The 42,867-nt window shown below is 71.3% G+C and carries 34 protein-coding genes, 1 tRNA gene and 2 pseudogenes; 19 read left to right on the forward strand and 18 right to left on the reverse strand.

Annotated features, from left to right (window positions below; translation table 11 throughout):
* Positions 1-137: 137 nt before the first annotated feature.
* From AC0682_RS22310 to AC0682_RS22325, 4 genes are read left to right on the forward strand one after another with little or no spacing between them, the layout of a single operon-like run.
* Positions 138-1,067: a branched-chain amino acid ABC transporter permease gene (locus tag AC0682_RS22310; protein WP_254812798.1), complete on the forward strand. Its 930-nt coding sequence runs from the start codon at positions 138-140 to the stop codon at positions 1,065-1,067.
* Positions 1,064-2,902, forward strand: a complete 1,839-nt coding sequence (locus AC0682_RS22315) for a branched-chain amino acid ABC transporter permease (protein WP_254812797.1) — start codon at positions 1,064-1,066, stop codon at positions 2,900-2,902. Before AC0682_RS22310 ends, AC0682_RS22315 begins: the two co-directional genes overlap by 4 nt.
* Before the next feature lie 2 nt (positions 2,903-2,904).
* The gene (locus tag AC0682_RS22320) at positions 2,905-3,876 is read left to right on the forward strand and encodes an ABC transporter ATP-binding protein (RefSeq protein WP_478534804.1); all 972 of its coding nucleotides are present in this window, start codon (positions 2,905-2,907) and stop codon (positions 3,874-3,876) included.
* Positions 3,873-4,589 carry an ABC transporter ATP-binding protein gene (locus tag AC0682_RS22325; protein ID WP_018488060.1) on the forward strand — a complete coding sequence of 239 codons (717 nt, stop codon included), beginning with the start codon at positions 3,873-3,875 and terminating at the stop codon, positions 4,587-4,589. Before AC0682_RS22320 ends, AC0682_RS22325 begins: the two co-directional genes overlap by 4 nt.
* 85 nt (positions 4,590-4,674) lie before the next feature.
* Here AC0682_RS22325 and AC0682_RS22330 read toward each other — a convergent pair whose 3' ends face one another.
* The gene (locus tag AC0682_RS22330; protein ID WP_254812795.1) at positions 4,675-5,331 is read right to left on the reverse strand and encodes an ANTAR domain-containing response regulator; all 657 of its coding nucleotides are present in this window, start codon (positions 5,329-5,331) and stop codon (positions 4,675-4,677) included.
* 98 nt (positions 5,332-5,429) lie between these two features.
* On the opposite strand from AC0682_RS22330, the gene AC0682_RS22335 reads away from it, so the two are divergent.
* Together AC0682_RS22335 and AC0682_RS22340 are read left to right on the forward strand one after the other, a co-directional pair.
* Positions 5,430-5,504, forward strand: a tRNA-Leu gene (locus AC0682_RS22335).
* Positions 5,505-5,612: 108 nt separating this feature from the next.
* Entirely contained in the window at positions 5,613-6,389 is a 777-nt protein-coding gene (locus AC0682_RS22340) for a transcriptional regulator (protein ID WP_403184166.1), read from the forward strand.
* 6 nt (positions 6,390-6,395) lie between these two features.
* Here the strand turns inward: AC0682_RS22340 and pyk are convergent, their stop codons facing one another.
* Together pyk and AC0682_RS22350 are read right to left on the reverse strand one after the other, a co-directional pair.
* Entirely contained in the window at positions 6,396-7,835 is a 1,440-nt protein-coding gene (gene pyk / locus AC0682_RS22345) for a pyruvate kinase (protein WP_254812794.1), read from the reverse strand.
* A 120-nt stretch (positions 7,836-7,955) separates the two neighbouring features.
* The gene (locus AC0682_RS22350) at positions 7,956-8,681 is read right to left on the reverse strand and encodes an SIMPL domain-containing protein (protein ID WP_254812793.1); all 726 of its coding nucleotides are present in this window, start codon (positions 8,679-8,681) and stop codon (positions 7,956-7,958) included.
* Positions 8,682-8,914: 233 nt separating this feature from the next.
* Here AC0682_RS22350 and AC0682_RS22355 point away from each other — a divergent pair, with 233 nt between their 5' ends.
* A complete protein-coding gene (locus AC0682_RS22355) occupies positions 8,915-10,654 on the forward strand; it encodes a bifunctional metallophosphatase/5'-nucleotidase (RefSeq protein ID WP_478534864.1) in 1,740 nt (579 codons plus the stop codon).
* A 103-nt stretch (positions 10,655-10,757) separates the two neighbouring features.
* Here AC0682_RS22355 and AC0682_RS22360 read toward each other — a convergent pair whose 3' ends face one another.
* Positions 10,758-12,239 carry a lysine N(6)-hydroxylase/L-ornithine N(5)-oxygenase family protein gene (locus AC0682_RS22360; RefSeq protein WP_478534805.1) on the reverse strand — a complete coding sequence of 494 codons (1,482 nt, stop codon included), beginning with the start codon at positions 12,237-12,239 and terminating at the stop codon, positions 10,758-10,760.
* A gap of 95 nt (positions 12,240-12,334) precedes the next feature.
* Positions 12,335-13,738 carry a pyridoxal phosphate-dependent decarboxylase family protein gene (locus AC0682_RS22365; protein ID WP_478534806.1) on the reverse strand — a complete coding sequence of 468 codons (1,404 nt, stop codon included), beginning with the start codon at positions 13,736-13,738 and terminating at the stop codon, positions 12,335-12,337.
* 378 nt (positions 13,739-14,116) lie between these two features.
* Here AC0682_RS22365 and AC0682_RS22370 point away from each other — a divergent pair, with 378 nt between their 5' ends.
* The 5 genes from AC0682_RS22370 (at position 14,117) to AC0682_RS22390 (ending at position 17,528) form a co-directional block, all read left to right on the forward strand.
* Complete coding sequence (locus AC0682_RS22370) at positions 14,117-14,458, forward strand: ArsR/SmtB family transcription factor (RefSeq protein WP_478534807.1); 342 nt, start codon at positions 14,117-14,119, stop codon at positions 14,456-14,458.
* A gap of 74 nt (positions 14,459-14,532) precedes the next feature.
* Positions 14,533-16,278, forward strand: coding sequence for a SulP family inorganic anion transporter (locus tag AC0682_RS22375; RefSeq protein WP_478534865.1), 1,746 nt, complete (start codon positions 14,533-14,535; stop codon positions 16,276-16,278).
* Positions 16,275-16,727, forward strand: a complete 453-nt coding sequence (locus AC0682_RS22380) for an ATP-binding protein (protein ID WP_478534808.1) — start codon at positions 16,275-16,277, stop codon at positions 16,725-16,727. Before AC0682_RS22375 ends, AC0682_RS22380 begins: the two co-directional genes overlap by 4 nt.
* A gap of 83 nt (positions 16,728-16,810) precedes the next feature.
* The gene (locus tag AC0682_RS22385) at positions 16,811-17,032 is read left to right on the forward strand and encodes an alkylphosphonate utilization protein (protein ID WP_103421403.1); all 222 of its coding nucleotides are present in this window, start codon (positions 16,811-16,813) and stop codon (positions 17,030-17,032) included.
* Positions 17,033-17,168: 136 nt separating this feature from the next.
* The gene (locus tag AC0682_RS22390; RefSeq protein ID WP_478534809.1) at positions 17,169-17,528 is read left to right on the forward strand and encodes an ArsR/SmtB family transcription factor; all 360 of its coding nucleotides are present in this window, start codon (positions 17,169-17,171) and stop codon (positions 17,526-17,528) included.
* Between the two features lie 88 nt (positions 17,529-17,616).
* Here AC0682_RS22390 and pepN read toward each other — a convergent pair whose 3' ends face one another.
* Complete coding sequence (pepN, locus tag AC0682_RS22395) at positions 17,617-20,193, reverse strand: aminopeptidase N (protein ID WP_478534810.1); 2,577 nt, start codon at positions 20,191-20,193, stop codon at positions 17,617-17,619.
* Between the two features lie 217 nt (positions 20,194-20,410).
* Between pepN and AC0682_RS22400 the strand changes: the two genes are divergently transcribed.
* Positions 20,411-21,229, forward strand: coding sequence for an MIP/aquaporin family protein (locus tag AC0682_RS22400; RefSeq protein WP_478534811.1), 819 nt, complete (start codon positions 20,411-20,413; stop codon positions 21,227-21,229).
* A gap of 88 nt (positions 21,230-21,317) precedes the next feature.
* Here AC0682_RS22400 and AC0682_RS22405 read toward each other — a convergent pair.
* Positions 21,318-21,683: pseudogene (locus AC0682_RS22405) on the reverse strand (chorismate mutase); the annotation flags it as partial.
* A 25-nt stretch (positions 21,684-21,708) separates the two neighbouring features.
* Positions 21,709-22,593, reverse strand: a complete 885-nt coding sequence (locus AC0682_RS22410) for a helix-turn-helix domain-containing protein (protein ID WP_478534812.1) — start codon at positions 22,591-22,593, stop codon at positions 21,709-21,711.
* A gap of 241 nt (positions 22,594-22,834) precedes the next feature.
* Between AC0682_RS22410 and AC0682_RS22415 the strand changes: the two genes are divergently transcribed.
* Entirely contained in the window at positions 22,835-24,799 is a 1,965-nt protein-coding gene (locus AC0682_RS22415; RefSeq protein WP_478534813.1) for a glycoside hydrolase family 35 protein, read from the forward strand.
* Between the two features lie 33 nt (positions 24,800-24,832).
* Here AC0682_RS22415 and AC0682_RS22420 read toward each other — a convergent pair whose 3' ends face one another.
* On the reverse strand, positions 24,833-25,612 hold the full coding sequence (locus AC0682_RS22420; protein WP_478534814.1) for a S1 family peptidase: 780 nt from the start codon (positions 25,610-25,612) through the stop codon (positions 24,833-24,835).
* A 232-nt stretch (positions 25,613-25,844) separates the two neighbouring features.
* Here AC0682_RS22420 and AC0682_RS22425 point away from each other — a divergent pair, with 232 nt between their 5' ends.
* Together AC0682_RS22425 and AC0682_RS22430 are read left to right on the forward strand one after the other, a co-directional pair.
* Positions 25,845-26,747 (forward strand): hypothetical protein, encoded by a 903-nt coding sequence (locus AC0682_RS22425; protein ID WP_478534815.1) that lies wholly within the window; start codon positions 25,845-25,847, stop codon positions 26,745-26,747.
* Between the two features lie 30 nt (positions 26,748-26,777).
* The gene (locus AC0682_RS22430; RefSeq protein WP_478534816.1) at positions 26,778-27,596 is read left to right on the forward strand and encodes an ankyrin repeat domain-containing protein; all 819 of its coding nucleotides are present in this window, start codon (positions 26,778-26,780) and stop codon (positions 27,594-27,596) included.
* Here the strand turns inward: AC0682_RS22430 and AC0682_RS22435 are convergent.
* From AC0682_RS22435 to AC0682_RS22460, 6 genes are all read right to left on the reverse strand, one after another.
* The gene (locus tag AC0682_RS22435) at positions 27,535-28,125 is read right to left on the reverse strand and encodes a GNAT family N-acetyltransferase (protein ID WP_478534817.1); all 591 of its coding nucleotides are present in this window, start codon (positions 28,123-28,125) and stop codon (positions 27,535-27,537) included. The genes AC0682_RS22430 and AC0682_RS22435 overlap by 62 nt on opposite strands.
* A 472-nt stretch (positions 28,126-28,597) precedes the next feature.
* Entirely contained in the window at positions 28,598-30,253 is a 1,656-nt protein-coding gene (locus AC0682_RS22440) for a DEAD/DEAH box helicase (protein WP_478534818.1), read from the reverse strand.
* A 186-nt stretch (positions 30,254-30,439) separates the two neighbouring features.
* On the reverse strand, positions 30,440-30,643 hold the full coding sequence (locus tag AC0682_RS22445) for a cold-shock protein (protein ID WP_006123767.1): 204 nt from the start codon (positions 30,641-30,643) through the stop codon (positions 30,440-30,442).
* A gap of 327 nt (positions 30,644-30,970) precedes the next feature.
* Positions 30,971-31,480: a pyridoxamine 5'-phosphate oxidase family protein gene (locus tag AC0682_RS22450; protein ID WP_478534819.1), complete on the reverse strand. Its 510-nt coding sequence runs from the start codon at positions 31,478-31,480 to the stop codon at positions 30,971-30,973.
* Positions 31,481-31,534: 54 nt separating this feature from the next.
* Positions 31,535-32,113, reverse strand: coding sequence for a HutD/Ves family protein (locus tag AC0682_RS22455; protein WP_254812786.1), 579 nt, complete (start codon positions 32,111-32,113; stop codon positions 31,535-31,537).
* Complete coding sequence (locus AC0682_RS22460; protein WP_254812785.1) at positions 32,110-32,859, reverse strand: vWA domain-containing protein; 750 nt, start codon at positions 32,857-32,859, stop codon at positions 32,110-32,112. The genes AC0682_RS22455 and AC0682_RS22460 overlap by 4 nt, the downstream gene beginning before the upstream one ends.
* 162 nt (positions 32,860-33,021) lie before the next feature.
* Here AC0682_RS22460 and AC0682_RS22465 point away from each other — a divergent pair, with 162 nt between their 5' ends.
* Positions 33,022-33,933, forward strand: a complete 912-nt coding sequence (locus AC0682_RS22465; protein ID WP_254812784.1) for a rhomboid family intramembrane serine protease — start codon at positions 33,022-33,024, stop codon at positions 33,931-33,933.
* A gap of 169 nt (positions 33,934-34,102) precedes the next feature.
* Here AC0682_RS22465 and AC0682_RS22470 read toward each other — a convergent pair whose 3' ends face one another.
* The 3 genes from AC0682_RS22470 to AC0682_RS22480 form a co-directional block, all read right to left on the reverse strand.
* Entirely contained in the window at positions 34,103-35,563 is a 1,461-nt protein-coding gene (locus AC0682_RS22470; RefSeq protein WP_254812783.1) for a glutamate synthase subunit beta, read from the reverse strand.
* Positions 35,556-40,115 carry a glutamate synthase large subunit gene (gltB, locus tag AC0682_RS22475; protein WP_478534820.1) on the reverse strand — a complete coding sequence of 1,520 codons (4,560 nt, stop codon included), beginning with the start codon at positions 40,113-40,115 and terminating at the stop codon, positions 35,556-35,558. Before gltB ends, AC0682_RS22470 begins: the two co-directional genes overlap by 8 nt.
* 443 nt (positions 40,116-40,558) lie before the next feature.
* Positions 40,559-41,290, reverse strand: coding sequence for a VIT1/CCC1 transporter family protein (locus AC0682_RS22480; RefSeq protein WP_478534821.1), 732 nt, complete (start codon positions 41,288-41,290; stop codon positions 40,559-40,561).
* Between the two features lie 286 nt (positions 41,291-41,576).
* Here AC0682_RS22480 and AC0682_RS22485 point away from each other — a divergent pair.
* Positions 41,577-41,705 (forward strand): annotated as a pseudogene (locus AC0682_RS22485) (ADP-ribosylglycohydrolase family protein); the annotation flags it as partial.
* Positions 41,702-42,589: a ribokinase gene (gene rbsK, locus AC0682_RS22490; protein ID WP_478534822.1), complete on the forward strand. Its 888-nt coding sequence runs from the start codon at positions 41,702-41,704 to the stop codon at positions 42,587-42,589. The pseudogene AC0682_RS22485 and the gene rbsK, both read left to right, overlap by 4 nt.
* Positions 42,590-42,867: the final 278 nt, after the last annotated feature.

Genomic DNA, 42,867 nt, shown 5'->3' on the forward strand with positions numbered 1-42,867 from the left:
TGTTGGGTGGAGCGCACCCGTACCCCCCCCCCACCCCCCCCCCCCCCCCCACCCCCCCCCCCCCCCCCCCCCCCCCCCCCCCCCCCCCCCCCCCCCCCCCCGGCTCGATATCCGGCGAAAGACACGGAGGACCCGCGGTGAACGAACTGCCGCAACAGCTGGTCAACGGCCTGCTACTCGGATCGATGTACGGGCTCGTCGCCATTGGCTACACGATGGTCTACGGCATTGTCCAGCTCATCAACTTCGCCCACGGCGAGATCTTCATGACCGGCGGCTTCGGGGCCCTCACGGTCTGGCTCATACTCCCCAGCGGCACCAGCGTGCTGCTCGCACTCCCCCTCATGCTCATCGGCGCGATCGTCGTCGCCACCACCATCGCCATCGGAGCGGAACGATTCGCCTACCGGCCGCTCCGCGGCGGCCCACGCCTGGCACCCCTCATCACCGCCATCGGCCTCTCCCTCGCCCTCCAGCAAGCCGTATGGGCCTGGTACCCCGGCGCCAAATCCGCCCGCACCTTCCCCGAGATCCCCGGCGGCCCCTTCGAACTCGGACCCGTCACCATCCAGACCGGTGACGTCTTCCTCCTCATCGCCGCCCCCGTCTCCATGGCCATCCTCGGCTACTTCGTCATGAAGACCCGCACCGGCCGCGGCATGCAGGCAACCGCCCAGGACCCCGACACCGCCAAACTCATGGGCATCAACACCGACCGCATCATCGTGGTCGCCTTCGCCCTCGGCGCCACCTTCGCCGCCATCGGCGCCGTCGCCTACGGCCTCAAATACGGCGAAGTCCAGTTCCGCATGGGCTTCCTCCTCGGCCTCAAAGCCTTCACCGCAGCCGTCCTCGGCGGCATCGGCAACATCTACGGCGCCATGATCGGCGGCCTCACCCTCGGCGTCGCCGAAACCATGGCCGCCGCCTACGTCTCCGAAATCCCCGGCCTCGAACAACTCGGCGGCCAGTCCTGGGCCAACGCCTGGGCCTTCGTACTCCTCATCCTCGTGCTCCTCTTCCGGCCCCAAGGCATCATGGGCGAGCGCGTCACGGACAGGGCGTGAGCACCATGACCACCACACAGACCACCACCAAGGTCACCGCACCCGCACCGGCCGAACCCGCCACCCGCGGCACCCTCGCCCTCCCCCCGCACATCGCACGGGCGACCGCCACCGCAGGCGGCGCGCTCACCGTCATATCCGCCTTCCTCGCCTGGACCTGGACCTCCGCCTTCCCCGGCGACCTCACCGTCTACGGCTACCCCGGCGGCCTCCAGTGGCTCGTCCTCGTCAGCGGCGCCCTCCTCACCCTCTTCGGCCTCTCCTCCTACGGGATCAAGGGCCTCACCTGGCTCACCCCCCAAGGCGCCGACCCCGCCATCCGGCTCGCCGCCTACGCCGCCCTCGCCACCGCCTGGTTCTCCATGGGCGCCATCGCCACCACCCTCGGCGGCATCGTCAACCTCGAACCCGGCGCCTACATCGCCCTCATCGCTACCCTCATCGGCTGGATCGGCGCCCGCTCCCTCCCCTACGAGCGACCCGAAACCACCCCCGCCGACCCCGAGGACACCGGCTACGGCCAGTTCAAGCACCACCTCGGCAACCGCTGGGAGACCTACAAGGGCGCCTTCACCACCGGCACCGCCGCCCCCGCGAAGACCCTCCCCCCGTACGTCGAAATCCTCATCGTCACCGTCGTCCTCGCCCTCGGCCTCGTCGTCTTCACCTACGGCATCACCACCGAGTACGACGAACTCTTCATCGGCTTCCTCATCACCGCAGGCTTCGGCTTCGCGGCGATCCAGAAAGCCGGACTCATCCAGCGCGTCTCCGCCCTCACGGCACGCCACCGCAACGTGACCCTCGTCGGCGCCTTCGCCGCCGCCGCGGCCTTCCCGTTCACCCAGTCCGACGACCAGTACGCGACCATCGGCGTCAACATCCTGATCTTCGCCACCGTCGCCCTCGGCCTCAACATCGTCGTCGGCCTCGCCGGACTCCTCGACCTCGGCTACGTCGCCTTCCTCGGCGTCGGCGCCTACGCCGCAGCCCTCGTCTCCGGCTCCCCCACCTCCCCCTTCGGCATCCAGCTACCCTTCTGGCAAGCCATCCTCGTCGGCGCCACCGCATCCATGATCTTCGGCGTCCTCATCGGCGCCCCCACCCTGCGACTGCGCGGCGACTACCTCGCCATCGTCACCCTCGGCTTCGGAGAAATCTTCCGCATCGCCGTCCTCAACCTCGACGGCACCTCCGGCCCCGACGTCACCAACGGCTCCAACGGCATCTCCTCGATCCCGAACCTCAACCTGTTCGGCTTCGACTTCGGCGCCACCCACACCATCGCCGGATTCACCATCGGCCGCTTCGCCAACTACTTCTTCCTGATGCTGCTGGTCACCCTCATCGTCGTCGTGGTCTTCCGCCGCAGCGCCGAATCCCGCATCGGCCGCGCCTGGGTCGCCATCCGCGAAGACGAGACCGCCGCCGAAGCCATGGGCATCAACGGCTTCCGCACCAAGCTCATCGCCTTCGCCCTCGGCGCCACCCTCGCCGGCCTCGCCGGAGCCGTACAAGCACACGTCACCTACACCGTGACCCCCGAGCAGTACCAGTTCGCCCACGCCGTCCCGCCCAACTCGGCCTTCCTCCTCGCAGCGGTCGTCCTCGGCGGCATGGGCACCATCAGCGGACCCCTCGTCGGCGGCGCACTCCTCTTCCTCATCCCGGCCAAGCTCCAGTTCATGAGCGACTACCAGCTCTTCGCCTTCGGGCTCGCCCTGGTCCTCCTCATGCGCTTCCGCCCCGAGGGCCTCATCGCCAACCGCCGCCAGCAACTCGAATTCCACGAGAAGGACGAAGCGCCCGCCACTCTCACCAAGGCAGGGGCCTGACGATGACCACCGACACCACCACCGCCGAGACGACAGCCGTCACCACCGGCGAAACCGTCCTCGACGCCCGCGGCGTCACCATGCGATTCGGCGGCCTCACCGCCGTCCGCTCCGTCGACCTCACCGTCAACAGCGGAGAGATCGTCGGCCTCATCGGACCCAACGGCGCCGGAAAAACCACCTTCTTCAACTGCCTCACCGGCCTCTACGTCCCCACCGAAGGCGAAGTCCGCTACAAGGGCACCATCCTGCCCCCCAAGTCCTTCAAGGTCACCGCCGCAGGCATCGCCCGCACCTTCCAGAACATCCGACTCTTCTCCAACATGACCGTCCTGGAGAACGTCCTCGTCGGACGCCACACCCGCACCCGCGAAGGCCTCTGGTCCGCCCTCCTCCGCGGCCCCGGCTTCCACCGCGCCGAAGCCGAATCCAAGGCCCGCGCCATGGAACTGCTGGAGTTCATCGGCCTCGACCACAAAGCCGAACACCTCTCCCGCAACCTCCCCTACGGCGAACAACGCAAGCTCGAAATCGCCCGCGCCCTCGCCAGCGAACCCGGCCTCCTCCTGCTCGACGAACCCACCGCCGGCATGAACCCCCAGGAGACCCGCGCGGCCGAAGAACTCATCTTCGCCATCCGCGACAAGGGCATCGCCATCCTCGTCATCGAGCACGACATGCGGTTCATCTTCAACCTCTGCGACCGCGTCGCCTGCCTCGTCCAGGGCGAAAAACTCGTCGAAGGCACCGCCGCCGAAGTCCAGGGAGACGAACGCGTCGTCGCCGCCTACCTCGGCGAACCCTTCGAAGGCGACCCCGGCGCCGCCGAAGTCGCCGAAGTCGAAGCCGCGGAAGCCCACGCCGCCGAAGCGGAAGCAACGGCAACGGCCCCGGACACCGACACCACCGCCGACGCCACCCCCGCCTCCCCGGCCACCCCCGGCGAGAGCACCAGCAAGGAGAACGACCGATGACCGCACTACTCGAAGTCGAGGACCTGCGCGTCGCCTACGGCAAGATCGAGGCCGTCAAGGGAATCTCGTTCAAGGTCGAGGAAGGCGAAGTCGTCACCCTCATCGGCACCAACGGCGCCGGCAAGACGACCACACTGCGCACCCTCTCCGGACTGATCAAACCCCTCACCGGCCAGATCAAGTTCAACGGCAAGTCCCTCCGCAAGATCCCGGCCCACCAGGTCGTCTCCCTCGGACTCGCCCACTCCCCCGAAGGCCGCCACATCTTCCCCCGCATGTCCATCGAGGACAACCTGCGACTCGGCGCCTTCCTCCGCAAGGACAGCGACGGCATCGCCAAGGACATCCAGCGCGCCTACGACCTCTTCCCCATCCTCGGGGAACGCCGGAAGCAAGCAGCCGGAACCCTCTCCGGCGGCGAACAGCAGATGCTCGCCATGGGCCGCGCCCTCATGTCCCAGCCCAAACTGCTCATGCTCGACGAGCCCTCCATGGGCCTCTCCCCGATCATGATGCAGAAGATCATGGCCACCATCACCGAACTCCGCGACCAGGGCACCACCATCCTGCTCGTCGAGCAGAACGCCCAGGCGGCACTCTCGCTCGCCAACCACGCCCACGTGATGGAAGTCGGCAGCATCGTCCTCTCCGGCACCGGCCAGGACCTGCTCCACGACGACTCGGTCCGCAAGGCGTACCTGGGCGAGGACTGAGGTCCTTCCCGTACGCGAGAGGCCCGCACCCGGTTCTTCTGCCCGGGTGCGGGCCTCTCTCTGTTACGCGTACGTCAGCGGTACACTACTCGGCCGCCTTCTTCTTCTCCTCGGCGTCCGCGATCAGCGCCTCCGCCAGCTGCTGCATCGACATCCGGCGGTCCATCGACGTCTTCTGGATCCACCGGAACGCGGCCGGCTCCGACAGCCCGTAATCCGTCTGCAGGATGCTCTTCGCCCGGTCCACCAGCTTCCGCGTCTCCAGCCGCTGCGACAGATCCGCGATCTCGCTCTCCAGCGCCTTCAGCTCCGCGAACCGGGAGACCGCCATCTCGATGGCCGGCACCACGTCGCTCTTGCTGAACGGCTTCACCAGATACGCCATCGCCCCGGCGTCCCGGGCCCGCTCGACCAGGTCGCGCTGCGAGAAGGCGGTGAGCATGAGGACCGGCGCGATGGACTCCTCCGCGATCTTCTCCGCGGCGGAGATCCCGTCGAGGACCGGCATCTTCACGTCCAGGATCACCAGGTCCGGCCTGTGCTCCCGGGCCAGCTCGACGGCCTGCTGCCCGTCGCCCGCCTCACCGACGACGGAGTAGCCCTCCTCCTCCAGCATCTCCTTGAGGTCGAGGCGGATGAGGGCCTCGTCCTCGGCGATGACGACGCGGGTCGTCAGCGGCGGGACGTGCGACTTGTCGTCGTCGACGGCGTCTACGGGCTGGGGCGACTCGGGGGTGGTCACGGGGCTCCTCGGTAAGGACAGGGATGCAGCTCCCAAGAGCCTACCTAGCTCCTGTAAGGTAGTGACGCGCAGGGCAGCAATAGCCCTTCCTTTCTAAGGCCCCAGTACTCCAACTGGTTAGAGAGGCCGCTCTCAAACAGCGGACAGTGTGGGTTCGAATCCCACCTGGGGCACTTTTCCTTGGATTCCAAGGCGTGGCGCGGATAGCCGAAGTTCACTTGATCTGAGTATGGCGGCCCATTTCACTCCGGCCCGCCGCCCGCGCGACGAGACTCGTCCGTATGTACGACGTGAAAACGCGCGAGCGGGCCCTGGCGCTGGTCTCACAAGGGCGCAGTCTCAACTCCGTCAGCAAGCAGACCGGCATATCGCGCGCCGCGATCCGTTCCTGGCAGACACGCCTGGAACCGCTCGACCGCAACCGGGGCGCTCCCTGCCCGAGGTGCGCCGACGTCCCCACGGCGATCGAGAACCCGTCCTCGTACGCGTACCTGCTGGGGCTCTACCTCGGAGACGGCTGCATCAGTGCGGCGAAACGAGGCGTGTACTCGTTACGCATCGCGTGCGCCGACGCATGGCCGGGGCTCATCGACGCCTGCGCCGAGGCCATGAGCATCGCGCGGCCGCACAACAAGGTGTGCCGGGTGGCCAGTGTCGGCTGCCAGTACGTCACCAGTTTCAGCAAGCACTGGCCGTGCCTCTTCCCTCAGCACGGCCCCGGCAAGAAACACGACCGCCGGATCGCTCTCGAACCCTGGCAGCAGGAGATCGTCGACGCCCACCCCTGGGAATTCATCCGCGGTCTTATCCACTCCGACGGCTGTCGCATCATCAACTGGGCCACGCGCATGGTCCGTGGCGAACGCAAGCGCTACGAATACCCCCGGTACTTCTTCACCAACAAGTCCGACGACATCCGCAAGCTCTTCGGCGACACCCTCACCGCCGTAGGTGTCGAATGGACGACTCTCGCACGCGGCAGCAAGCCGCTCAACATCTCCGTAGCCCGACGGGCATCCGTCGCCCTCATGGATGCGCACGTCGGGCCGAAATACTGAGCCGCCCTACTTCGGGCTGTCGTCCTCGCCGATGTGGTGGACGCGGACCAGGTTGGTGGAGCCGGCCACGCCGGGCGGGGAGCCGGCGGTGATGACCACGATGTCGCCTTTGGCGCAGCGGCCGATGCGGAGGAGTTCCTCGTCGACCTGGGCCACCATCGCGTCCGTGGAGTCGACCTTGGGGCCGAGGAAGGTCTCGACGCCCCAGGTGAGGTTGAGTTGGGCGCGGGTCGCTTCGTCGGGGGTGAAGGCGAGGAGGGGGATGGGTGAGCGGTAGCGGGAGAGGCGTTTGACGGTGTCGCCGCTCTGGGTGAAGGCGACGAGGAACTTGGCGCCGAGGAAGTCGCCCATTTCGGCGGCGGCCCTCGCTACTGCTCCGCCCTGGGTGCGGGGCTTGTTGCGTTCGGTGAGGGGCGGGAGGCCCTTGGCGAGGATGTCCTGTTCGGCGGCTTCGACGATGCGGGACATGGTGCGGACGGTTTCGATGGGGTATTTGCCGACGCTGGTCTCGCCGGAGAGCATGACGGCGTCGGTGCCGTCGATGACGGCGTTGGCGACGTCGGAGGCTTCGGCGCGGGTGGGGCGGGAGTTGTCGATCATCGAGTCGAGCATCTGGGTGGCGACGATGACCGGTTTGGCGTTGCGCTTGGCGAGTTTGATGGCGCGTTTCTGGACGATGGGGACCTGTTCGAGGGGCATTTCGACGCCGAGGTCGCCGCGGGCGACCATGATGCCGTCGAAGGCGGCGACGATGTCGTCGATGTTCTCGACGGCTTGGGGTTTTTCGACCTTGGCGATGACGGGGAGGCGGCGGCCCTCTTCGTCCATGATGCGGTGGACGTCGTGGATGTCGCGTCCGGTGCGGACGAAGGAGAGGGCGATGAGGTCGGCGCCGGTGCGCAGGGCCCAGCGGAGGTCGTCGATGTCTTTTTCGGAGAGGGCGGGGACGGAGACGGCGACGCCGGGGAGGTTGAGGCCTTTGTTGTCGGAGACCATGCCTCCTTCGATGACGGTGGTGTGGACGCGGGGGCCGTCGACGTCGGTGACTTCGAGGGTGACGCGGCCGTCGTCGACGAGGATGCGTTCGCCGGTGGTGACGTCGGCGGCGAGGCCGTCGTAGGTGGTGCCGCAGATGTCGCCGGTGCCTTGGTCTTCGAGGGGTTCGACGGTGATGGTGAAGGTGTCGCCGCGTTCAAGGAGTACGGGGCCTTCGCGGAAGCGGCCGAGGCGGATCTTCGGGCCCTGAAGGTCGGCGAGGATGCCGACGCTGCGGCCGGTTTCTTCGGCGGCTTTGCGGACGTGGTGGTAGCGCTGTTCGTGTTCGGCGTAGCTGCCGTGGCTGAGGTTGAAGCGGGCGATGTCCATTCCGGCTTCGACCAGGGCTTTGATCTGGTCGTATGTGTCGGTTGCGGGTCCCAGGGTGCAGACGATTTTTGCTCGGCGCATGGTTCGAGCCTAGACCTTACCTACGGGTAGGTATTTGGCTCCTCATGACACCTCAACAACCTTTGGGTGAAGGGTTATTGACAAGTGTTGAATTGTGCGGTGGGCCGCTCCGATGAGCGTCTATCCGAGGGTGGGTGGGATGAGGGTGAAGGAGGCTTCGACCTGGGCGTCGATGGTCTGGCGTACGGGTTCGAGGTTGATCGGGGCGGGGTCGGTGGGTTCTGTGCCGCCGGCTGCGGCGGCGTAGGGCAGGGATTCGGTGTAGGCGGTGCGGGCGAGGGGGGTGTGGTGGGTGCCGGTGTCGCTGAGTTCGAGGAGGGCGCCGAGGCGGGTGTCGAGGGCTTCGGCGTATTCGCGGGCGCGTTGAAGGGCTTCGCGGACGGCTTGGCGGCGGGCTGCGGCGTGGTGGGGGGAGGTGGGGCGGAGGGTCCACCAGGGGCCGTCGATACGGGTGAGGTCGTGGTCGGCGAGGCGGGTGACGATCTCGCCGAGGGTGGTGAAGTCGTTGATGGTGGCGGTGAGTTGGATGTGGCCGTGGTAGGCGCGGATGCGTTCGGCGCGTCCGTGGCGGGTGAGTTGGGGGTTGATGGTGAGGGTGCCGGTTTCGAGTCTTTCGATGGTGTCGCCGTAGCTCTTGATGAGGTCGAGGGTGGTGGTGTTGCGGTGGGTGAGGTCGTCGAGGGTGGTGCGGCGGTCGGCGGAGCGGGCGGTGAGGGTGATGGTGATGTGGGCGATTTCGGGGTCGACTTCGAGGTGGGCTTCGCCGCGGACGGTGACGTGGGGGGTGGCGGGGGTGCCGTAGGGGTGGTGGGTGGCGGGGGGCGTGGGTGTGGGGGTCTCGGTCATGCGTTCACTGTGGCATGCGGGTGGGTGGGGTGGGGGTGGTTGTGGAGGAGGTGTGTCGGGGGGCCATCGGATCCCCATCCGCCGGGGGTGTTGCGTGTGGCGGGGGCGGGTCAGAATCTACGCGCGTTGCCCTACTGAACGAGGAGTGAGTGAGCGTGGAGTTGGACCGGTGGGACCGTAGGACGTTTCTGGGCCGTTCGGCTGCTGTCGGCGCGGGTGCCGCCGGTGCGGTGATGGTGGGTGGTGAGGCTCTGGCGCACGGCCGGGGGCACGGTGAGGGGCGGCCGGTGAACCGGTACTCGTTCTCGGTGATGGGCACGACCGACCTGCACGGGAACGTCTTCAACTGGGACTACTTCACCGACAGGGAGTACGACGACGCGGCTCACAACGACATCGGTCTGGCGAAGATCTCGACGCTGGTGGATCAGGTGCGCCGGGAGAAGGGGCGGCGGAACACGCTGCTGATCGACGCGGGTGACACGATCCAGGGCACGCAGCTGTCGTACTACTACGCGAAGGTGGATCCGATCACGGCGCGGCGTGGTCCGGTGCATCCGATGGCCAAGGCGATGAACGCTATCGGCTATGACGCTGCGGCGCTGGGGAATCACGAGTTCAATTACGGGATTCCGGTGCTGCGGAAGTTCGAGGAGCAGTGTGATTTTCCGCTGCTGGGGGCGAACGCGCTGGATGCGAAGTCGTTGCGGCCGGTGTTTCCGCCGTATGTGATGAAGCGGTTGCGGACGCCGTGCGGCCGGGATGTGCGGGTGGCGGTGCTGGGGCTGACGAATCCGGGGATCGCGATCTGGGACAAGGCGCATGTGGCCGGGAAGATGGTGTTTCCGGGGTTGGAGGAGCAGGCGGCGAAGTGGGTGCCGAGGCTGCGTTCGATGGGTGCGGATGTGGTGGTCGTGTCGGCGCATTCGGGGTCGTCGGGGACGTCGTCGTACGGGGATCAGTTGCCGTATGTCGAGAATGCGGCGGGTCTGGTGGCGGAGCAGGTGCCGGGGATCGACGCGATTCTGGTGGGGCACGCGCATGTGGAGATCGCCGAGCATTGTGTGGTGAACAAGGCGACGGGGAAGCGGGTGGTGCTGTCGGAGCCGGCGAAGTGGGGGCAGCGGCTGACGGTGTTCGATTTCGATCTGGTGTGGGAGAGGGGGCGTTGGGCGGTCGAGCGGGCCGGTTCGCAGGTGCTGAATTCGAATGCGGTGCCGGAGGACCCGAAGGTGGTAGCGCTGTTGCGGCGGGAGCACCGGAAGGTGGTGGCGTATGTGAATCAGGTGATCGGTACGTCGGTGGTGGCGATGTCGACGGCCGAGGCTCCGTGGCGGGATGAGCCGATCATCGATCTGATCAACCGGGTGCAGACGGAGACGGTGGTGGCGGCGCTGGCGGGTGGTGCGTATGCGGGGCTGCCGGTGTTGTCGCAGGCGTCGTGTTTCTCGCGTACGGCGGGGATCCCGGCGGGTGAGGTGACGATCCGGGATGCGGCGGGGCTGTATCCGTTCGAGAACACGTTGGAGGCGCGGCTGCTGACGGGGGCGCAGCTGAAGGAGTACTTGGAGTATTCGGCGCGGTATTACGTGCGGACGGCTGCGGGTGGTCCGGTGGATACGGCGGGGCTGACGAATGCGGACGGGATTCCGGATTACAACTATGACGCGGTGTCGGGGGTGATGTACGACATCGATATTTCGCGGCCGGTGGGGTCGCGGATCGTGGGGTTGTCGTTCGAGGGGAGGCCGGTGGATCCGGCGGCGCGGTTCGTGTTCGCGGTGAACAGTTACCGGGCGAGTGGTGGGGGTGCTTTTCCGCATGTGGCGGGGGCGGAGCAGGTGTGGGCGGATTCGGACGAGATCCGGAACACGATCATCGGGTGGGTGCGGGAGAAGGGGTCGGTGGATCCGGCGGAGTTCGCGTCGGTGGGGTGGCGGCTGACGCGTGAGGGGGTGCCGGTGTTCCCGTAGCGCCGGTTGTGTGGTGGTTGGTTCGGGAGCCCTGGGGGTGGGTGCTGGTTGTTTCGGCCCGGGGTCTCCGTCGGGGGGTCCCGGGCCGTTCTGTGGGGTGGGGTCAGACGGATTGGGTGAGGGGGATCAGTTCGGGGGCCTGGGCGGGGATCTTCGAGGACTGGGGGGTGAGGCCGAAGGTGGTGAAGGCGGTGCGTGCGGGGAGGGGGTAGGGGGTGGCGCCGGTGAGGTTGTTGAGGATGGTGGCGCTGCGCCAGGCGGCGAGGCCGAGGTCGGGGGCGCCGACTCCGTGGGTGTGGCGTTCGGCGTTCTGGACGTAGACGTGTCCGGTGACGGCGCGGTCGAGGACGAGGCGGTACTGGTCGTCGATGCGGGGGCGGTGGGAGGCGTCGCGGCTGAGGTAGGGGTCGAGGCCGCCGAGGACGGCGTCGAGGGGGCGTTCGCGGTAGCCGGTGGCGAGGATGACGGCGTCGGTGGTGAGGCGGGTGCGGGTGCCTTGCTGGGTGTGTTCGAGGTGGAGTTCGACGCGGGTGTTGGCGAGGCGTCCGGCGGTGCGGACGTGGACGCCGGGGGTGAGGGTGGCGTCGGGCCAGCCGCCGTGGAGGGTGCGGCGGTAGAGCTCGTCGTGGATGGCGGCGATGGTGTCGGCGTCGATGCCTTTGTGGAGTTGCCATTGGCGGGGGACGAGTTCGTCGCGGGCGGTTTCGGGGAGGGCGTGGAAGTAGCGGCTGTAGTCGGGGGTGAAGTGTTCGAGGCCGAGTTTGGAGTACTCCATGGGGGCGAAGGCCGGGGTGCGGGCGAGCCAGTGGATGTTCTCGGCGCCTTCGGGGCGGGCGCGCAGGAGGTCGAGGAAGATTTCGGCGCCGGACTGTCCTGAGCCGATGACGGTGATGTGGTCGGCGGTGAGGAGGCGTTCGCGGTGGCGGAGGTAGTCGGCGGAGTGGAGTACGGGGACGGATTCGGCTTCGGCGAGGGGGCGGAGGGGTTCGGGGATGAAGGGTTCGGTGCCGATGCCGAGGGCGATGTGGCGGGTGTAGGCGCGGCCGAGGGCTTCGGCTTCGCCGTCGGGGTCGAGTTGGGTGAAGTCGACTTCGAAGAGGGCGCGTTCGGTGTTCCAGCGGACGGCGTCGACCTGGTGGCCGAAGTGGAGTCCGGGGAGTTGTTCGCTGACCCAGCGGCAGTAGGCGTCGTATTCGGCTCGTTGGATGTGGAAGCGCTCGGCGAAGTAGAAGGGGAAGAGGCGGTCGCGGGTGCGGAGGTAGTTGAGGAAGCTCCAGGGGCTGGTGGGGTCGGCGAGGGTGACGAGGTCGGCGAGGAAGGGGACTTGGAGGCTGGCGCCGTCGAGGAGGAGGCCGGGGTGCCAGTGGAAGGCGGGGCGTTGTTCGTAGAAGGTCGCGGCGAGGGGGCGGGGGTCGTCGGGGGCGGTGGGGATGTTGTGGGCGAGGGCGGCGAGGGAGAGGTTGAAGGGGCCGATGCCGATGCCGACGAGGTCGTGGGGGCGGTCGGGTTCGGGGGTGGGGTGGCTGGTGGCGGGGCGGTCGGTGGCGGGGGTGGGCCGGTCGTCGGGGGCGGGCCGGTCGGTCATCGGGGGTGTCGCCTTCCGTGAGGGGGGTGGGGGTTTCGTGGGGGTGGGGGTGTGCCGGTGGGCTGCGCTTATGAGGGGTGTGCGGGGGGCTGCGCTTATGGGTGGGGTGGTGCGGTGGGGGTTTCGAGGTCGGCGGTGGTGGCGGTGACGAGGTCGACGAGGGCCTGGAGGTCTTGGGGGGTGGTGTGGGGGTTGAGGAGGGTGGCCTTGAGCCAGAGGCGGCCTCGGGCGTGGGCGCGGCCGAGGACGGCGTGGCCGCGGTTGAGGAGGGTGCGGCGGAGGGTGGCGACGGTGTGGTCGTCGGCGTCGGTGGGGCGGAAGAGGACGGTGGTGATGGTGGGGCGGTCGTAGAGGTCGAGGGTGGGGGTTTTGGTGATGAGGTCGGCGAGGTGGTGGGCGGTGGTGAGGGTGGTGTCGATGAGGGCGGCGAGTCCGGTGCGGCCGAGGGCTTGGAGGGTGACGGCGATCTTGAGGGCGTCGGGGCGGCGGGTGGTGCGGAGGGAGCGGCCGAGGAGGTCGGGGAGGCCGGCTTCGGTGTCGTCGTCGGCGTTGAGGTAGGGGGCGTGGTGGTGGAGGGGGGTGAGGTGGTGGCGGTCGGGGACGGCGAAGAGGCCGGCGGAGGCGGGTTGCCAGCCGAGTTTGTGCAGGTCGAGGGTGACGCTCTGGGCGCGGTGGAGGCCCTGGAGGAGGGTGCGGTGGGTGGGGCTGAGGAGGAGGGGTCCGCCGTAGGCGGCGTCGATGTGGAGTTCGGCGTCGTGGGTGGTGCAGAGGTCGGCGATGGTGTCGAGGGGGTCGATCTGGCCGGTGTCGGTGGTGCCGGCGGTGGCGACGACGAGGAGCGGCGGGTCGAGGCGGGTGAGGGTGTCGTCGAGGGCGGTGGGGTCCATCGTGCCGTGGGGGGCGGGGACGGTGACGGGTTGCGGGAGGCCGAGGAGCCAGGCGGCGCGGGCGATGCTGTGGTGGGCGGTGGTGGCGCAGACGGTCTGGACGGGGCCGTGGCGTTCGCGGGCGAGGAGGAGGGCGAGTTGGTTGGCTTCGGTGCCGCCGGTGGTGATGACGGCGTCGGGTGAGGGGGTGTGGGGGTAGATCTCGGCGGCGAGTGCGGTGGTGAGGTCGGCTTCGAGGGCGGTGGCGGCGGGGGCCTGGTCCCAGGAGTCCATGGAGGGGTTGAGGGCGCTGGCGGCGAGGTCGGCGGCGGCTGCGAGGGCGAGGGGCGGGGTGTGGAGGTGGGCGGCGCAGTGGGGGTGGGCGGGGTCGGCGGCGCCTTCGGTGAGGGTGGTGACGAGGGCGCGGAGGGCGTGGTGGGGGCCGGTGCCGTGGTCGGGGATGAGGGGGTGGGTGGCGGTGCGGGTGCGGGGGGTGATGGTGTCGGGTCCGCCGGCGGGGAGGGGGCCGTCCCTGAGGGCCGCGCCGTCGTGGAGTGCGGTGAGCACGGTGTCGATGAGGGGGCGGAGTGCGGCGGGTCCTGCGGTGCCTCCGGCGAGGGGCGGGGTGGGCATGGGTGGGGTGGTCCTTCGGGAGGGTGATGGTGGACATGCCAGCTTGTCCCGGGTTCCGGGTGGCGCGGCCGAAGAGGTCAACGATCTGAACTCGAAAGGGGTACTGGTGGCCGGTGTGGGCCGTTTGCCGGGGGTTTCGGTGGTATAGGCGTGCGATCGCGGGACGGGTGTGCGGGTGCCCCCGGGCGGCCTGGCTCCGGGGGTGCGGGCCCCCCGGGGGCTCCCTGATCCGGAGGGACTTGATCGATCAATGAATTGCGAAATTCTGCAATTCACTACATGCTGTGTGGGTCGTTCCGCCGCCACCCCGGCGGCCCGGCCCCCGCCCGGCTCCCCCGCCGGCGGTGGTGACGCACTGCCGCGGAGAGGCCCGGAGTGATGGCGGTCCCCCTGTACCAGGCCAAGGCCGAGTTCTTCCGGATGCTGGGGCATCCGGTCCGTATCCGCGTGCTGGAGCTGCTCCAGGAGGGTCCGCTGCCGGTACGGGATCTGCTGGCGGCGATCGAGGTGGAGCCGTCGTCGCTGTCGCAGCAGCTGGCGGTGTTGCGCCGGTCGGGGATCGTGACCGCGACCCGGGAGGGTTCGACGGTGGTGTACGAGCTGGCCGGCGGCGATGTCGCGGAGCTGATGCGGGCCGCCCGGCGGATCCTGACGGAGGTGCTGGTGGGCCGGGACGAGCTGCTGGCCGAGCTGCGGGAGGCCGAGGTGTCCTCGCGGTGACGGCTTCCCGCTGGACCGCGTCGGGCCTGCGCCGGGTACGGGGGCTGCTGCCCGTACGGGCGGACTTCGTGGCCATGACCCGTAACCCCCGCCGTGATCTGCTGGCCGGGCTCACCGTGGCGATCGTCGCGCTGCCGCTCGCGCTGGGCTTCGGGGTCTCCTCGGGACTCGGTGCCGAGGCGGGTCTCGTGACGGCGGTGGTGGCGGGGGCGCTGGCGGCGGTGTTCGGCGGGTCGAACCTCCAGGTGTCGGGGCCGACCGGGGCGATGACGGTGGTCCTGGTGCCGATCGTCGCCGAGCACGGTCCGGGCGGGGTGCTGACCGTGGGGCTGATGGCGGGGGTGCTGCTGATCGGTCTGGCGCTGCTGCGGGCGGGGCGGTCCATGCGGTACGTGCCCGCGCCCGTTGTGGAGGGGTTCACGTTCGGGATCGCGGGGGTCATCGCTCTTCAGCAGATCCCGAACGCGCTGGGTGTGGCCGCGCCCGAGGGCGACAAGGTGCTGGTGGTGGCGTGGCGGGCGGTCCAGGAGTTCGCCGCGCAGCCGGACGCGACGGCTCTCTCGATCACCGTCGGGGTGGCCGGGCTGATGCTGCTGGGGGCGCGGCGGTTCCCGACCGTGCCGTTCTCGGTGGTCGCGGTGGTGCTGGCGACGGTAGCGGTGCGGGTGTTCGACCTGGGCGCCGAGCCGATCGGGGCGCTGCCGGCCGGGCTGCCCGCTCCTTCGCTGGGGTTCGTGGAGGTGTCGGCGCTCGGTTCGCTGGTGGCTCCGGCGGTCGCGGTGGCGGCCCTGGCGGCGCTGGAGTCGCTGCTGTCGGCGACAGTGGCGGACGGCATGACGGCGGGCCAGAAGCACGACCCGGAACGGGAGTTGTTCGGGCAGGGGATGGCGAACCTGGCGGCCCCGCTGTTCGGCGGGGTGCCCGCCACAGCGGCCATCGCCCGTACGGCGGTCAATGTCCGTACCGGTGCCTCTTCCCGGCTGGCGGCGCTGACGCATGCGGCGGTGCTGGCGGTGATCGTGTTCGCGGCGGCCCCGCTGGTCTCCCGTATCCCGCTGGCCGCGCTGGCCGGGGTGCTGCTGGCGACGGCGCTGCGGATGGTCGAGGTGGGGGCGTTGCGGGCGATGGCCCGGGCGACCCGCTCGGACGCGGTGGTGCTGATGCTGACGGCCGCGGCGACCCTGGTGCTGGATCTGGTGCTGGCGGTGGTGACCGGGCTGGTGGTGGCCGGGGCGTTGGCGTTGCGGGCGGTGGCGGGCGAGGCACGGATGGACCGGGTGGATCTGCGGGAGGGCGAGGGCAGGGGGGTGGAGCCGCCGGGTGCGCACAGCGAGGAGGAGCACGCGCTGCTGGCCGAGCACATCGTGGCGTACCGGATCGACGGCCCGCTGTTCTTCGCCGGGGCGCACCGCTTCCTGCTGACGCTCTCGGAGGTCGCGGATGTGCGGGTGGTGATCCTGCGGATGTCGCGGGTCACGACGGTGGATGCCTCGGGGGCGCTGATGCTGAAGGACGCGGTGCACCAGCTGAACCGGCGGGGCATCGCGGTGCTCGCCGCGGGCATCCGCCCCGAGCAGCGGCGGGCGCTGGAGTCGGTGGGGGCGCTGGAGCTGCTGCGGCGGGAGGGCCGGGAGTACGCGACCACGCCGGAGGCCGTCGCGGGCGCGCGCGAGCGGTTGCGGGAGGCGGGCGTGCTGGCGCCGGGGCGGGGACCGGCGGTGGCGAGTTCCGGTATCGAGGGGGCCGGGGCGGACACATCAGCGGTGCGTACGGGTTCGGGTGCGGGTACGGGTTCCGGCGCCGAGGGGAGCGGGCGGTGATCAAGCCTCATGATTCGTTGCCGTACCACCATGTGCTGACGCTGCCCACGACGGGTTCGGCGGTGCGGGTCGCGCGGGAGACGACGGAGCAGGTGCTCGCGGAGTGGGGCGTGGACCCTCGGGAGCCGTGCGCAGGGCCCGCGCTGCTGATCCTGAGCGAGCTGGTCGCGAACAGCGTGCGGCACGCGGCCGTGTTCTCGCCGCAGGTGACGGTGTTCTTCGCGTGCGGCCCGGACGCGTTCGCCTTCGGTGTCCACGACCGCCACCCCTACCGTCCCGCCCTCCACACCTCGGCCGTGGCCGGTTCCGGGCGGGGCCTGTCGACGGTGGTGGAGCTGACCCTGGAACTGGGCGGCAGCGCGGTGGTGCGGGGGGACGCGGACGAGGGCGGCAAGAGCATCTGGATCACGCTGCCGCTCCAGCGGACGGCCGGGCCCCCGGGCCGGTGAGCGGTGACAGGTCACCGGCCGCCGGTGAGATCAGGATTCCCGCTGCAAGAGCTGCGCGGGTGTGGGAAAGGCAGGAACGCACCATGAGCGACATCGTCGTGAAGGACAGCAACGGGAACGTGCTGGCGGACGGTGACTCCGTGACCACGGTCAAGGACCTGAAGGTGAAGGGCACGTCGGAGACGCTCAAGCGCGGCACGCTCGTGAAGAACATCCGGCTCACCGGGCGTGCCGGTGAGGTCGAGTGCAACACGAAGAAGGTGAAGGGGCTCGTGCTGAAGACCGAGTTCCTGAAGAAGGCCTGAACCCGTCGGGCCCGGTTCATCCTGTCGGGCCCCGGTTCATCCTCGCGCCGCGAAGGCGCGAGGATGAACCCATGGAGAAGAGAGTTCGCACAGCGCGCCACCGTGGCCTCCCGGCGTACGGAACGGGGTTCCGTCGGTGAGTACGCCGCTGTACCGGCTGAAGGCCGAGTTCTTCAAGACGCTGGGGCACCCGGTGCGGATCCGGGTGCTGGAGCTGCTCAGTGAACGTGAGCACGCGGTCTCGGAGATGTTGGCCGAGGTGGGGGTCGAGGCCGCCCATCTCTCGCAGCAGTTGGCCGTGTTGCGCCGCGCCGGACTGGTGACCGCGCGGCGGGAGGGCTCCGCCGTGTACTACACGTTGTCCAACCCGGAGGTGGCGGAGCTGCTCCGGGTGGCCCGGACGATCCTGACCGAGGTGCTGACGGGCCAGGCCGAGCTGCTGGCGGACCTGCGGGCGACCGATCCGGCGGCCGGTGAGGAGTCGGCGGGTACGTGACGGCTGTCGTCGCGCACCCGCCGCCCCTCGCCCCTCCCCCTCGGCACCGGAGCCAGAACCCGGTGCCGAGGCCGAGGCCGGGGGCGGCTCAGTGCTCCGTCGTCCGTACGGCCAGGGCGCGGCGGAGGTCGTCCAGCTGGTCGACGAGCTTGCGGCGCAGGGCCGGGGTGAGGGTCGGGTCCTTGAGGGCCCGGGTGCCGGTGGCGAGGCTGTCGGTGTCGATGGCGTAGGCGGGGAAGGCGTGCCGTCCGGCGGCCTCCGCGATGGCCGGGCCCCGGCGGGCGGCGAGCGCGGTGGCGTCGGGATAGAAGCGGTCCACGTACGGGGCGAGCAGTTCGTCCTGGCCGGGCTGCCAGAACCCCTGGGCGGTGGCGGTGAACAGGTAGTTGGACAGGGTGTCGTCGTGGAACATCGCCTGCCACGCGGCCGCCTTGGCCTCCGGCGTGGGCAGGGCTGCCCGGCAGCGGGCGGCGCCTTCGCGGCCGGTGGCGCTGGGGTCGGCGGCCAGCTCGGCGGCGATGGCGGTCTCGTCGGTGGCGCCGAGGGCGGCGAGCCGGGTGAGGATGCGCCAGCGCAGCTCGGGGTCGAGTTCGGGGCCGCCGTGGACGGTGCCGTCGGCCAGCCAGCTCTGGAGGGTGTCGGGCTGGGTGGCGGCGTCGATGAAGTGGCGGACGGCGATGAGGCGCAGCCCGGGGTAGGAGCCGTCCTCGGTGCGGCGGATCAGGTCGCGGCAGAGGCTGGTGAGGGTGGCGAGCGCGGTGGGGCGGGCCTCGGGGGTGACGTAGCGGGCGGCGATCTGGCCGTCGGCGAAGGAGAGGACGCCCTGGACGAGGGCGAGGTCGCTCTCGTACGGGAGGTGGGTGCGGGCTGCGGTGAGGTAGCGCGCCGGGTCCAGTTCGCCGTCGCGGACCGTGTCGCGGGCGGCGTTCCAGATGACGGCCCTGGTCAGGGGGTCCGGAATGGCGGAGAGGTGGCCGAGGGCGGTCTCCCAGGAGGCGGTGTCCAGGCGGATCTTGGCGTAGGTGAGGTCGCCGTCGTTGAGGACGACGAGGGCGGGGCGGCGGCCGGTGCGGACGGTGGGGGCCGTGCCGTCGCCTTCCGCGCCCGGAACGTCGATCTCGAAGCGGTCGCGGGGAGCGAGGTGGCCGGGGCCCGCCTGGGTGTTGAGGGCGTGGTCGAAGGTGGCGACGGCGATGCGGTGGGGGCGGCTGCCGTCGCGCCGGACGGTGAGGGCCCAGGACTGGCCTCCCCCGGCAGGCGCGGTGGGTTCGGTGACCCGGGCGGTGAGGGTGTCGACGCCGGTGGTGCGCAGCCACTGCCCGGCCCAGGCGTGGACGTCCCGGTCGGTGGCGGAGGACAGGTTGTCGATGAAGTCGGCGAGGGTGGCGTTGCCGAACTTGTGCCGGGCGAAGTGGGTGTTGATCCCGGCGAGGAAGTCCTTCTCGCCGAGCCAGGCGACGAGCTGGCGGAGTGCGGAGGCGCCCTTGGCGTAGCTGATGCCGTCGAAGTTGAGGAGGGCGGAGGCGGTGTCGGGGACGGCGTCGGGGGCGGGGGCGACCGGATGGGTGGAGGGGCGCTGGTCGGCGTCGTAGCCCCAGCCCTTGCGGGCGACGCCGAAGTCGACCCAGGTGTCGGGGAAGGGGGTCTCCCCTGCCCGGACCGAGTTGAGGGCGTGGGGGAGGGCGATCTCGGTGAGGGTCTGGTAGCCCATGTACTCCGCGAAGGACTCGTTCAGCCAGATGTCGTCCCACCAGCTGAGCGTCACCAGGTCCCCGAACCACATGTGGGCCATCTCGTGGGCGACGACCATGGCACGGGTCTGGCGCTCGGTGTCGGTGACGGCGGAGCGGTAGATGAACTCGTCGCGGAAGGTGACCAGTCCGGGGTTCTCCATGGCGCCCGCGTTGAATTCGGGCACGAAGGCCTGGTCGTAGGAGTCGAACGGGTAGGGCTCGTCGAACTTCTCGTGGTACCGGTCGTAAAGGGCGCGGGTGATGGCGAGGATCTCGTCGGCGTCGGCGTCCAGGTAGGGGGCGAGGGAGCGCCGGCAGTGCAGGCCGAAGGGGAGTCCGGCGTGCCGGGTGGTGACCGAGTGCCAGGGGCCTGCGGCGACGGCGACGAGGTAGGTGGAGATGAGGGGGGTGGGTGCGATGGTCCAGCGCCCGTCCGCGGTGCGTGTGGCGATGCCGTTGCCGAGGACGGTCCAGCCTTCGGGGGCGGTGACGTCGATGGCGAAGACGGACTTCAGGTCGGGCTGGTCGAAGGCGGCGAAGACGCGCTGGACGTCCTCCATGAACAGCTGGGTGTAGAGATACGTCTCGCCGTCGGCCGGGTCGGTGAAGCGGTGCATGCCCTCGCCGGTGCGGGAGTAGCTCATCGCCGCGTCGACGTGCAGCTCGTGGGTGCCGGGGGTGAGGCCGGTGAGGGGGAAGCGGTTCCCGTCCAGGAGGGTGGGGTCCAGGGGCTGTCCGTCCAGGGTGACCGAGCGCAGGGTGGCGGGCTTGATCTCGACGAAGGTGTCACCGGCCGCGCGGACGGTGAACCGGATGGCGGCCCGGGAGTCGAAGGTCTCCTCGCCGGTGGTGAGGTCGAGGGCGATCGTGTACCGCTCCACGTCGATGATCTGGGCTCGGGTCTGCGCTTCGTCGCGCGTCAGTACGGACATGGGCCCATGCTGCCGTACGGGGTGCGGCGGGGGCAGGGGGGTTCTCCCTGGGCGTACGCGAAGGGGGGCCTGCCCCAGGGAGGGGTGAGGTGAGCCGGTGTACGCAGGGGGGCGCATACCCCCTGGGGGATGGCGCGGAGGAGATGTACCCCCTGGGAGCCGGCGCCGTTTACCATCTCCTCGGCGCGGCACCCTTTCTCGTACCGAGGACGTCCTCATGACGCTCACGCCTGCGCCCGATGCCGCCGCCCGTCTCCCGGGCCCGGCCCCTTCTGTCTCGCCCTCCCCCTCCGGCTCTCCTTCCCTGGTGATCCGGGCCTGCTGCGAGTTCGGGTTGACCGCCGTGCTGCTCCTGGGTGTGGTGACCGGGGTGCGGTGGCTCTTCGCGCCGGACGGGTACGGGGGCGGCGGGTCGGCGTTCGCCGTGCACGGGGCGGGCGTGGGGGTGCTCCTCGCCGTGCTCATGCTCTCCGCGCCGGGCCGCCGCTCCGGCGCGCACCTGAATCCGGCGGTCACCCTGGCCCTGTGGCGGCTCGGGGTGTTCCCGGGGCGGGACGTGCTGCCGTACTGTCTCGCGCAGTTGGGCGGCTCGGTGGCGGGGACGTGGTGCGCGGCGGTGGTGTGGGGGCCCGTGGTGGCCCGGCCGCCGGTCGGGTACGCGGAGGTGCGGCCGGGGCCCGGGTGGGGCGAGGGGGCGGTGGTGGCGGCCGAGGCCGGGGTGCTGGCCGCGTCGGCGCTGATGCTCGCGGGGCTGCTGGCGCGTCCGGTGGGCCGAAGGCTCCTCCCGTACGCGGTCGGGCTGGTCGCCGCGCTCGTGATCGCGGTGCTGGGCCCGCTGACCGGCGGATCGGCCAATCCGGCCCGGCAGTTCGGCCCGGCGGTCCTGGCCCGGGAGGCCGGGGGGACCGGGCCGCTGTGGGCGTACGTGGCCGGGCCGGTGCTGGGAGCGGTGGCCGGTGCGGCACTGGGCCGGAGGCTGGGCGGGCCGCCGGGCGCGAGGCCCGGCGGCCGGCCCGTCAGGCCTCGGAGGCCGTGACTTCGCCACCGGAAGACCGGGCTCCGCCACCGGAAGCAATAGCTCCGGAAGCAGCGGCGCCGGAAGCCTGGGCTCCGGAAGCAGCGGCGCCGGAAGCGGTGCTCCCGGAGGCCGAAGGGCCTCCCGCCTCCTCCGCGATGCGTTCGTGGTGGCGGATGACCTCCGCGATGATGAAGTTCAGCAGCTTCTCGGCGAACGCCGGGTCCAGGTTGGCGCTCTGCGCGAGCTGCCGCAGCCGGGTGATCTGGCGGGTCTCGCGGGCCGGGTCGGCGGGCGGCAGCTGGTGGTCGGCCTTGAGGCGGCCGACCTGCTGGGTGGCCTTGAAGCGCTCGGCGAGCATATGGACCACGGCGGCGTCGATGTTGTCGATGGACTCGCGCAGCCGGTTCAGTTCCGCCTGGACGGACGGGTCGATCAGCTGGGACGCGGACGCGTCGTTCTCGCTCGTACTCATGGTCAGCGAGCTTAGACGTCCGGGCTCATGGCCCGATCATCGGCGGGTCGTCCGGGTCGGGCACCCGGTCGCTCCAGCCGCCGGGGACGCTGCGCCCCTGCTGTTCGCGGAAGCGGACGGGGGCGGTGCCGACGCGGCGGGCGAAGAGGCGGGAGAAGTAAGCGGGGTCGTCGTAGCCGACGCGGCGGGCTACGGCGGCGACCGGGAGGTCGGTGGCGGCCAGGAGTTCCTTGGCGCGGCCGAGGCGGATGGTGAGCAGGTAGTCCTTGGGGCTGCACCCGGCGCCGCGCCGGACGGCGGTGCGGAGTTCGGCGGGGGTCATGCCGTGCTTGGCGGCGTGCTCGGCGACGGTGAGCGGCTGGTAGGCGTCGCGGGCGAGGGCCTGGAGGACGGGGTCGCCGTCGGGACCGAGGTCGGCACGGGCACGGCGCAGGGAGACCAGGAGTTCGTGGACGGCGGCCGCGGTCTCGACCTCCAGGAGGGGGTTGCCGCGGCGGGCGGCGCGCACGATGCGGCCGACGGCGGCGCGGGGGGCGGCGGTGTCGGAGAGGGGGACGAGGGGGCGGTCGGGTTCGATGCAGCCCAGCTCGGTGTAGGTGGCGGTGGCGGGGCCCGTGAAGTCGACGAAGCTCTCGTCCCAGCCGGTGCGGGGGTCGGCACCGTAGTGGTGGGGGGTGCCGGGGGTGAGCCAGATGAGGGTGGGGCCCGTGATGGGGGTGCGGCGCCCGTCGGGGGAACCGAACCAGCCGGTGCCGGAGCTGACGATGACGGCGACATGGTGGTCCAGGGTGCGGGGGCCGACGGCGGGCAGGGCTCCGTGCTGGAGGCCGACGCCGAGGCAGACGAGGCCGAGGCGGTGGTGGAGGGGGCTGGGGGTGAAGAAGCGCATCCAGGTGTGGTAGCTCGGCATGGGTACTGCTCCTCCCCTGGTCCCGCGCCTGTCGCATCCGTCGCGTCCGCAGCGTCTGTCCCATCCGCCGTATCTGTCGCGTCCGTTGCGTCTGTCCCATCCGCCACGTCCGTTGCATCCGTCGCGTCCAATCAGCAGCGATCTTTGTCCATGGACCGGGCGTGCGCCAGGGGTGAAAGTGGTCGGACCCATCCGCCAGGGGGCCGCCGGGCGGGGCCGAGCACAGGAGCGTACGTACACGATGTCCGACTTCACCGTGGGGGACGACCACTTCCGGCTCGACGGAGAGCCCGTACGGCTGCTGTCGGGTGCCCTGCACTACTTCCGGGTGCACGAGGGGCAGTGGGGCCACCGGCTGGCGATGCTGGCGGCGATGGGGCTGAACTGCGTCGAGACGTACGTCCCGTGGAATCTGCACGAGGAGCGGAAGGGCGCCTACCGGGACGTGGGAGCGCTCGGCCGGTTCCTGGACGCGGTCCGGGAGGCGGGGCTGTGGGCGATCGTGCGGCCGGGCCCGTACATCTGCGCCGAGTGGGAGAACGGCGGGCTGCCGGTCTGGGTGACGGGCCTGTTCGGGCGGCGGGTGCGGACGCGGGACGCCGGGTACCGGGCGGCGGTGGAGCGGTGGTTCCGGGAGCTGCTGCCGCAGGTCGTCGAACGGGAGATCGGCCGGGGCGGCCCGGTGATCCTGGTCCAGGCGGAGAACGAGTACGGGAGTTACGGCTCCGACGCGGTGTATCTGGAGTGGCTGGCGGGGCTGTTGCGGGAGTGCGGGGTGTCGGTCCCCCTGTTCACGTCGGACGGGCCGGAGGACCACATGCTGACGGGCGGATCGGTGCCCGGCCTGACGGCGACGGCGAACTTCGGTTCCGGTGCCGGGGAAGGGTTCGACGTGCTGCGCCGCCATCAGCCCCAGGGGCCGCTGATGTGCATGGAGTTCTGGTGCGGCTGGTTCGACCACTGGGGTGCGGACGAGGTCGTGCGGGATCCGGCGGAGGCGGCCGAGGCACTGCGGGAGGTCCTGGAGTGCGGGGCGTCGGTGAACATCTACATGGGGCACGGCGGGACGAACTTCGCGGGGTGGGCGGGGGCGAACCGGGGTGGTCCGGTGCAGGACGGGGAGTTCCGGCCGACGGTGACGTCGTACGACTATGACGCGCCGGTCGACGAGTACGGGCGGGCCACGGAGAAGTTCCACCTGTTCCGGAAGGTGCTGGCGGCCTATGCGGAGGGCCCGTTGCCCGCGGTGCCGCCGGAGCCCAAGGGCCTGACCGGGCCGCCGGTGCGGGTCGAGTGGGGCGGGTGGGCCGGGCTCGACGACGTACTGGAGGCCCTGGGTGATCCGGAGGGGCCGGAGTCGGGGGTGGCGCCGACCTTCGAGGAGCTGGGGGTGGGCCGGGGGCTGGTGCGCTACCGGGTGGCGGTGCCCGGTCCGCGTGCCCCGTACCCGCTGACCGCCGCCGGGCTGCGGGACCGGGCGGTGGTGTACGTGGACGGGGTTCGGGCGGGAGTGCTGACCGAGGAGAGTCCCACGCTGGCCGAGCCGGTGGCGGGTCCGGCGGAGGTGGAGCTGTGGGTGGAGTCGCTGGGCCGGGTCAACTACGGGCCGCGCCTGGGTGAGCCGAAGGGGATCACGGGCGGGGTGCTGCACGAGCGGCAGTATCTGCACGGCGTGCGGGCCAGGGGGCTGCGGCTGGACGCCTTCGAGGAGGAGGGCGCGGTGGCGGGGGTGCCGTTCGGGCCGGTTCCGGAGAGGGCCGGGGCGACCGGGCTGTTCCGGGGGACGTTCACCGTCGGGGGGCCGGGGGCGGGCAGCGCCGGAGGACCGGAAGCAGGCACAGCCGGGGGGCCGGGGGCGAGCAGCGCCGGAGGACCGGAAGCAGGCACCGTCGGGGGGCCGGGGGCGGGCAGCGCCGGAGGACCGGAAGCGGGCGCCGTCAGGGCTGACACGGTGGACCACGCGGGCCTGCGACTGCCCGGCTGGACGCGGGGCTTCGTCTGGGTGAACGGCTTCTGCCTGGGCCGGTACTGGTCGGTGGGCCCGCAGGAGACGCTGTACGTGCCGGGTCCGGTACTGCGCAAGGGCGCCGACGAGGTGAACGAGGTGTGGGTGCTGGAGCTGGAGGGGGCGGGCGGGGCGCGGGTGGAGCTGGGACCGGGAGCGCCCGTACGGTGCTTGGACGCTCCCGGGGTGGTTCAGCCCTGACCGCCACTCACGGGTGCCGGTCCCGGGGCGGGGTCAGAGTGTGGCGGCTGCCGAGGCGATGGCGGAGGCGAAGGTCGAGACCTCGGTGTAGACGCCCGGGTAGCCGGGCCGGGCGCAGCCGTAACCCCAGCTGACGATGCCGACCTGGACCCACTCGTTGGCGTTGTCCTTGCGGAACATCGGGCCGCCGGAGTCCCCCTGGCAGGTGTCGACACCGCCGGTGTCGGGGTATCCGGCGCAGATCTCCTCGGACGGGACGAAGCTGCTGCCGTAGGCGGAGCGGCAGGCGGCGTCGGAGACGAACGGGACGTTGGCCTTGAGCAGGTAGCGCTGCTGGCTGCCGCCCTCGCGGTTGGCGCCCCAGCCGGCGACGGTGAAGGTGCCCTGGTTGTACGCGGTGGTGGTGGCGATCTTGAGGGTGGGCTGGTTGATGGGCTGGGCGAGCTTGATCAGCGCCCAGTCCTTGCCGACGCCGTTGTAGCCGGGGGCGCGCAGGACCTTGGTCGAGCGGACCTTGATGGCGTTGGGCGACTGGAGGTCGACGACTCCGCCGGTGGCGGTGATGGAGGTGTTGTTGCCCGATCCGTTCACGCAGTGGGCGGCGGTGAGGACGATGTCCTTGGTGTAGAGGGCGCCGCCGCAGCCCATGGAGAGCCGGACCATGAAGGGGAACTCGCCCTGGGCGGCGCGGGTTCCGCCGACGACGGGGTTGGGGGCGGCAGAGGCGGTGACGGGCTGGAGGCCGACGACGGCGATCGCGACGGTGGCGACGACGACGGAGCATCTCTTCAGCGCACGCAGAAGCTGCTTCACGGTTGCCTGCTTTCGTGGGGGGTTGCTGTGGGAACCACGACGGGGCACGCAGATAGTCGTCATGCACCCGTCAAGGTGACCCGATTATCGGGAGCCGGTGACCGCCACCACAAGGCGCACTTTTCGGCCAGGTCCGCGGCCGGTCGCCTCCCCCGGTGCGCGGCGCCGCCGCCTACAGTGGAGGTCCGTCGCGGGCGGGGGTTCCGCGCGAGGTGCGGATGGGGGTACGGACGTGGGCAACGGCAGTCCGGGCGCACCCGTCGTCCACGGCTTCCCTCATCTGGACACGGTCCGGTCCGCGATCACCGCGCTCTACCGGCGGCTCTCCCCCGACGGGGTCCACACCTACGGCACCAGCCTGGTCCCCGCCGACGCCGCCTTCTCCGACACCGACGATCTCCATCTCGGCGCCCAGCGGGTGGCGCGGGCCCTGGTCCAGCACCTCCATCTGCCCGACGCCCGCATGATCGTCGGCTTCCGCGCGATGGAGCACGCGGCGAGCGTGGAACTGACGGCGGGGCCGGAGTACTTCATCGAGCTGAACGACCGGTTCCGCACCCACCGCAGGGACATCGGAGCGGCGCTCGCGCACGAGATCACCCATGTCCTGCTGCACCGGCTCGGCCTGGAGTTCCCCGGCACCCGCGCCAACGAGATCCTGACCGACACGGTGACGACGTACCTCGGCGCGGGGTGGCTCCTGCTGGACGCCTTCCGGGAGGACGCCGTCTCCCGGCAGAAGCTGGGCTACCTCACCCCGGAGGAGTTCGGCTACGTCCTGGCCAAGCGGGCGCTGGTCTTCGACGAGGACCCCTCGCCCTGGTTCACCAGCCCGCAGGCGTACACCGCCTATACCCAGGGGCGTGCGCAGGCGTTGCGCGAGCTGCGCAGGCCCCCGCTGACGGCGGCCGGCCGGGCGGGGCGGCGGCGGTACGCCAAGGACCGGCGGTACGCCCAGGACCACCCGGGCACGGTCGCGGACCCGGGTGTTCCGTACGCCTTCGAGTCCGGTGACACGGGCCTGCGGGTCTCCTTCCCCTGCCCCGCCTGCCATCAGCGCGTCCGGCTCCCGGTCCGGGGCCGGGTCTCGGCCCGGTGCGGGCTGTGCCGGACCCGGCTGGAGTGCGACACGTAGACATGGTTTCGGCCACCGTAGGGTCGAAGCATGACGAACGAGCCGATCAGGGATGAACCAAGCCTGTTCGACGCGCTGTACGAGGACGACGATGCTGTCGTACGGGCCCTGCGCGCCGGTGCGCGGGCCGAGTCGAGCGACGAGGAGGGCACGACGGCGCTCTATCTGGCGGCGGTCCACGACCGGCCGGGGGCGGTGCGGCTGCTCCTGGCGGCCGGGGCCGACCCCGACCGGGCGAGCGGCCCCGAGGGGAGCGACCTGCCGCTCTGCGGGGCGGCGTGCGGCGGCCACACCGAGGTGGTACGGGCGCTGCTGTCGGCCGGGGCACGGCCGGATCTGCGCGAGGAGTTCGGGTTCACGGCGCTGCGCTGGGCGGTGGGGCTGGGCCGCGCCGCGACGGTGGAGGCGCTGCTCGCCGGTGGCGCGGACCCGTTGCTGCCCGGTCCGCAGGGGGAGCCGATGCTGGTCCTGGGCGCGCGGCGCGGTTCGCCGCGGACGGTGCGGGCGCTGCTGGCGTACGGAGCGGGGGCGCCGGGCCAGGAGGCGGTGGTGGGCGCGGCCCTGGCCGAGGCGCGTCGGCTGGCCGGGGTGGACGTGGAGCGGGAGTTGCTGCGGCGGTTGGAGGAGGCGTACGGCCCCGGGCTCGACGCGACGGTCCGGCGGGAGCCGGTCGACGGCGAGGAGACGGTGACCGTGGAGCTGCTGCGGGACGGGGTGCCGGCGGCGGGGGCGGACCTGCACACGGGGCACGCGGAGATCGCGGCGCTGCTGGACGGGAACACCGGGGCTACGGGGCCCCTGGGTCCCCCGGGCACTCTGCCGGGCGGTGCGTCCACTCCTCTCGGGTGAGGACGTACTCCACCTCGCCGTGCTCCGAGCCCTCGATGACGTCGGGCCACTCCTCGGTGTAGGTGCGGAGGAAGGTGAGACCGGCCTTCTCCATGACCCGCCGGGAGGCCGCGTTGACGGCCATGGTGTTGGCGGTCACACGCTCGGCCCCGAGGTCGGTGAACCCCTTGCGGATCAGGGCCCTGGCGCCCTCGGTGGCGTAACCCCGCCCCCAGGAGGCCCGGTTGAGGCGGTAGCCCAGCTCGACGACGGCGGGGTCGTGGTCAGCCAGGGGGCGCAGTTCGAACCAGCCGAGGAAGACGCCGGTGGCCTTCTCCTCCGCCGCCCAGAACCCCCGGGTCCCGGTGCACGGGTGGTCGTGGAGGAGCCGGGGCAGGGTCCGCTCCCGGATGTCGTCGACCCCGACGGGCCTGCCGCCGTTGATGTACCGCATGACCTCGGGGTCGTTGTCGAGGGCGTGCAGGTGGGGGGCGTCGGCGTCCGTGAAGGGGCGCAGGAGGAGGCGGTCGGTCTCCAGGAAGACGGGCATGGGGCGATCCTCGCCGCAGGTGTCGGGTGGCCGCCACTGAATACACGGGGGAGCCGCCGTCCGAAATCCGCCGTCCCGGACCGGCTACGACGCCCCGTACACGCCCTGCGGCGCCCGTGCCTCCGCCAGCGGGCGGCGTACCGTCCCGCCCGCGTCGGCCGGGGTTCTGCGGGCGCCCCGGTCATGGGCGGGGCGGCGGCGCCAGCCCTCCATGACGGTGATGCGGCCCGCCCCGGCCGACGCCGTCCGGGTGGTGGGCCGCGACCGATCCGGCCCGGCTGGTGCCGCGGCATCCGATGCGGACGCCGCCCTGCACCGCGCGCACGGGTCGGTCGGGCGGGTGGTCCCGGCGCATGAACCGGTGGATGCCGCGGTGAAGTCGGCGGGAGTGACCGCCCGCAAGGACGGTCAGCTGCCGCGGCTCGCCGAGGCCGCGTTCGACGGCGACGACGTGTTCATGACCTGCAAGCCCTCAGGCCGCCCGACGCCCCCGCGCCGGAGCACCGGAACGCGCTGCGCCGGTGCGACCGGCACCGCCCCCGGCGCCACCCGCACCGGCTCCCCGCCGACCCCGCCCCCGGCTCCCGGAGCGCGCTACGGCGCCGGTGCCCGTGCCGGAGCCCGACCGCGTCCGCTGCTTCGGGGCCTTCGGCGGCGTCGGCTGCGGCACCTCGATGACGACCGCGATGCCCGACGGCTCCCGCGCCCCCGTGATCCGGGACAGCTCCGCGTCGCTGGAGGTGACCCGTGTGGTGCGGGGCGCGATGCCCGCGTCCTGCATCAGCCGGGTCATCTCCCGCTTCTCGTCGGGCAGGACCAGCGTCACGACGCTGCCGGACTCGCCGGCGCGGGCCGTGCGGCCGCCCCGGTGGAGGTAGTCCTTGTGGTCGGTGGGCGGGTCCACGTTGACGACCAGGTCCAGGTCGTCGACGTGGATGCCACGGGCCGCCACGTTCGTCGCGACGAGCGCGGTGACCTGGCCGTTCTTGAACTGGTCCAGGGTCCGGTTGCGCTGCGGCTGGGAGCGCCCGCCGTGCAGGGCGGCCGCCCGTACACCGCTGGCCAGCAGCCGCTTGGCGAAGCGGTCGGCGGCGCGCTTGGTGTCGACGAACATGATCACGCGGCCGTCCCGGGCGGCGATCTTCGTGGCGACGGCCTTCTTGTCCGTCTCGTCCAGGACGTGGAGCACGTGGTGCTCCATCGTGGTGACCGCACCGGCGGAGGGGTCGACGGAGTGGACGACCGGGTCGGTGAGGAACATCTTGACGAGCCGGTCGATGTTCTTGTCCAGGGTCGCGGAGAACAGCATCCGCTGTCCGTCCGGCTCGACCTGCTTGAGCAGGGCGACGACCTGCGGCATGAAGCCCATGTCGGCCATCTGGTCGGCCTCGTCGAGGACGGTGACGGCGACCTCGTCCAGTCGGCAGTCGCCGCGCTCGATGAGGTCCTTGAGCCGGCCCGGGGTGGCGACCAGGACTTCGGCGCCACGCCGCAGGGTGGCGGACTGCTTGGTGATAGACATGCCGCCGACGACGGTGGCGAGCCGCAGGTTCACGGCGGTCGCGTACGGGGTCAGCGCGTCGGTGACCTGCTGGGCCAGTTCGCGGGTGGGTACGAGGACCATGGCGAGCGGGGCGCGCGGCTCGCCGCGGCGTCCGGCGGTACGGGCCAGCAGGGCCAGGCCGAAGGCGAGGGTCTTGCCGGAGCCGGTGCGGCCCCGGCCGAGGATGTCCCGGCCGGCCAGCGAGTTCGGCAGGGTCGCGCCCTGGATCGGGAACGGCTCGGTGACGCCCTGCGCGGCGAGGGTCTTCAGCAGCGCGGCCGGCATGTCCAGGTCGGCGAAGGCATCGACGGACGGCAGCGCCGGGGTCACCGTCTCCGGCAGGGTGAACTCGGCGGGCGGTGCGGCGGCGGGCTTGCGGCGGGCCGGGGCCTTGGAGCGGTTCGCGCCGCCCCGTGCGGAGCCCTGGCCGCCCTGACCGCCCTGCCCGCGGGCCGGACGGGAGCGCGGAGCCCGGTCCTGACGTTCGGCGCGGGGTGCGCGGTCACGCTCCTGGCCTTCGGCACGGGAAGCGCGGCCCTGACGTTCGGTGCGGGGGGTGCGGTCCTGTCGTTCTGAGCGGGTCATACGGAAGTGCCCTCCTGGGGGATTCCTGGGCGACTGCCGGATGGGTTCACTGCTCTGTGCCGGTCCGGCCGTCCTTGGTGCGCCCCCAGGATGTGCGCATAAGACGGCTTGTCCGCTCGGACAGCACAAACCGGGGCCCGCACCTTCACGGTGCGGGCCCCGGTCGCGAGGTACGCGTCGCGGCGATCAGGCCGGGACGATGTTCTCCGCCTGCGGGCCCTTCTGGCCCTGCGTGACGTCGAAGGAGACCTTCTGGCCCTCCTGCAGCTCACGGAAGCCGGAGGCGTTGATGTTGGAGTAGTGGGCGAAGACGTCGGCGCCGCCGCCGTCCTGCTCGATGAAGCCGAAGCCCTTTTCCGAGTTGAACCACTTCACGGTTCCAGTAGCCATGTCATTTCTCCTAACAGAGAGGTGCAGTGCCGGAAATCCACACTTCGTGGATTCCAAGTCGCCGCATTGAGCCCCATCCGGAGAAAGCCGGAAACAATAAAGCGCCTGACGAAGCATTCCCGTCAGGCGCACATAATGTTTATGGGTACCAAAACTGCAACGGGAACACCCTAGCACGTCCGCCCGGAGACGCACGTGAGCCAGGACACGTGCTCGGGGACGCGCCGGTCATGCAGGAGGAGCAGCCGCTCGCCAGGAACGATCACGTCGGCGAACGGGCACACGACCGCCGGAGCGCCCCCTCACGCCCCGGCCGCCAAAGCCGCGTCACTTCCGCCGTACCGTGCGCAGCGGCTGCCCCGGCCGCCACGACTCGACGACCAGGAAGTCCCCCTCAAGCCCGACCCGGACCACCTCGGTCAGCTCCGCCCGGAAGAGGTGGAAGGGCTGGGGCGGGTCGGCGTCCTCGATGACCCGGGCGAGGAACTCCGGGTCGGTGACCTCCACGGCCCGGCCGCTGACGCGGACGTCGCCGTCGTTCATCTCCGCGTCGGGCCCCGGGTTGGCGTGCAGGGCGAAGCGCGGGTCCCTCCGCAGGTCCACGGCCTTGCGGGAGTCCGGCATCATGCCGAGCAGCAGTTCGTCGAAGCGGAAGTCGGCCTCCAGGCCGGTGACGCGGGGTGAGCCGTCCGCGCGCAGGGTGGCGAGGACGTGGTGCTTGTAGAGCTGGAAGCGCCGGCGCACGGTGTCGGCGAAGACGGGTTCGGCGGCGGCGAAGGCGCCCCAGGAGACCGGAGAGGAGGGGGAGGAGGGTGCGGAAGACGTCATGGGCGCCATGGAACACCCGATACCCGACACCTTCTGTCCGCTTTCCCGGCCCGCCTCCGGCTCTCACACGTCCGAGAACGTGACCAGCACCGCCTGGCCCATCGTCCGCAGCACCCCGGGCGAAGCGTCCCGCGCCAGCACCGCGTCGTAGCGGTCCAGCCGGAGGTCCGTACCGTCGGGCCGGGCGTCCGTGCCGTCGAGGACGGTCCCGTCGTCCAGGGAGAGCGCGAGGACCGCGCCGCCCGGGGGCGGCATCAGGCGTACGGTGCCGCAGACGACGGCGGTCTCCGCCCGCGTACGCCCTCTGCGGTACATGACGTTCAGGTTGACGACGGGCCCGCCCAGCAGGAAGCCGTCGGTGGGCCGGTCGCCGGGGAAGTCGTGCGGCCACAGCGGTTCGTCGACGATGTGGTGCTCGCCGCCGACGACGAGGTCCATGCCCGCGCCCTCGACGACGGTCAGGGTGCGGTCGATGCCCGGGAAGAGGGAGAACGGGCCGTCGGCGGTGACGTCCGCGAGGCTGACCCGCCAGTCGAACCCGTCGGCCCCGTCGGGCGCGGCCGCCACCTCGCGGGTCAGCCCGCCGCCGTTCTTCCAGGGGACGGGCGTACGGTCGGCGGCCCGCAGGACACGGAGGCTCATCGGACGATCCCCCGGGCCTCGGCGGCGGCCAGCCAGGACGGGAACTCCCCCAGCAGCCGGTCGTACAGCTCGGTGTCCGGGACCTTTCGGGGGTCGAGCCCGGCGTGGAAGTACCCGGCGTTGTCGACGGGCCTCTTCGCGGGGACGGGCAGCTCGTCCAGTTTGCGCAGGAAGTCGAACTGGCTGCTGCGGGTGTCGCCGAAGCCGATGAACTGCCAGAACAGCGGCAGCCGGGCGGCCTTGCAGAGGTAGCGCTCGGCGGCCGGCTTGCTGGTGGGCCCGCCGTCCGTCTGGAAGACGACCAGGGCCGGGTCGGTGGAGCCGCTGTCGAGGTAGTGGTCGATGACGGCGTCCATGGCCACGTGGTAGTTGGTCCGGCCCATGTGCCCGAGGTTGGCGACGATCTTGTCGATCATCCCGTGGTGCCGGTCCAGTCCGATCTCCGCGTGCCCGTCCACATCGGTGGAGAAGAACACCACGGGCACCCGCCCGTCGTCGTCGAGGTGCGCCGACAGGCCCAGCACACGGTCGGCCAGCGCCTGCACGGTGCCGTCCCTGTAGTAGTCGCGCATCGATCCGGAGTAGTCGAGCACCAGGTAGACGGCCGCGCGCCGGCCGTTCAGCCCGTGCTTCTCCAGCGAGACCCCGGCGCTCTTGTACAGGCTGACGAGCCCGGGCGCGGTCCGGCGTACCTTCTCCAGGCTGATGGCCGGGCCGGTGCCCACGGCCGTGTGCGAACCGTGCATGACGGCCCCCCGTTTCTCCCCACTGAGGCTGCGGACTGCGGACCTTGAGGGTAGGTCACCGCGCGGCCCCCCGGCCCCGGATCCTCCTCATGCGTTCGCTATCTTGATCGCCGCCGCCCACACCGGCCCCCGTTGCGCACCCCCCGAGTGAAGGAGCCGGCCATGGAGGCCGCCGCCACCGCGTGTTACCGCCATCCGTCGTACGAGACGTATGTGCGCTGCACCCGCTGCGAGCGCAGCATCTGCCCGGAGTGCATGCACGAGGCCTCGGTCGGCCACCACTGCTCGGAGTGCGTGAAGGAGGGGCGGCGCTCGGTGCGGCGGGCCCGGACCGTGTTCGGCGGTGCGGTGTCGGGGGCGGTGGCCCCGGTGGTGACGTACGTCCTGATGGCGCTCAATGTGCTGGCGTACGTCGTCGAGGTGGTGCGGCCGGAGACCGTGGACCGGTTCGCGGTGCTGGGGGCCGCGCTGACGGGGGCGGACGGGGAGCAGTACTACTACCGGGGCGAGGAGTACGCCGGGTACCGGCTGACGGGGATCGCGGACGGCGAGTGGTACCGGCTGGTGACGGGCGCCTTTCTGCATCTGCCGCCGGACACCTCGTTCGGGGTGATGCACCTGCTGTTCAACATGTTCGCGCTGTGGAACATCGGGCGGGCGGTGGAGGGGCGGCTCGGCCGGGTCCGCTGTCTGGCGCTGTATCTGCTGTCGGCGGTGGGCGGTTCGGTCGCGGTGTACCTGCTGGCGCCGGACACGTCCACCGTCGGCGCATCGGGTGCGGTGTTCGGACTGGCCGCCTCGTACTGGGTGATCAGCCGGCGGCTCGGCCACGACATGGCGGCCGTCAACCGGTTCATGGCCGGCTTCCTGCTCTGGATGGTGCTCTCGGCCCTCTTCACCTCGTGGCAGGGGCACCTGGGCGGGCTGCTGACCGGGGCGCTCGTGACGTACGGACTCGCCTACGCACCGGCGAAGCTGCGGACCGGGCCTCTTCAGCTCGCGGGCGGGGCGGTGCTGCTGGGGCTGTTCGCGGTGGCGGTGGCGGTGAAGACCTCGGCGCTGACCGGCGGCTGAGGCCACCGCTGAAGACTCGCGGAGCCGCACCGGCCCCGGACGCGCCACGGCGCCCACTGAGTCCGGTCGGGGACAGGCGGGCGCCGCGTTCAGTTCCGTACGCCGTTGTACGGGACGTATCAAGGGGGCTCCCCCGGGCCGCGTGGACCGGGGGGAACCCGGGTGGTGCTCAGACCAGCAGGGCTCGGTCCGTCGGGCGGACCGGGGCCGGGAGTGCGCTGGTCCCGGTCAGATACCGGTCCACTCCGCGGGCGGCGGAGCGGCCCTCGGCGATCGCCCAGACGATCAGCGACTGGCCGCGTCCCGCGTCACCGGCGACGAAGACGCCGTCGACGTTGGTCGCGTAGCTCTCGTCGCGGGCGACGTTGCCACGCTGGTCGAGCTCCAGGCCGAACTGCTGGACCAGACCGTTGGACTGGTCGGTTCCGGTGAAGCCCATGGCGAGGGTGACGAGCTGCGCGGGAAGGCGCCGCTCGGTGCCGGGCTTCTGCTCCAGCTTACCGTCCTTGAACTCCACCTCCACCAGGTGGAGGGCCTGGACGTTTCCGTCCTCGTCGCCCTCGAAGCGGGTGGTGGAGACGGAGTAGACCCGCTCGCCGCCCTCCTCGTGCGCGGAGGTGACCTTGTAGAGCATCGGGAAGGTCGGCCAGGGCTGGCCCGCGTTCCGCTCCTCGCCCGGCTTCGGCATGATCTCCAGCTGAGTGACGGAGGCCGCGCCCTGGCGGTGGGCGGTGCCCACGCAGTCGGCGCCGGTGTCGCCGCCGCCGATGACGACGACGTGCTTGCCGCCCGCGTGGATCGGGGCGACGGTCAGGTCGCCCTCCTGCACCTTGTTGGCGAGCGGCAGGTACTCCATGGCGAAGTGGACGCCGTTCAGCTCGCGGCCGGGGACCGGCAGGTCGCGGGAGACGGTGGCACCGGCCGCGATGACGACCGCGTCGTAGCGGCGGCGGAGCTTGGCGGCGTCGATGTCCTGGCCGATCTCCACCCCCGTACGGAACTTGGTGCCCTCCAGGCGCATCTGCTCGATGCGGCGGTTGATGTGCGACTTCTCCATCTTGAACTCGGGGATGCCGTAGCGGAGGAGGCCCCCGATGCGGTCCGCGCGCTCGTAGACGACGACGGTGTGGCCGGCCCGGGTCAGCTGCTGGGCGGCGGCGAGTCCGGCCGGGCCGGAGCCGATGACGGCGACGGTCTTGCCGGAGAGGCGCTCGGGCGGCTGCGGGGTGACGTCGCCGCTGTCCCACGCCTTGTCGATGATGGAGACTTCGACGTTCTTGATGGTGACGGCGGGCTGGTTGATGCCGAGGACGCACGCCGACTCGCAGGGGGCCGGGCAGAGCCGCCCGGTGAACTCCGGGAAGTTGTTCGTGGCGTGCAGCCGCTCGGAGGCGGCGGTCCAGTCCTCGCGGTAGGCGTAGTCGTTCCACTCGGGGATGAGGTTTCCGAGCGGGCAGCCGTTGTGGCAGAACGGGATGCCGCAGTCCATGCAGCGGCCGGCCTGCTTGCTGATGATCGGGAGCAGCGAGCCCGGAACGTAGACCTCGTTCCAGTCCTTGACGCGCTCGGCCACGGGGCGGGTCTTGGCGACCTCGCGCCCGGTGGTCAGGAAGCCCTTGGGGTCAGCCATGGGTCGCCGCCTCCATCATCTTCTCGGTGGTCTCCTGCTCGGAGAGACCGGCGAGCTCAGCGGCGTCCTTGGCGGCGAGCACTGCCTTGTACGTGGACGGGATGATCTTGCTGAAGCGGGTCACCGCGGTGTCCCACTCGGCGAGGAGCTTCTCCGCGACGGTGGAGCCGGTCTCCTCGTGGTGGCGGCGCACGACGTCGTGCAGCCACTGCTTGTCGGTGTCGTCCAGCTCCTCGATCGCGCCGAGGTTGCCGACGTTGACGTGGTCGCGGTCGAGATCGATGACGTACGCGATACCGCCCGACATGCCGGCGGCGAAGTTGCGGCCGGTCTCACCCAGGACGACCGCGTGGCCGCCGGTCATGTACTCGCAGCCGTGGTCGCCCACACCCTCGGAGACGACGAGGGCGCCGGAGTTGCGGACGCAGAAGCGCTCGCCGGTACGGCCGCGCAGGAACAGCTCGCCGCCGGTCGCGCCGTAGCCGATGGTGTTGCCGGCGATGGTGGAGTACTCGGCGAGGTGGTCGGCACCGCGGTCGGGGCGGACGACGACACGGCCGCCGGAGAGGCCCTTGCCGACGTAGTCGTTTGCGTCGCCCTCCAGGCGCAGGGTGACCCCGCGCGGGAGGAAGGCGCCGAAGGACTGGCCGGCCGAGCCGGTGAAGGTGATGTCGATGGTGTTCTCGGGCAGGCCCGCACCGCCGAACTTCCGGGTCACCTCGTGGCCGAGCATGGTGCCGACCGTGCGGTTGATGTTGCGGATGGCGACCTGGGCCCGGACCGGCTGGGCGGCCTCGGGGGTGTCGGCGCCGAGCGCGTCGGCGGCCAGCTTGATCAGCTGGTTGTCGAGCGCCTTGGTCAGCCCGTGGTCCTGCTCGACGATCCGGTGGCGGACCGCGCCCTCGGGCAGCTCGGGGACGTGGAAGAGCGGGGTGAGGTCGAGGCCCTGCGCCTTCCAGTGGGTAATGGCCCGGTCCTTGTCGAGGATCTCGGCGTGGCCGACGGCCTCCTCGATGGAGCGGAAGCCCAGCTCGGCGAGGATCTCGCGGACCTCTTCGGCGATGAACTCGAAGAAGTTGACGACGTACTCGGCCTTGCCGGAGAACCGGTCGCGGAGCACCGGGTTCTGGGTGGCGATGCCGACCGGGCAGGTGTCCAGGTGGCAGACGCGCATCATGACGCAGCCGGAGACGACGAGCGGCGCGGTCGCGAAACCGAACTCCTCGGCGCCGAGCAGCGCGGCGATGACGACGTCACGGCCGGTCTTGAGCTGCCCGTCGGTCTGGACGACGATGCGGTCGCGCAGGCCGTTGAGGAGCAGCGTCTGCTGGGTCTCGGCGAGACCCAGCTCCCAGGGGCCGCCCGCGTGCTTGAGCGAGGTGAGCGGGGAGGCGCCCGTTCCGCCGTCGTGGCCGGAGATGAGGACGACGTCCGCGTGGGCCTTGGAGACACCGGCGGCGACCGTGCCGACGCCGACCTCGGAGACCAGCTTCACGTGGATGCGGGCCTGCGGGTTGGCGTTCTTGAGGTCGTGGATGAGCTGCGCGAGGTCTTCGATGGAGTAGATGTCGTGGTGCGGCGGCGGCGAGATGAGGCCGACGCCAGGGGTGGAGTGCCGGGTCTTGGCGACCCAGGGGTAGACCTTGTGGCCGGGCAGCTGGCCGCCCTCGCCGGGCTTGGCGCCCTGGGCCATCTTGATCTGGATGTCGTCCGCGTTGACCAGGTATTCGCTGGTCACACCGAAGCGGCCGGAGGCGACCTGCTTGATGGAGGAGCGGCGCGCCGGGTCGTAGAGGCGCTCGGGGTCCTCGCCGCCCTCGCCGGTGTTGGACTTGCCGCCGAGCTGGTTCATCGCGATGGCCAGCGTCTCGTGCGCCTCGCGGGAGATGGAGCCGTACGACATGGCGCCGGTGGAGAACCGCTTGACGATCTCGGAGGCGGGCTCGACCTCGTCGATGGAGATCGGGGCCCGGTCGGAGGTGAAGCCGAAGAGGCCGCGGAGCGTCATGAGCCGCTCGGACTGCTCGTTCACCCGGTCCGTGTACTGCTTGAAGATGTCGTAGCGGCGGTTGCGGGTGGAGTGCTGGAGGCGGAAGACCGTCTCCGGGTCGAAGAGGTGCGGCTCGCCCTCGCGGCGCCACTGGTACTCGCCGCCGATCTCCAGCGCGCGGTGCGAGGCCGCGATGCCGGAGGCGGGGTACGCCTTGGTGTGCCGGGCGGCGACCTCCTTGGCGATGACGTCCAGTCCGGCGCCGCCGATCTTGGTGGCGGTGCCGTTGAAGTACGTGGCGACGAACTCCTCGTCGAGGCCGACGGCCTCGAAGACCTGGGCGCCGCGGTAGGAGGCGACGGTGGAGATGCCCATCTTGGACATGACCTTCAGGACGCCCTTGCCGAGGGCGTAGATCAGGTTCCGGATGGCCTGCTCGGCCTCGATGTCCTCGATGAACGTGCCGGCCCGGACCAGGTCCTCGACGGACTCCATGGCGAGGTACGGGTTGACCGCGGCGGCGCCGTAGCCGATGAGCAGGGCGACGTGGTGGACCTCGCGGACGTCCCCGGCCTCGACCAGCAGCCCCACCTGGGTGCGCTGCTTGGTGCGGATGAGGTGGTGGTGGACGGCGGAGGTGAGCAGCAGCGAGGGGATCGGGGCGTGCTCGGCGTCGGAGTGCCGGTCGGAGAGGACGATGAGGCGGGCGCCGTCCTCGATGGCGGCGTCGACCTCGGAGCAGATGGCCTCGATCCGGGCGGCGAGCGCGTCGCCGCCGCCGCTGACCCGGTAGAGCCCGGCGAGGGTGGCGGCCTTCATGCCCGGCATGTCGCCGTCGGCGTTGATGTGGATCAGCTTGGCCAGCTCGTCGTTGTCGATCACCGGGAACGGCAGCGTGACGCTGCGGCACGCGGCGGCGGTGGGCTCCAGGATGTTGCCCTGGGGGCCGAGCGAGGAGCGCAGCGAGGTGACCAGTTCCTCGCGGATGGCGTCCAGCGGCGGGTTGGTGACCTGGGCGAAGAGCTGGGTGAAGTAGTCGAAGAGGAGCCGGGGGCGCTCGGAGAGCGCGGCGATGGGCGAGTCGGTGCCCATGGAGCCGAGTGGCTCTCCGGCGGTGCGGGCCATCGGGGCGAGGATGACGCGCAGCTCTTCCTCGGTGTAGCCGAAGGTCTGCTGGCGGCGGGTGACCGAGGCGTGGGTGTGCACGATGTGCTCGCGCTCGGGCAGGTCGCTCAGCTCGATCTCGCCGGTCTCCAGCCACTCCTGGTAGGGGTGCTCGGCGGCGAGGGACGCCTTGATCTCGTCGTCCTCGATGATGCGGTGCTCGGCGGTGTCGACGAGGAACATCCTGCCGGGCTGGAGGCGGCCCTTGCGGACGACCTTGGCCGGGTCGATGTCCAGGACGCCGACCTCGGAGGAGAGCACGACGAGGCCGTCGTCGGTGACCCAGTAGCGGCCGGGGCGCAGACCGTTGCGGTCGAGGACCGCGCCGACCTGGACGCCGTCGGTGAAGGTGACGCAGGCCGGGCCGTCCCAGGGCTCCATCATCGTCGCGTGGTACTGGTAGAAGGCGCGCCGGGCCGGGTCCATGGAGTCGTGGTTCTCCCACGCCTCGGGGACCATCATCAGCACCGAGTGCGGCAGCGAGCGCCCGCCGAGGTGGAGCAGCTCCAGGACCTCGTCGAAGGAGGCGGAGTCGGAGGCGTCCGGGGTGCAGACGGGGAAGATCCGGTCGAGCTGCGCCTGGCCGAAGAGCTCGGAGGCGAGCTGGGACTCGCGGGCCTTCATCCAGTTGCGGTTGCCCTTGACCGTGTTGATCTCGCCGTTGTGCGCGACGAAGCGGTACGGGTGGGCCAGCGGCCAGCTGGGGAAGGTGTTGGTCGAGAAGCGGGAGTGGACCAGCGCGACCGCGGAGCCGAAGCGGCGGTCGGAGAGGTCGGGGAAGAACGGCTCCAGCTGCCCGGTGGTGAGCATGCCCTTGTAGACGATGGTGCGGGCGGAGAGCGAGGGGAAGTACACCCCGGCCTCACGCTCGGCACGCTTGCGCAGGACGAACGCCTTGCGGTCCAGGACGATGCCGGTGGACTCGCCGTCGGCGACGAAGAGCTGCCGGAACTCGGGCATGGTGGCACGGGCGCCGTTGCCGAGAAGCGCGGGGGTGACCGGGACGTCGCGCCAGCCGAGGACGGTGAGGCCCTCCTGGGTGGCGATCTCCTCGATCGTGCGGACGGCCTCGGTGGAGCCGTCGGCGGGGAGGAAGGCGATACCGACGGCGTAGGAACCCGCCTCGGGCAGCTCGAAAGGGGTCTCGGCGCGCAGGAACGCGTCGGGGACCTGGCAGAGGATGCCGGCGCCGTCGCCGGAGTCGGGCTCGGAACCGGTGGCACCGCGGTGTTCGAGATTGCGCAGCACGGTCAGCGCCTGCTCGACCAGCTCATGGCTGGCCACACCGGTCAGAGTGGCCACGAACCCGACACCACAGGCGTCGTGTTCGTTACGGGGGTCGTACATCCCCTGCTGGGCGGGGCGACCGTCCATGGGCGACCAGGCGTCGATACGCATCGGCTCTCCCGTCGTCGTCGTGGCATATGCAGTGCCGAGGGACGACGTTGGCCCTCTGCGAAATTTCGTGCAGGTTACATGATGGGGCGCTTCTCAAGAAGCGGAAGGCCTGTTCCAACATACGGACACTGCGGTGACCGGAGGTGACTGGGTGACCAGAAGTGACCGGACTGCCGGGGAGTGGGCCGCTGTCGGAAGGACCGGCGCCCGGGGAGTCGCAGAGAGCAGGCGTCGTTGCCTGCGGTGCCTACGGCTCATGCCCGGCGGCGAAGCAAACGAAACCACCGGGTAACGGCTACTTATGTGTAGCGCTGCATAGGGTCTCATTTTACGGCTGCCGGGCCCGCCCCGCCCAGTGGGCGGGGCCAAGACGTATGTCACAAGGGTTACCGCGCGATGGAGCCGTTCGGGCGGCGGTGGTACGCCGGGGCGCCCCCCGCGTGTCAGCCGAGCGCTACGCCGAACAGGGTGCCGAGTCCGTACGTCAGTGCCGCCGCCGCACCGCCGAGGGCGAGCTGCCGCAGCCCGCTGAACCACCAGGTGCGGGCGGTCACCCGGGCCACCACCGCGCCGCAGCCGAAGAGTCCCAGCAGGGCGAGGAGCACCGAGGGCCACAGGGCGCTCGCGCCGAGGAGGTAGGGCAGGACGGGCAGCAGCGCGCCGAGGGCGAAGGCGCCGAAGGAGGAGAAGGCGGCCACCAGCGGGGACGGCAGGTCGTTCGGGTCGATGCCCAGCTCCTCGCGGGCGTGGATCTCCAGCGCCTGCTCCGGGTCGCGCGAGAGCTGCCGGGCCACCTCGCCGGCCAGCGGAGCGTCCACACCCCGGGCCTCGTAGAGCGCGGCCAGCTCGGCCATCTCGTCGTCGGGGTGCTTGCGCAGCTCCCGGCGCTCCACGGCCAGCTCGGCCTCGACCAGATCGCGCTGGGAGGCCACGGAGGTGTACTCACCGGCCGCCATGGAGAAGGCCCCGGCCGCCAGACCGGCGAGACCGGCGATGACGATGGTCTGCTGGGAGACCGCACCGCCCGCGACACCGGTCATCAGGGCGAGGTTGGAGACCAGTCCGTCCATGGCGCCGAAGACGGCGGGGCGCAGCCAGCCCCCGTTCACATCCCGGTGGGTGTGGTTGTCCCGGTGCGCCGCGTGCAGGACGGCGTCGGTCTCGATGATGGCCACTGCTCACTTCTCCCCGCGTGATACAAGTTTTGACAAAGTCCAAAGTACGCCTGCCGGGCGATCTCCGCCAGGAAGGCAGGCCTGGCTTACCACCCCTCTGACCTGCGAAGAAAGGCCAGGCTGACCTTTCCTGCGGTCAGCCGAACGGGCCCTTTCGACGGCCGTGCGGCCGTCGCCGGCCCCGCGTGTGGGAGGGATGCAGGGATGCGGGGACGCTGAGCCACGGGCAGCGGGCCCGGCGCCGCCGCATCGCCGACGGGGCAGCCGCGAGCGCCCTCGCTGACGCCCCCACGCCCTGCCCCACCACTGGACCGCCCCGCCGAAGAACCGCCTCGCCACCTCCGTACCCGACTTCGGCCGGGCCGGGATCGACACCCTCGCCGCACCGACCCACCAGGAGGCTCCGCGCCCATGACCCGCATCGCCGTACTCGGCAGCACCAACATGGACCTCGTCGCCTACACCGCCCGCGCCCCGGGACTCGGGGAGACCGTGACCGGGCGGGAGTTCCGGACGATCCCCGGCGGCAAGGGGGCCAACCAGGCCGTGGCCGCCGCCCGCGCGGGCGGGGAGGTGGCGATGATCGGCGCGGTCGGGGACGACCCGTACGGCGCCCGGCTGCGCGACGGCCTCGAACACGCCGGGGTCGACACCGACCTGCTCCACACCGCCGAGGGCCCCAGCGGCACCGCGCACATCGTCGTGGACGACACCGGGGCCAACGCGATCGTCGTGATCCCGGGCGCCAACGGCGTCGTCACCACGCTCGGCCCCGGCGAGATCGCCGCCATCGCCTCCGCCGAGCTGCTGCTGTTGCAGCTCGAACTCCCGCTCTCCGCCGTGGTGGAGGGCGCCCGCGCCGCCCGCTCCCAGGGCGTGCGGACCATCCTCACCCCCTCCCCCGTACAGCCGCTGCCCGATGAGCTCCTGGACCACATCGACCTGTTGGTTCCCAACGAGCACGAGGCCGCCGCCCTCTCCGGGCAGGGTGAACCCCACGCGGCAGCCCAGATCCTGCTGCGCCAGGTGCCCGAGGTGATCATCACGCTGGGCGCGAAGGGGTCCCTGTACGCGGCCCGGGGCGGCGAGCCGGTGCTGTTCGAGGCTCCCGAGGTGCGGGCCGTCGACTCGACCGGGGCGGGGGACACGTTCGTCGGGGCGCTGGCGGTGGCGCTCGGGGAGGGGCGACCGGTGGCGAAGGCGTTGGCGTTCGCCTCCTCGGCCGCCGCGCTGTGCGTCCAGAAGCCGGGCGCCTCCACCTCCATGCCGTACCGCAGCGAGATCGAGGCGCCGGTGTGACCGAGGTCGAGCACCCCCGCGAGCGCGACCGGCCCGGCCCTGTCCGGCCACGCACGCACCCCGCTCCCACAACAGCGCCGCGCGCGACAGCTGCTGCTGGAGGCGGCGCTCGCCGTGAAGCACGCGTCTCGGCTCGCCACGGCCCGTCCCGGCGCCCACCGCATCGCGCGGGGCAGGGCGGCGGCGCTACCGGGCGGGCGGGCCGTGGGCGCGGCGGCGGTGGCGGACCGCCGCACACCGGCGATCGCCGGGCCGGTCCGAGGTTCCTCGGACCGGCC

The sequence above is a fragment of the Streptomyces sp. NPDC043746 genome (assembly GCF_056436485.1).

Bases quoted from the DNA above. Each gene is read 5' to 3' on its own strand.
- gltB (WP_478534820.1), bottom strand. From the start codon at position 40,115: ATGCGTATCGACGCCTGGTCGCCCATGGACGGTCGCCCCGCCCAGCAG.
- AC0682_RS22355 (WP_478534864.1), top strand. From the start codon at position 8,915: ATGGTGGGTGGTGAGGCTCTGGCGCACGGCCGGGGGCACGGTGAGGGG.
- AC0682_RS22360 (WP_478534805.1), bottom strand. From the start codon at position 12,239: ATGACCGACCGGCCCGCCCCCGACGACCGGCCCACCCCCGCCACCGAC.
- AC0682_RS22340 (WP_403184166.1), top strand. From the start codon at position 5,613: ATGTACGACGTGAAAACGCGCGAGCGGGCCCTGGCGCTGGTCTCACAA.
- pyk (WP_254812794.1), bottom strand. From the start codon at position 7,835: ATGCGCCGAGCAAAAATCGTCTGCACCCTGGGACCCGCAACCGACACA.
- AC0682_RS22450 (WP_478534819.1), bottom strand. From the start codon at position 31,480: ATGGCGCCCATGACGTCTTCCGCACCCTCCTCCCCCTCCTCTCCGGTC.
- AC0682_RS22445 (WP_006123767.1), bottom strand. From the start codon at position 30,643: ATGGCTACTGGAACCGTGAAGTGGTTCAACTCGGAAAAGGGCTTCGGC.
- AC0682_RS22435 (WP_478534817.1), bottom strand. From the start codon at position 28,125: ATGCCCGTCTTCCTGGAGACCGACCGCCTCCTCCTGCGCCCCTTCACG.
- rbsK (WP_478534822.1), top strand. From the start codon at position 41,702: ATGACCCGCATCGCCGTACTCGGCAGCACCAACATGGACCTCGTCGCC.
- AC0682_RS22430 (WP_478534816.1), top strand. From the start codon at position 26,778: ATGACGAACGAGCCGATCAGGGATGAACCAAGCCTGTTCGACGCGCTG.
- AC0682_RS22410 (WP_478534812.1), bottom strand. From the start codon at position 22,593: ATGCCGAGCTACCACACCTGGATGCGCTTCTTCACCCCCAGCCCCCTC.
- AC0682_RS22470 (WP_254812783.1), bottom strand. From the start codon at position 35,563: ATGGCTGACCCCAAGGGCTTCCTGACCACCGGGCGCGAGGTCGCCAAG.
- AC0682_RS22385 (WP_103421403.1), top strand. From the start codon at position 16,811: ATGAGCGACATCGTCGTGAAGGACAGCAACGGGAACGTGCTGGCGGAC.
- AC0682_RS22325 (WP_018488060.1), top strand. From the start codon at position 3,873: ATGACCGCACTACTCGAAGTCGAGGACCTGCGCGTCGCCTACGGCAAG.
- AC0682_RS22465 (WP_254812784.1), top strand. From the start codon at position 33,022: ATGGAGGCCGCCGCCACCGCGTGTTACCGCCATCCGTCGTACGAGACG.
- AC0682_RS22460 (WP_254812785.1), bottom strand. From the start codon at position 32,859: ATGCACGGTTCGCACACGGCCGTGGGCACCGGCCCGGCCATCAGCCTG.
- AC0682_RS22365 (WP_478534806.1), bottom strand. From the start codon at position 13,738: ATGCCCACCCCGCCCCTCGCCGGAGGCACCGCAGGACCCGCCGCACTC.
- AC0682_RS22400 (WP_478534811.1), top strand. From the start codon at position 20,411: ATGACGCTCACGCCTGCGCCCGATGCCGCCGCCCGTCTCCCGGGCCCG.
- AC0682_RS22350 (WP_254812793.1), bottom strand. From the start codon at position 8,681: ATGACCGAGACCCCCACACCCACGCCCCCCGCCACCCACCACCCCTAC.
- AC0682_RS22375 (WP_478534865.1), top strand. From the start codon at position 14,533: ATGACCCGTAACCCCCGCCGTGATCTGCTGGCCGGGCTCACCGTGGCG.
- AC0682_RS22455 (WP_254812786.1), bottom strand. From the start codon at position 32,113: ATGAGCCTCCGTGTCCTGCGGGCCGCCGACCGTACGCCCGTCCCCTGG.
- AC0682_RS22320 (WP_478534804.1), top strand. From the start codon at position 2,905: ATGACCACCGACACCACCACCGCCGAGACGACAGCCGTCACCACCGGC.
- AC0682_RS22370 (WP_478534807.1), top strand. From the start codon at position 14,117: ATGGCGGTCCCCCTGTACCAGGCCAAGGCCGAGTTCTTCCGGATGCTG.
- pepN (WP_478534810.1), bottom strand. From the start codon at position 20,193: ATGTCCGTACTGACGCGCGACGAAGCGCAGACCCGAGCCCAGATCATC.
- AC0682_RS22415 (WP_478534813.1), top strand. From the start codon at position 22,835: ATGTCCGACTTCACCGTGGGGGACGACCACTTCCGGCTCGACGGAGAG.
- AC0682_RS22440 (WP_478534818.1), bottom strand. From the start codon at position 30,253: ATGACCCGCTCAGAACGACAGGACCGCACCCCCCGCACCGAACGTCAG.